Origin of the sequence: Oceanisphaera sp. W20_SRM_FM3 (assembly GCF_052119705.1) — a bacterium.
Taxonomy (GTDB): Bacteria; Pseudomonadota; Gammaproteobacteria; order Enterobacterales; family Aeromonadaceae; genus Oceanimonas.
Window position 1 is genome coordinate 1 of record NZ_JBGQOP010000017.1, and the last position, 57,671, is coordinate 57,671.

At 50.3% G+C, this 57,671-nt stretch carries 49 protein-coding genes and 1 riboswitch (1 of these 50 running past the window's edge); of the genes, 23 read left to right on the forward strand and 26 right to left on the reverse strand.

Annotation, left to right across the window (positions count from 1 at the left end; all coding sequences use genetic code 11):
* Positions 1 to 688: 688 nt before the first annotated feature.
* Complete coding sequence (locus tag ACEN2G_RS10020) at positions 689 to 3,343, reverse strand: bifunctional acetate--CoA ligase family protein/GNAT family N-acetyltransferase (protein WP_442021352.1); 2,655 nt, start codon at positions 3,341 to 3,343, stop codon at positions 689 to 691.
* Between the two features lie 291 nt (positions 3,344 to 3,634).
* On the opposite strand from ACEN2G_RS10020, the gene cysM reads away from it, so the two are divergent.
* Positions 3,635 to 4,522, forward strand: a complete 888-nt coding sequence (gene cysM, locus ACEN2G_RS10025; protein ID WP_442021353.1) for a cysteine synthase CysM — start codon at positions 3,635 to 3,637, stop codon at positions 4,520 to 4,522.
* Positions 4,523 to 4,636: 114 nt separating this feature from the next.
* On the opposite strand, the gene cysA is transcribed toward cysM, so the two are convergent.
* The 6 genes from cysA to ACEN2G_RS10055 all read right to left on the reverse strand — a co-directional run bounded on the left by cysA (position 4,637) and on the right by ACEN2G_RS10055 (position 12,143).
* Positions 4,637 to 5,728, reverse strand: coding sequence for a sulfate/thiosulfate ABC transporter ATP-binding protein CysA (cysA, locus tag ACEN2G_RS10030; RefSeq protein WP_442021354.1), 1,092 nt, complete (start codon positions 5,726 to 5,728; stop codon positions 4,637 to 4,639).
* 6 nt (positions 5,729 to 5,734) lie between these two features.
* Positions 5,735 to 6,586 carry a sulfate/thiosulfate ABC transporter permease CysW gene (gene cysW, locus ACEN2G_RS10035; RefSeq protein WP_442021355.1) on the reverse strand — a complete coding sequence of 284 codons (852 nt, stop codon included), beginning with the start codon at positions 6,584 to 6,586 and terminating at the stop codon, positions 5,735 to 5,737.
* Positions 6,586 to 7,428, reverse strand: a complete 843-nt coding sequence (gene cysT, locus ACEN2G_RS10040) for a sulfate/thiosulfate ABC transporter permease CysT (protein WP_442021356.1) — start codon at positions 7,426 to 7,428, stop codon at positions 6,586 to 6,588. Before cysT ends, cysW begins: the two co-directional genes overlap by 1 nt.
* A 3-nt stretch (positions 7,429 to 7,431) precedes the next feature.
* Positions 7,432 to 8,436 carry a thiosulfate ABC transporter substrate-binding protein CysP gene (gene cysP / locus ACEN2G_RS10045; protein ID WP_442021357.1) on the reverse strand — a complete coding sequence of 335 codons (1,005 nt, stop codon included), beginning with the start codon at positions 8,434 to 8,436 and terminating at the stop codon, positions 7,432 to 7,434.
* 724 nt (positions 8,437 to 9,160) lie between these two features.
* On the reverse strand, positions 9,161 to 11,128 hold the full coding sequence (locus ACEN2G_RS10050; protein ID WP_442021358.1) for an exoribonuclease II: 1,968 nt from the start codon (positions 11,126 to 11,128) through the stop codon (positions 9,161 to 9,163).
* A gap of 94 nt (positions 11,129 to 11,222) precedes the next feature.
* Positions 11,223 to 12,143, reverse strand: a complete 921-nt coding sequence (locus ACEN2G_RS10055) for an o-succinylbenzoic acid (OSB) synthetase (protein WP_442021359.1) — start codon at positions 12,141 to 12,143, stop codon at positions 11,223 to 11,225.
* Between the two features lie 265 nt (positions 12,144 to 12,408).
* Positions 12,409 to 12,513, forward strand: a riboswitch (TPP riboswitch).
* Between the two features lie 90 nt (positions 12,514 to 12,603).
* Between ACEN2G_RS10055 and thiC the strand changes: the two genes are divergently transcribed.
* The 7 genes from thiC to ACEN2G_RS10090 all read left to right on the forward strand — a co-directional run bounded on the left by thiC (position 12,604) and on the right by ACEN2G_RS10090 (position 19,617).
* Positions 12,604 to 14,604: a phosphomethylpyrimidine synthase ThiC gene (gene thiC, locus ACEN2G_RS10060; RefSeq protein WP_442021405.1), complete on the forward strand. Its 2,001-nt coding sequence runs from the start codon at positions 12,604 to 12,606 to the stop codon at positions 14,602 to 14,604.
* Positions 14,601 to 16,109, forward strand: a complete 1,509-nt coding sequence (gene thiE / locus ACEN2G_RS10065) for a thiamine phosphate synthase (RefSeq protein ID WP_442021360.1) — start codon at positions 14,601 to 14,603, stop codon at positions 16,107 to 16,109. Before thiC ends, thiE begins: the two co-directional genes overlap by 4 nt.
* Position 16,110: 1 nt before the next feature.
* Positions 16,111 to 16,896 carry a HesA/MoeB/ThiF family protein gene (locus ACEN2G_RS10070; RefSeq protein WP_442021361.1) on the forward strand — a complete coding sequence of 262 codons (786 nt, stop codon included), beginning with the start codon at positions 16,111 to 16,113 and terminating at the stop codon, positions 16,894 to 16,896.
* Positions 16,896 to 17,096 (forward strand): sulfur carrier protein ThiS, encoded by a 201-nt coding sequence (gene thiS, locus ACEN2G_RS10075; RefSeq protein ID WP_442021362.1) that lies wholly within the window; start codon positions 16,896 to 16,898, stop codon positions 17,094 to 17,096. The genes ACEN2G_RS10070 and thiS overlap by 1 nt, the downstream gene beginning before the upstream one ends.
* A 1-nt stretch (position 17,097) precedes the next feature.
* On the forward strand, positions 17,098 to 17,865 hold the full coding sequence (locus ACEN2G_RS10080; RefSeq protein ID WP_442021363.1) for a thiazole synthase: 768 nt from the start codon (positions 17,098 to 17,100) through the stop codon (positions 17,863 to 17,865).
* Positions 17,866 to 18,422: 557 nt separating this feature from the next.
* A complete protein-coding gene (locus ACEN2G_RS10085) occupies positions 18,423 to 18,827 on the forward strand; it encodes an NINE protein (protein WP_442021364.1) in 405 nt (134 codons plus the stop codon).
* A 229-nt stretch (positions 18,828 to 19,056) separates the two neighbouring features.
* On the forward strand, positions 19,057 to 19,617 hold the full coding sequence (locus ACEN2G_RS10090; RefSeq protein WP_442021365.1) for a cytochrome b: 561 nt from the start codon (positions 19,057 to 19,059) through the stop codon (positions 19,615 to 19,617).
* 113 nt (positions 19,618 to 19,730) lie between these two features.
* Here the strand turns inward: ACEN2G_RS10090 and ACEN2G_RS10095 are convergent, their stop codons facing one another.
* Complete coding sequence (locus ACEN2G_RS10095; RefSeq protein ID WP_442021366.1) at positions 19,731 to 21,284, reverse strand: phospholipase D family protein; 1,554 nt, start codon at positions 21,282 to 21,284, stop codon at positions 19,731 to 19,733.
* Positions 21,285 to 21,627: 343 nt separating this feature from the next.
* Between ACEN2G_RS10095 and ACEN2G_RS10100 the strand changes: the two genes are divergently transcribed.
* Positions 21,628 to 23,010 carry an NAD(P)-binding domain-containing protein gene (locus ACEN2G_RS10100; protein WP_442021367.1) on the forward strand — a complete coding sequence of 461 codons (1,383 nt, stop codon included), beginning with the start codon at positions 21,628 to 21,630 and terminating at the stop codon, positions 23,008 to 23,010.
* Between the two features lie 170 nt (positions 23,011 to 23,180).
* Here ACEN2G_RS10100 and ACEN2G_RS10105 read toward each other — a convergent pair whose 3' ends face one another.
* The 3 genes from ACEN2G_RS10105 to ACEN2G_RS10115 are packed head-to-tail and all read right to left on the reverse strand — an operon-like array spanning position 23,181 to position 25,659.
* Positions 23,181 to 24,131: a biotin-dependent carboxyltransferase family protein gene (locus ACEN2G_RS10105; protein ID WP_442021368.1), complete on the reverse strand. Its 951-nt coding sequence runs from the start codon at positions 24,129 to 24,131 to the stop codon at positions 23,181 to 23,183.
* A complete protein-coding gene (gene pxpB / locus ACEN2G_RS10110) occupies positions 24,131 to 24,859 on the reverse strand; it encodes a 5-oxoprolinase subunit PxpB (RefSeq protein ID WP_442021369.1) in 729 nt (242 codons plus the stop codon). Before pxpB ends, ACEN2G_RS10105 begins: the two co-directional genes overlap by 1 nt.
* A gap of 8 nt (positions 24,860 to 24,867) precedes the next feature.
* The gene (locus ACEN2G_RS10115; protein ID WP_442021370.1) at positions 24,868 to 25,659 is read right to left on the reverse strand and encodes a 5-oxoprolinase subunit PxpA; all 792 of its coding nucleotides are present in this window, start codon (positions 25,657 to 25,659) and stop codon (positions 24,868 to 24,870) included.
* A 427-nt stretch (positions 25,660 to 26,086) separates the two neighbouring features.
* Here ACEN2G_RS10115 and ACEN2G_RS10120 point away from each other — a divergent pair, with 427 nt between their 5' ends.
* A complete protein-coding gene (locus ACEN2G_RS10120; protein ID WP_442021371.1) occupies positions 26,087 to 27,625 on the forward strand; it encodes a TerC family protein in 1,539 nt (512 codons plus the stop codon).
* A gap of 391 nt (positions 27,626 to 28,016) precedes the next feature.
* Here the strand turns inward: ACEN2G_RS10120 and ACEN2G_RS10125 are convergent, their stop codons facing one another.
* Positions 28,017 to 28,568, reverse strand: coding sequence for a glutathione peroxidase (locus ACEN2G_RS10125; RefSeq protein WP_442021372.1), 552 nt, complete (start codon positions 28,566 to 28,568; stop codon positions 28,017 to 28,019).
* Between the two features lie 166 nt (positions 28,569 to 28,734).
* Positions 28,735 to 29,802 carry a tartrate dehydrogenase gene (locus tag ACEN2G_RS10130; RefSeq protein WP_442021373.1) on the reverse strand — a complete coding sequence of 356 codons (1,068 nt, stop codon included), beginning with the start codon at positions 29,800 to 29,802 and terminating at the stop codon, positions 28,735 to 28,737.
* Positions 29,803 to 29,904: 102 nt separating this feature from the next.
* Here ACEN2G_RS10130 and ACEN2G_RS10135 point away from each other — a divergent pair, with 102 nt between their 5' ends.
* On the forward strand, positions 29,905 to 30,852 hold the full coding sequence (locus ACEN2G_RS10135) for a LysR substrate-binding domain-containing protein (RefSeq protein WP_442021374.1): 948 nt from the start codon (positions 29,905 to 29,907) through the stop codon (positions 30,850 to 30,852).
* The gene (locus tag ACEN2G_RS10140) at positions 30,849 to 31,745 is read left to right on the forward strand and encodes a helix-turn-helix domain-containing protein (protein WP_442021375.1); all 897 of its coding nucleotides are present in this window, start codon (positions 30,849 to 30,851) and stop codon (positions 31,743 to 31,745) included. The genes ACEN2G_RS10135 and ACEN2G_RS10140 overlap by 4 nt, the downstream gene beginning before the upstream one ends.
* 298 nt (positions 31,746 to 32,043) lie before the next feature.
* Here the strand turns inward: ACEN2G_RS10140 and ACEN2G_RS10145 are convergent, their stop codons facing one another.
* Genes ACEN2G_RS10145 through ACEN2G_RS10155 form a run of 3 tightly spaced genes read right to left on the reverse strand, consistent with a single transcriptional unit; the run spans position 32,044 to position 35,629 of the window.
* Positions 32,044 to 32,994, reverse strand: a complete 951-nt coding sequence (locus ACEN2G_RS10145) for a PDR/VanB family oxidoreductase (RefSeq protein WP_442021376.1) — start codon at positions 32,992 to 32,994, stop codon at positions 32,044 to 32,046.
* Between the two features lie 22 nt (positions 32,995 to 33,016).
* Entirely contained in the window at positions 33,017 to 34,459 is a 1,443-nt protein-coding gene (locus tag ACEN2G_RS10150; RefSeq protein WP_442021406.1) for an NAD-dependent succinate-semialdehyde dehydrogenase, read from the reverse strand.
* A 42-nt stretch (positions 34,460 to 34,501) separates the two neighbouring features.
* Complete coding sequence (locus ACEN2G_RS10155) at positions 34,502 to 35,629, reverse strand: aromatic ring-hydroxylating oxygenase subunit alpha (protein WP_442021377.1); 1,128 nt, start codon at positions 35,627 to 35,629, stop codon at positions 34,502 to 34,504.
* Between the two features lie 290 nt (positions 35,630 to 35,919).
* Here ACEN2G_RS10155 and ACEN2G_RS10160 point away from each other — a divergent pair, with 290 nt between their 5' ends.
* Positions 35,920 to 37,476 (forward strand): BCCT family transporter, encoded by a 1,557-nt coding sequence (locus ACEN2G_RS10160; RefSeq protein ID WP_442021378.1) that lies wholly within the window; start codon positions 35,920 to 35,922, stop codon positions 37,474 to 37,476.
* 143 nt (positions 37,477 to 37,619) lie between these two features.
* Here the strand turns inward: ACEN2G_RS10160 and zntB are convergent, their stop codons facing one another.
* The gene (gene zntB, locus ACEN2G_RS10165) at positions 37,620 to 38,585 is read right to left on the reverse strand and encodes a zinc transporter ZntB (protein WP_442021407.1); all 966 of its coding nucleotides are present in this window, start codon (positions 38,583 to 38,585) and stop codon (positions 37,620 to 37,622) included.
* Positions 38,586 to 38,711: 126 nt separating this feature from the next.
* Between zntB and ACEN2G_RS10170 the strand changes: the two genes are divergently transcribed.
* Complete coding sequence (locus ACEN2G_RS10170; RefSeq protein ID WP_442021379.1) at positions 38,712 to 40,517, forward strand: ABCB family ABC transporter ATP-binding protein/permease; 1,806 nt, start codon at positions 38,712 to 38,714, stop codon at positions 40,515 to 40,517.
* Between the two features lie 234 nt (positions 40,518 to 40,751).
* Here ACEN2G_RS10170 and ACEN2G_RS10175 read toward each other — a convergent pair whose 3' ends face one another.
* Together ACEN2G_RS10175 and ACEN2G_RS10180 are read right to left on the reverse strand one after the other, a co-directional pair.
* A complete protein-coding gene (locus ACEN2G_RS10175; RefSeq protein ID WP_442021380.1) occupies positions 40,752 to 42,125 on the reverse strand; it encodes a PepSY-associated TM helix domain-containing protein in 1,374 nt (457 codons plus the stop codon).
* A gap of 105 nt (positions 42,126 to 42,230) precedes the next feature.
* Positions 42,231 to 42,590 (reverse strand): DUF2946 family protein, encoded by a 360-nt coding sequence (locus ACEN2G_RS10180; RefSeq protein WP_442021381.1) that lies wholly within the window; start codon positions 42,588 to 42,590, stop codon positions 42,231 to 42,233.
* Between the two features lie 111 nt (positions 42,591 to 42,701).
* On the opposite strand from ACEN2G_RS10180, the gene ACEN2G_RS10185 reads away from it, so the two are divergent.
* From ACEN2G_RS10185 to ACEN2G_RS10195, 3 genes are read left to right on the forward strand one after another with little or no spacing between them, the layout of a single operon-like run.
* Positions 42,702 to 43,337, forward strand: a complete 636-nt coding sequence (locus tag ACEN2G_RS10185) for a DUF3047 domain-containing protein (protein ID WP_442021382.1) — start codon at positions 42,702 to 42,704, stop codon at positions 43,335 to 43,337.
* A 29-nt stretch (positions 43,338 to 43,366) separates the two neighbouring features.
* On the forward strand, positions 43,367 to 43,798 hold the full coding sequence (locus ACEN2G_RS10190) for a DUF3465 domain-containing protein (protein ID WP_442021383.1): 432 nt from the start codon (positions 43,367 to 43,369) through the stop codon (positions 43,796 to 43,798).
* Positions 43,799 to 43,832: 34 nt separating this feature from the next.
* Complete coding sequence (locus tag ACEN2G_RS10195) at positions 43,833 to 44,381, forward strand: DUF1415 domain-containing protein (RefSeq protein ID WP_442021384.1); 549 nt, start codon at positions 43,833 to 43,835, stop codon at positions 44,379 to 44,381.
* A gap of 52 nt (positions 44,382 to 44,433) precedes the next feature.
* Here ACEN2G_RS10195 and ACEN2G_RS10200 read toward each other — a convergent pair whose 3' ends face one another.
* Positions 44,434 to 45,390: a cation diffusion facilitator family transporter gene (locus ACEN2G_RS10200; protein ID WP_442021385.1), complete on the reverse strand. Its 957-nt coding sequence runs from the start codon at positions 45,388 to 45,390 to the stop codon at positions 44,434 to 44,436.
* A gap of 197 nt (positions 45,391 to 45,587) precedes the next feature.
* Here ACEN2G_RS10200 and ACEN2G_RS10205 point away from each other — a divergent pair, with 197 nt between their 5' ends.
* From ACEN2G_RS10205 to ACEN2G_RS10220, 4 genes are all read left to right on the forward strand, one after another.
* On the forward strand, positions 45,588 to 46,112 hold the full coding sequence (locus ACEN2G_RS10205) for a lipocalin family protein (protein WP_442021386.1): 525 nt from the start codon (positions 45,588 to 45,590) through the stop codon (positions 46,110 to 46,112).
* Positions 46,113 to 46,222: 110 nt separating this feature from the next.
* Positions 46,223 to 46,684 carry a c-type cytochrome gene (locus ACEN2G_RS10210; protein WP_442021387.1) on the forward strand — a complete coding sequence of 154 codons (462 nt, stop codon included), beginning with the start codon at positions 46,223 to 46,225 and terminating at the stop codon, positions 46,682 to 46,684.
* Between the two features lie 253 nt (positions 46,685 to 46,937).
* Positions 46,938 to 47,459 (forward strand): cytochrome b, encoded by a 522-nt coding sequence (locus ACEN2G_RS10215; protein WP_442021388.1) that lies wholly within the window; start codon positions 46,938 to 46,940, stop codon positions 47,457 to 47,459.
* A gap of 28 nt (positions 47,460 to 47,487) precedes the next feature.
* Positions 47,488 to 48,063: a YceI family protein gene (locus tag ACEN2G_RS10220; protein ID WP_442021389.1), complete on the forward strand. Its 576-nt coding sequence runs from the start codon at positions 47,488 to 47,490 to the stop codon at positions 48,061 to 48,063.
* Positions 48,064 to 48,169: 106 nt separating this feature from the next.
* Here ACEN2G_RS10220 and ACEN2G_RS10225 read toward each other — a convergent pair whose 3' ends face one another.
* From ACEN2G_RS10225 to ACEN2G_RS10235, 3 genes are all read right to left on the reverse strand, one after another.
* The gene (locus ACEN2G_RS10225) at positions 48,170 to 48,847 is read right to left on the reverse strand and encodes a cytochrome b/b6 domain-containing protein (protein WP_442021390.1); all 678 of its coding nucleotides are present in this window, start codon (positions 48,845 to 48,847) and stop codon (positions 48,170 to 48,172) included.
* A 167-nt stretch (positions 48,848 to 49,014) separates the two neighbouring features.
* The gene (locus ACEN2G_RS10230) at positions 49,015 to 49,692 is read right to left on the reverse strand and encodes a hypothetical protein (RefSeq protein WP_442021391.1); all 678 of its coding nucleotides are present in this window, start codon (positions 49,690 to 49,692) and stop codon (positions 49,015 to 49,017) included.
* An 81-nt stretch (positions 49,693 to 49,773) separates the two neighbouring features.
* Complete coding sequence (locus tag ACEN2G_RS10235; RefSeq protein WP_442021392.1) at positions 49,774 to 50,115, reverse strand: DUF3634 family protein; 342 nt, start codon at positions 50,113 to 50,115, stop codon at positions 49,774 to 49,776.
* Between the two features lie 68 nt (positions 50,116 to 50,183).
* On the opposite strand from ACEN2G_RS10235, the gene ACEN2G_RS10240 reads away from it, so the two are divergent.
* Positions 50,184 to 51,353 (forward strand): endonuclease/exonuclease/phosphatase family protein, encoded by a 1,170-nt coding sequence (locus ACEN2G_RS10240; RefSeq protein ID WP_442021393.1) that lies wholly within the window; start codon positions 50,184 to 50,186, stop codon positions 51,351 to 51,353.
* Positions 51,354 to 52,359: 1,006 nt separating this feature from the next.
* On the opposite strand, the gene ACEN2G_RS10245 is transcribed toward ACEN2G_RS10240, so the two are convergent.
* The gene (locus ACEN2G_RS10245) at positions 52,360 to 54,399 is read right to left on the reverse strand and encodes an AsmA-like C-terminal region-containing protein (RefSeq protein WP_442021394.1); all 2,040 of its coding nucleotides are present in this window, start codon (positions 54,397 to 54,399) and stop codon (positions 52,360 to 52,362) included.
* Positions 54,400 to 54,610: 211 nt separating this feature from the next.
* Here ACEN2G_RS10245 and ACEN2G_RS10250 point away from each other — a divergent pair, with 211 nt between their 5' ends.
* Entirely contained in the window at positions 54,611 to 54,814 is a 204-nt protein-coding gene (locus ACEN2G_RS10250) for a hypothetical protein (RefSeq protein WP_442021395.1), read from the forward strand.
* Between the two features lie 171 nt (positions 54,815 to 54,985).
* Here ACEN2G_RS10250 and ACEN2G_RS10255 read toward each other — a convergent pair whose 3' ends face one another.
* A complete protein-coding gene (locus ACEN2G_RS10255; RefSeq protein ID WP_442021396.1) occupies positions 54,986 to 55,810 on the reverse strand; it encodes a DUF2628 domain-containing protein in 825 nt (274 codons plus the stop codon).
* Between the two features lie 582 nt (positions 55,811 to 56,392).
* On the reverse strand, positions 56,393 to 57,671 hold the 3' portion of the coding sequence (recG, locus tag ACEN2G_RS10260; protein ID WP_442021397.1) for an ATP-dependent DNA helicase RecG. It continues 794 nt past the right edge of the window; 1,279 of the gene's 2,073 nt are visible here — the last part of the coding sequence; its start codon lies off the right edge, out of view — the gene reads right to left on this strand; its stop codon occupies positions 56,393 to 56,395.

Here is a 57,671-nt window from a genome sequence, read left to right on the forward strand (position 1 = left end):
CCGACGTGGATCGAGTGAAATCACTATGTAATCGAAGCTGGACAAAACTGATCTAATGTTTAATCCGATTGGTATTAGTGAATACAACAGCTAAAGTCAGGCTGGACGGTGTTTTGTAGTCTAGCGCTTCAGCTGCTAGTCCTGTCTCAGCGGGAATGTTTTAAACTATCCTGCTTCGCAGGACCCACAGCTAAAGCGTGGGGCTACAAGAGCGGTGCCTATCTTTGTGGTTCGCATGAACAGGCCACTTTTTTACTTAGATTGGTATTATCCTGAATACGGGACGAGCCACGCCAGGCAACCAATTCAAAAAGCCCGACTCGAAAGAGCCGGGCTTTTTTTCGTCTATAGAAAAGTGAAGCGTAAAGGGTGAAGGGGACAAGCCAAGACAAGACAGACACCGTCAGTTGTAGGCGAACGTTCACTCTCGCATTTCGCCGCAGGCGGAACCGTGTCATGGTGGGGTTTTGTGCATGAAATCCTGCATATAGCACGAATGTAGGCGATGCTTTGAGCGGCGCAATGTGGCGCAATGTGGCGCAGCCACATCTTTGCTCCGAACTTTCATATCCCATATTTTTTATATCCACAAGCCCATGCACACGGGATGGCGCGTTGCACCATTTCGCGGCTACATTCATGCACCCTGCCAATCTCGACGCTTAGCGCGGTATTTTCGCCTCACGCCTCACGTTCCCAGCTGTAGTTTCAACTCGGCGACGCCTTCTTCTAAATCTACTTTCACCTTAAAGTCGAGTTTACGGGCAAGATTGATCATGCCGCGATTGGTGGGCATGGTCATGCCGCTTAAGCTGTGTAGACCTTTAATGCGCGCGTAACGGATCATTTTTTCCATTAATAACCGACCCAGCCCCATGCCCTTGAGATCGGAGCGCACTAGGATGGCAAACTCTGCATCTTGGTTATCTGGATCCGATATGGCGCGAACTACGGCTAAAATCTGGCCCTCGGTATTAATGGCCACGAACGCCATCTCGCGGTCGTAATCAATTTGCGTCATGTGAGCCAGCTCTTCATGGCCGATCACCACATTGGCAAAGAAGCGTTTATATCTGTCTTCTTCAGAGACACTACTCACAAAATCTTTGTGAGTCGGCTCATCTTCTGGCAATACGGCGCGCATTAAGATGGTGCTGCCGTCTTTAAGTGTTGCCTGCTCTTCCCACTCAGTCGGATAAGGTCGAATGGCGAGTCGCGCTTGGCCTTCGCCCTCGAATGGCTCAAGCGCAAGACTTACATCCAGTGCGATCAACTCTTTGCCGGTCGCTAACAGCGGATGTATATCTAGATGGGTAATTTCTGGATGATTGATGATCAGGTGCGAAACTTTAGTCAGCACCCGACACACGGCTTCCATGTCTAACGATTGATGGGATCGATTGGCTCTCAGCTTGCCAGTTTTTAGGGCATGAATAACTAAGTAGCGGGCCAAGGTCATGTTTAAGGGCAATAAGGAGACGGCGGCTTGCTCTTCTCCGTCCCAATCTATGCCGCCATCGCCTAACAATATAATGGGGCCAAATACGGGATCGGAGCGCACTGCTATATGCAGCTCCTGAGATCCAGCCCGTCTGGCCATGCGCTGTACCATAAGGCCGGTAATGCGTGCCCCCGGATAGGATTGGCTAACGCGGTCAAGAATCGCATCGGCAGATTGCGCCACTTCGGCGGCGGAGCGTAGATTAAGCACTACGCCAGATACATCGGACTTATGAGTGATATCTGGCGAGCGCAGTTTGATAGCGACTGGATAACCGATTTGCTCGGCAATGTGCGCCGCTTCTGTGCTGTCGTTGGCAATCCAAGTCGGTAGTGTCTGTATGCCATAGGCGGCCATCAATCGGCTTACTTCATGGGTGTCCAGCTGATAAATATTTTGACTGAAAGCTTCTTGAATTAAGGTCTTGACGGTTTCTTTATCGCTGGGCATATCGGAAATCGACTCAGGCGTTTCCATCAATAATTTTTGGTTGCGCCGGTATTCCACTAAGTGCATAAAGGCACCGGCGGCACTTTCTGGCGTGCGATAGGTAGGAATACCGGCTTCGGTAAAGCAACGTCTAGCTTCAAAGGTGCTGGTTTCACCAGACCAGTTGGTGAGAATATTCACATGCTTGGCTTTAGGGTGACTCTGTAGCAGCTGAATGATTCCCTTGGCGACCAGCGGGCTAGAAACGGAAGCCGACGGCGCATGCATAATCAAAATGGCATCATAATCGTCACTGTCGAGCAGCACCTTTAAGCTGTCGAGATAGCGCTCTATGGGCGCGTCGCCGACGATGTCGATGGGGTTTATTTTCGACCAAGCGGCAGGCAGTATTTTATCGAGTTGCGCTTGGGTATTGTCGCTTAAAGCCGCCAGCTTGCCGCCACGGGCCACTAGGGTATCTATGGCCATAATGGCCGGCCCGCCACCATTAGTAAGGATCACTAAGCGCTCGCCGCGCAAGTTTTGGGCATGATTGAGCGTTTCTACGGCGGCAAATAAGTCGTGCGTATCGCGCACGCGCAACATGCCGGCGCGCCTAATGGCCGCATCGTAGGCGGCGTCCATACCCACATTGCCGCCCGAGTGTAAATGGCCAAGCTGGGCACCGAGTTGGGTCTTGCCGCTTTTTACTACTAGCACAGCTTTGTTGCGTGATGCAGTTCTGGCCGCCGACATAAAGCTGCGCGCGTCTTGCACCGCATCCATGTAGAGCAAAATGGAGCTGGTGTGGCGATCGCGCGCGAGGTAATCGAGCAACTGGGCAAAGTCGATATCACAGGCATCACCTAGCGAGATAAAGTGCGAGAAGCCCACGTCGTTATGGCGGGCCCAGTCGAGAATAGTTGAGCAGACGGCGGCGGATTGCGAGACGAAGGCGATGCGCCCAGGCTTGGCCGGAAACGGCGCAAAGCTCACGTTTAAGCCCAAGTGCGGCATGATAACGCCCATACTATTGGGCCCGAGCAAGCGCATCTTATGAGTGCGGGCGCTGTCTTTCATCTGTGCTAGTTGCTCAGCGGTAGTGCCAGCGGCGAGAATAATCACCGCCTTACAGCCCCTTTGCCCAAGCTGCTCGATGATCTCGGTATTTTTCGCCGCCGGCGTGCACACAATTGCCAAGTCTGGGCTGCGCGGTAGGCTGGCAATATTTGGGTAGGCCATGACGCCAGCTATGGCTTCGTACTTAGGGTTAACCGGCATAATAGGGCCGCTGAAGTTGCCTGCCAGTAGGTTTTTCATCACCAATTTGCCGGCGCCGTTATCTCGATGTGAGGCGCCGATCACGGCTATGCTGGCGGGATGAAACAAAGCATCTAGACCTTGCAGCGGCATACGCACTCCTTTATGTCGGGGGCAGAGTTATGGAAAAATGTATGGCAAAATGTACGACAGAACGATGACTTGCTGGCTGACGTTATTTAAGCATCCTCACAAGATTATAAGCCTTGGAGTTGTAGCATATAATCAGGCGCTTAGCTTTGATTGCACCTTGAAGTCGTGAGTCAAACACACATTTAAATAAAGGCCTAACAGTGCGCTTCAGTCGGGCCTTCACGCCTCGCAGCTAGCTTGCTCAAATACAGCTTTATCTTATCTTAAGCACTTTGCCATTAAGGACACCCCATGCAATTTCCTACCATAGAGGACTTCGTTGGCCACACACCATTAGTGCGTTTGCAGCGTTTGGCCAAGCACACCAATAGTCAGGTGTTAGTAAAGCTGGAGGGCAATAACCCAGCGGGCTCGGTAAAAGACAGACCGGCGCTGAACATGATCCGACAGGCAGAGGCGCGCGGCGACATTAAGCCCGGTGACACGCTGATTGAGTCCACCAGTGGCAATACCGGCATAGCGCTGGCTATGGCGGCGGCCATTAAAGGTTATCGCATGATCTTAATCATGCCGGATAACGCCACCGAAGAGCGCAAGGCATCTATGTTGGCTTACGGCGCCGAGCTGATTTTGGTTAGCAAGCAAGAAGGCATGGAAGGCGCGCGGGACTTAGCCGACAAGATGGCCGCCGACGGCAAAGGGGTGATCTTAGATCAGTTTAATAACCCAGATAACCCAGAAGCGCATTACCTAACCACGGGCCCAGAAATCTGGCAGCAAACCGAGGGTCGGCTTACGCACTTTGTCTCCAGCATGGGCACTACCGGCACCATTATGGGCGTGTCTAAGTATCTAAAGGAGCAAAGCTGCGACGTAAAAATCGTCGGCTTACAGCCCTGTGAAGGCAGCAGTATTCCAGGCATTCGCCGCTGGCCAGAGGCTTATTTACCGGGCATCTTCGAGAAAAGCCGTGTCGATCAGGTATTGGATATTAGTGAAGATGAAGCCGTGGCGACTATGCTGCGTTTGGCGCGTGAAGAAGGTATCTTCTGCGGTGTTAGCTCCGGCGGTGCCGTAGCCGGTGCGCTTAAGCTAGCCGAGCAAGTTGATAATGCCATTATCGTCGCCATTATCTGCGACCGCGGTGACCGCTATTTATCATCGGGTGTGTTTGGTTAATTGCAGTGAGGAGTGAGGCGTAAATTGTGAGGGGGAAACATCGAGTCTGAAAGGCGGGTATTTACGCCTTTCTCCTCACTCTTCACCCCTCACTCTTCACCCCTCACATCAAGTTCAAGCAGTTAGCGCTATATGGCTGTCGGTAATTTGTTGCTCGCCCACATAAACACGGCCGCCTTGGCTGCCCAGATAGAGGGTTTGGCCGCGGGTCACATTGCTTAAGTGTTGATGGGGCAGTTGGGCTTCCATCAGCGTGCCTGGCCAGTCTTTGGGCTCTAGCTCTAATTGAATTAAGCTGCCGCGGGCGTTTACGTCTGTTACCAATACCGGCAGCGGATGCTGGGCGTCGGCGGCTGCTTTTAAGCTCACCTCATGGGGGCGTAAATACCAGCTGGCTTGACCTTGTTTGTGGCTGGCGACCGGTAATTGCAGCGGATAATGGCCCACTTTAAAGCGGCTGCCGTTGATCTCGCCCTCTATCTTGTTTACTTCACCTAAAAACTCCATCACGAAGCGGTTAGCCGGCTGCTGCCAGATGGCGTCGGGTGTGCCAATTTGCTCGACCCGACCTTGGCTCATCACCACCACTTGATCGGACACATCCATGGCTTCTTCTTGATCGTGGGTCACAAATACGCTGGTGAAGTGCAGATCGTCATGCAGGCGACGTAACCAACGACGCAGCTCTTTGCGCACTTGAGCATCCAGCGCACCAAAGGGCTCATCGAGTAGCAACACACCCGGCTCTACGGCAAGAGAGCGCGCTAAGGCGACGCGCTGGCGTTGACCGCCGGAGAGCTGAGACGGGAAGCGGTCTGCCACATGAGATAACTGGATCATCTCCAGCAGATTATTTACCTTCTGTTTGATCTCATTATTCGTAGGGCGCTGACCTTTAGGCATTATGGTCAGACCAAAAGCTATGTTGTCGAACACCGTCATATGGCGAAACAGCGCATAGCTTTGAAACACGAAACCCACGTTGCGATCTCGAGCGTGTAAGTCGGTTACATCTTTGCCGTTAAAGTGGATGCGGCCGCTGTTGGCGTGCTCAAGGCCGGCAATAATGCGCAGCAAGGTGGTTTTTCCTGAGCCAGAAGGCCCTAACAAACCGACTAGCTGACCGCTGGGCAAATCCAGATTAATATCGTGCAGCACCTGAGTCTTGCCAAAGGATTTATTAATACCCTCAATATGAATGCTCATGCGATTCTACTCCTGTGCTGCGGCGCTGTGCATGCGCCATTCAAAATAAGATTTCAGTAATAAGGTGATAATGGCCATCAAGGTTAGTAATGCTGCGGCAGTAAAGGAGCCGACCGCGTTGTAATCTTGATGCAAGAGCTCAACGTGTAATGACAGGGTATTGGTTTCACCACGAATGCCGCCGGAAACTACCGATACGGCGCCAAACTCGCCCACTGCGCGGGCGTTGGTTAAGATCACGCCGTAGAGCAGCGCCCAGCGAATATTGGGTAACGTAATCTTGCGAAATAACTGCCAACCACTGGCGCCTAACAAAACGGCGGCTTCTTCTGAATCTGTACCTTGGCTGCTCATCAAGGGTACTAATTCGCGCACCATAAAGGGGCAAGTGACAAATACCGTTACCATCACTATGCCGGGCCAAGCAAACATCAGCTGCATATCGACACTGTCTAACCAGCCGCCCACCGGGCCATTCACGCCGTACATCAACAGATACAACAAGCCAGCCACCACTGGCGACACCGCAAAGGGCACGTCGATTAAGGTAAGCAGCAACTGGCGACCGCGAAAGTTAAAGCGCGTGACTAACCAAGCCAGCAGGGTGCCAAATACCAGATTAATGGGCACGGTTAAGGCGGCGATCATCAGCGTTAAGCCAATAGCGTGCAGCATGTCTGGCTCGTTTAAGTTCTCCAGCACACCACCCACACCGGCGGCAAAGGCGCCGGCGATAATGGCCAATAGTGGCACCACTAACAGCATCAGCGTCAGTACTGTGCCAATGCCGATTAAAAACCAGCGCATCCAAGGACGCGGGGTGCTTCTTGACTTACTGAAGGTTAGGCTCTGTTCCATTAGCTGTTACCTCGTACGCGGCGCATAAAGCGACTTTGAATGCCGTTAATTAAGAACAGCAGCACGAAAGAGGCCATCAAGATGACGCTGGCGATAGCACTGGCAGCGGCATAATCAAATTCTTGGAGCTTGATAAAAATCATCAAGGAAGTGACTTCGGTTTGCCAAGGCATATTGCCGGCAATAAAGATCACGGCACCAAATTCTCCCAAACTGCGGGTAAAGGACAGCGCGGTCCCGGTGATCAAAGCGGGTTTTAATTCCGGTAATACGACGCGGCTAAATGCCTGCCAAGGGCTAGCGCCCAAGGTGGCCGCCGCCTCTTCGTATTCGGGGCCTAAGTCTTCTAATACCGGCTGTACCGTGCGCACCACAAACGGTACGCTGGTAAAAACCATGGCCACCACTATGCCAATCCAGGTGTAGGAGACTTTAATCCCAAACTGAGCCAACCATTCGCCATACCAACCGTTGGTGGCAAATAGTGAGGCTAAGGTAAGGCCGGCTACCGCGGTAGGCAAGGCGAAAGGCAGGTCCATCAGACCATCCAAAATCGCCCGACCAGGAAAACGGTAGCGGGTTAAAATCCAGGCCATTAATAGGCCAAACACCATGTTGAACAAGCTAGCAGCGGCGGCGGCGCTGGCGGTCACCTTATAGGTGGTCACCACCCTGGGGTCGCTGATAATGTGCCAGTATTCTGGCCAACCAATTTGGCTGGTGTTGATGATCAGGCCAGTTAACGGCAGCAAGATAATCAAACTCACAAACAGCAGGCTAGTGCCCATGCTCAGGGTAAAGCCCGGTAATACTCGCTTCGATGAACCCAAGAGCGCCGCCATAAATTAGCGTCCTTTTGCTTGTAACTGGTCTAAAGAGCCGCCGTTGGCAAAGTGATCTTTCATGGCCTGCTCCCAGCTGCCAAACACGTCTTCTACTTTAAACAGCTTGGTGTCAGGGAATTTATCGGCAAATTCTGCGGCTACGGTTTTATCGTTTACGCGGTAGTAGTGCTTAGCCAAGATACGCTGCGCATCTGAGCTATACAGGAATTCCAGATAAGCCTTGGCTTCTTTCTCGGTCTTGTTACGTTTTACGTTTTTATCTATCCAAGTCACCGGAAACTCAGCCAATACGTCTACGGGGGGCACTATTACCTGATAACCGTCGGCGGCGTATAAGTCGCGAATGCTGTTCACTTCTGATTCAAAGGTGATCAGCACATCGCCAATGCCACGGTCAATAAAGGTAGTGGTGGCCGCACGACCGCCGGTATCAAATACCGCGACTTGGTTGATTAGCTTGCCCATGTGCTCACGAATTTTCTCTTGGTCGCCATCATACTGCTGACTAGCAGCGCCCCAAGCGGCCAGATAGGTGTAGCGGCCGTTGCCAGAGGTTTTAGGGTTTGGGAACACTAGCTTCACGTCTTCGCGAGTTAAGTCGTTCCAGTCTTTGATATTTTTCGGATTATCTTTGCGTACTAAAAACGCCATGGTAGATACATAAGGCGAGCTGTCGTTAGGCAGGCGGGCTTTCCAATCTTTGGGGATCAGTTTGCCTTTTTCATACAACACATCGACGTCGGTCACTTGGTTATAGGTCACTATGTCGGCGCGCAGGCCTTGCAAAATGGCCTGTGCTTGGCTGGATGAACCGGCGTGAGTTTGCTTAATCGTCAGCTTTTCATCGGTTTCTTTTTCCCAGTGCTCAGCAAAAATAGGGTTAATTTCGGCGAATAATTCGCGGGCTACGTCGTAGCTGCTGTTCAGTAGTTCTTTCGCCTGCAAAGGTGCGGCTGTGCTTAAGCCTGCCGTCAGTAGCAGGGTCGCAATCAGTGATTTACGCATGATGAACTCCAGAAACATGAAAGGTTAATATGGAACTATTCTAATAGATCCATAAGTGCTTTATAAGCGGTTTCATATTTCTTTTTGGTATACATCAGCAGGGGCGAGTATAATGCCCTTCGGGCAGCGGTAAGCTTGAAGCCGTAAGCGATCAGTTAAAAAAGGCATAGCCAAGCTAAGAAAAACGAAACTAGATATTTTGCAACTAAACCCGCCAAACCCACGAAAAAATTAAGCCGAGATAAGAACAAACCGAGGTCTTGTTGGTAAGGGCTAACGTAACGATGAGCGCCAAAAAGGAGTGATTCTGTAGGCGAGTCGATTTAAAAACATTCCTGATTATCCACAAAGTTCAGCTATGTTTCAGTGACTTCAGCATCAATAGATTCAATGGGTTAAAAGGTGGCCGTCTCTTCGGCGAAGAGGACTTCGCCACGGTTTTATGTTTTTATTTAAAAATTGCCAGCAAAGCTGGCCTGCCGAACAAGTTGGCAGCTACAAAAACCTAAATAAGGCAGCATACTGGCTGAGGTTCATAAGTAATCAGGAAAACATTAAATATGTACTTTTAGATGCGATCTCTATTTTTTTGCGTTCTTCTGCGGATTTCGTTACGAGAGAATCTTTGATCTTTAAGAACTTATAGCGTCCGCTCACCGCTCACAAAAAAAGGCCTGCGGATGCAGGCCTTTTGGCTGTTCTTGTTATCGTTGTCAGCGAGTTATTACGCTTGCGGCGCTACGGTCGAAATAGGCAGGGCTGGCTTGGCTATCAAAGAGCGAGTTTCTTCGATGGCTTCGGTGATAATAATCTGCACCGTTTGGCCTAGCTCATACAAGGTGACCTTGTCTAAGTAGACGCGGCCATCGTCCCAGCTGCATTCTAAGCGATCGCGATTGGCCAAGATCAGTGATGAGGGCATAAAGACGCCGGCACCGTTTTCTTGGAGGCGCAATCTCACACCACCACGGCCTACATCGACGATGTCGGCATCAAAAACCTTACCTTCGGCCACGGCTGGCTTCAGGTAACGCACGTATAGCCAGTCGGCGATATCACGCTCGGCACGACGGTGCATGCGACGCTGTTCTGATAAATGCACGGCCAGCTCGTCACTAGGTACGAAGGCTTCGTGGGCTTCTTCTGCCAAAATCGCCTTAATTAAGCGATGATTGACAATGTCGCCATATTTACGAATTGGTGAGGTCCAAGTGGCGTAAGCCGTTAAACCTAAACCAAAGTGCGGGCCTGGTACTGGGCTCATGGCGGCAAACGATTGGTAACGACGAGTGCGGCTGTCCAGATAAGAGGTTTCGCGATCATCTACCCAGCGGCGCAGGGCACAGAAACCTTCCAGCGTGCTGAGTGTTTCTGGTGCAAACGGTGACTCGTGAGCGGCAAGCAGCTCCACTAAGCCTTCCATTTTCTCGCTATCAAAACCCAAGTGCACGTTAAAAATACCCGTGCCGACGCGTGTATTCAGCCAGTTACCACAGGCCAAGTTGGCGGCTATCATCGACTCTTCAACCATCTGGTTGGCGATACGACGATAATCTACCAAGATGCCGGTGACGTTGCTGTCTGCATCGAGTGCGAAGCGAAAATCAGGGCGATCTTTAAAGATGATGGCGTGCTTAGTGCGCCAAGCGGCACGCGTGAGCGTGAACGCTTTCATCTGGCGTAATTGCTCGGCTATTACGTCATTGGCTGGCTGCCAATCACCAATTTCATCAATCCAATTCGACACATTGTCGTAGCTCAGGCGCGCATGAGAGCGCATGGTAGCCGCAAAGAACTCGGCTTTTTCGTCTACTTTACCGTCATTGTCGATAAACAAGCGCGCGCAGATTACTGGACGCTCAACGCCTTCTTTTAATGAGCACAGCTCATCAGACAAGGTGCGCGGCAGCATAGGAATATTACGGCCAGGCAAATAAGCGGTAAAGGCACGCTCGGCGGCCACTTTGTCCATCACGCTGTTATGAGGTACATAAGCGGTCGGATCGGCGATGGCGACTAATAATTCCCAGCCGTTATCGAGCTTAGTGATGTGTAATGCATCATCCATATCCAGCGTGGATTCGGCATCAATAGTGAAGAAAGGCACATCGGTAAGATCACGACGAACCAGAGTATCGGGCACTTGTTGCCAATCTTTGCTGTCTTCTGGTGCGTGTTTGGCTAATTTGTTGCGCGCCAATACTACCCACCACGGAGCGATTGGGTCGTCAACGCCGGCGATTACCTCGATAACGTTGGCGAAAAAGCCGTTACCTTTGAGTGGGTGCGAGGTCAGTTCGCCTAATACCCAATCGCCTTCTTTTAGGCTTTTTTCGTCAATGCCTTTAACGGTACGGGCTTTAATGGCTTCGTTCATCAAAGGATGGTCGGGCACCAAATTTAAACGGTCACGAAACCATTTTACGCGCGCCACAAAAGTAGTAACGCCGGCTTCGATCAAGGTTTCTGGCTCTACCAGCTCTCGCTCATTTTCGGTACGCAAGATGGCGGTGATGTGATCGCCATGCATGACTTTTTTCATGTGTGGCGGTGGAATAAAGTAGCTTTCTTTTTCGCTCACTTCTAAAAAGCCAAAGCCTTTAGAAGTGCCTTTAACCATGCCTTCTTTAACTTGAAGGTCATCACGCATTTGTTGCTTTAGCTGAGCTAATAGGGGGTTATTTTGAAACATATATAGAAACCTGTCGAAATATGCAGCTGACTATACGGATTTAGGCCTCATATGCCAAGCAGAGCTTGAGTGTCTGCATCGTGTAAGAGCAGAGTCAGAGCGGCGTGAGTCCAGCTATTTGGGGTTTTCCTCGATCATCTACGCCTGAGTCCAGCAGATAACGACAGCGGCCTAGCGCCAATGGTGCATCTGGCAACCACTGATAAGATAAATGGGCTAACTGATGCTGACCAAGGCCACTTTGTAAGCTATCGCCCAGCATAACTTCCAGCCCCAAGGCGTGGCCCTGAGCGACCAGCGTTTGGTTGTGGGCAAGGCCGCCCAACTGCGCTGGTCTAACGATCACCGCCTTAGCGAACTCCGCATTGCTCAGGTCAGCTGCTGCGGTCGAGGCAAAATCAGCATAACGGGCTAAGTCGAGGCCGACCGGTATTGAGTGCAGCCTGCTCAAGGTTTGCGCCTCAGCTAACTCGGTAGTGGGATCCAGTAGCCAGTCGATACGGCGAGTCTCGATGCGTGACCATAAATCGATGATCTGCTCACTGTGTAAACAAGCGCCTGCGTCCAGCACTAAGCGCACCTTGGGCGCCAACATGCACAGCTCGCGTATTAACCCTGCGTCGTAATGCACATCACCGGTGAGGATAAGCCAAGCCCGCTCTGGATGTATTCGCCGACAGCGCCAAGCGCGCACCAGCGGATCCCTTGAGCCTTCCAATAACGGTAAAGAGGCTATCGCGAATAAAGGCATAGTGCTTATTTTAGCCAGCGCGCAATCTAAGCCAAACTGCACCGCCGGCAATTCGGCTTCATGACGTCGGCCTTGGCGTAAGTGCTCGCAAGCTGCGGTTAAGTCCCGCAGCACAGCGGCTTCATTCTCACCAATTGGCGCCGCCACCTCACCCCAATGGCCGTCAATCTCTACATAAAAACCGTCCCGTACCGCCACAGTTGCGCCATTGATAGTGAGCGGAAAAGTTAAGGGTAATTGATAGTGATAAAGGTTAATCAGCATATTGGTATCTCTGAACAGGCCGCCCAGTTAGGGCTATTATCTTTACCTGAAATTAACATTGCCGCGATTATATGGCTAGCCGCCTAGATCTCATTAGGCATTGGTAGCGTTATTACCTTTAAAGTATTTTTAGCTGCAACATGCGGTATTTATCTGCGATTTTGTCATGTTGAACGCTGTTATCGGCTCTTTTGTCGGCAGTTAGCTGAATTATTTATAATCAATAACCGCTTTGCTTTTGTGATTTGGATCTGTTTTACTGGCCACTATCTTGTCGGAGTGCTCTATATGGGCTGAGACCACAGTAAGTGGGATCCGTTGAACCTGATCAGGCTAATACCTGCGTAAGGGAAGCAAGTGAGAATTTGGCGCATACCCTCCTCTGCCATTTTCTTATCAACACTCCTGACAAGCTTTTTCACCCAACATGGATTTAAGTGAGATTGCTATGTCAAAAATAATGTCAACGAAAGCAGCAAACCAAAAATTAACTAACGTTTCAGATCAACAACCTAAAAAAGTGAACCGCCGCGAAGTCCGCAGCCAAGCTCAAGAGTTTATCGATAACTTGAAAGGCGAACACTTTCCGAATTCTCAGCGTATTTATCTGCAAGGTTCACGCCCAGATATTCGTGTGGCGATGCGTGAAATTCATTTAGCCGATAGTTTCAAAGGCGGCAGTGAAGAAAATCCCATTCTTGAGCCTAATGACCCTATTCCTGTCTATGACACCTCAGGCCCTTATGGCGATCCAGAAGTCGAGTTAGATGTACGCCAAGGCTTGCCACAGCTGCGCCGTCAGTGGATTTTGGACCGTGACGACACCATAGAATTGGCACAAGTCAGCTCAGAATTCACTCAAGAGCGCATGGCGGATGATGGCTACGATCACTTGCGCTTCGAGCATATGCCTAAGCCCCGCAAAGCCAAGTTAGGCCAGTGTGTGACGCAAATGCACTATGCGCGAAAAGGCATTATCACGCCGGAAATGGAATACATCGCCATCCGTGAAAACATGGGCCGCGAGCGGGTGCGTGATGAAATGCTGTTAAAACAACATAAGGGCGAAAACTTTGGCGCCAACCTGCCAGAGAACATCACCCCTGAGTTTGTACGCAAAGAGGTGGCCGAAGGTCGCGCTATTATTCCGGCCAACATTAACCACGCCGAATCTGAGCCTATGATTATCGGCCGCAACTTCTTGATTAAGATCAACGCCAATATCGGTAACTCGGCGGTAACCTCGTCGATTGAAGAAGAAGTTGAGAAGTTGGTGTGGGCCACCCGCTGGGGTGCCGATAACGTGATGGACCTGTCGACGGGGCGTAATATTCACGAGACTCGCGAGTGGATCTTGCGTAACAGTCCAGTGCCAATCGGCACAGTCCCTATCTATCAGGCGTTGGAAAAAGTAAACGGCGTGGCCGAAGACTTAAACTGGGAAGTGTTCCGCGATACCTTGATTGAACAAGCCGAGCAGGGCGTGGATTACTTCACTATTCACGCCGGCGTCTTGCTGCGCTACGTGCCTATGACTGCCAAGCGCGTCACCGGTATCGTCTCCCGTGGCGGCTCTATTATGGCCAAATGGTGTTTATCCCATCATAAAGAAAGTTTTCTTTACGAGCGTTTTCGCGATATTTGTGAGATCTGTGCCGCCTATGACGTGTCCTTGTCGCTCGGTGATGGCATGCGCCCCGGCTCGATTGCTGATGCTAACGACGAAGCCCAGTTTGCCGAGTTGTATACGCTGGGCGAGCTAACTAAGATTGCTTGGGAATACGATGTGCAGGTGATGATTGAAGGCCCGGGTCACGTGCCTATGCACATGATCAAACGCAATATGGAAGAGCAGTTAGAGCATTGCCATGAGGCGCCGTTTTATACGCTTGGGCCCCTGACTACCGATATTGCCCCTGGCTATGACCACATTACCTCTGGCATAGGTGCTGCTTTAATTGGTTGGTACGGCTGCGCCATGTTGTGTTACGTCACGCCAAAAGAGCACTTAGGTCTGCCAAATAAAGAAGATGTGAAGCAGGGCTTGATCACCTATAAGATAGCCGCCCATGCGGCTGACTTAGCCAAAGGTCATCCGGGCGCCCAGATTCGTGATAACGCTTTGTCCTTGGCGCGGTTTGAATTCCGTTGGGAAGACCAGTTTAATTTAAGCTTAGATCCAATAACGGCCCGTGATTATCATGATGAGTCTTTGCCTCAAGAGTCCGGCAAGGTAGCGCACTTTTGCTCTATGTGCGGGCCTAAATTCTGCTCCATGAAGATCACCCAAGAGGTGCGTGAGTATGCGGCGGCACAAGAATCTATCGCCATTCAAATGGTCGATATCAATGGCAACCACGAAACTGTGATCGCGGGCATGGCGCAGATGTCAGAAGAATTCAAAAAGCGCGGTGGTGAGCTTTATCACCAAGTAGACAAATTGGAGAAGGAATTGCTATGACAAGACCCATAGTCTGGACCATTGCCGGTTCTGATTCGGGCGGCGGCGCTGGAATTCAGGCCGACTTGCACACCATTCATACACTGGGCGGCCACGGCTGCTCGGTTATTTCCGCCATTACCGCGCAAAACTCCGTTGCTGTGTCCATGGTTGAGCCTGTGTTAATGCAGGCTTTTACCAGCCAACTCGTGTCATTGGCCACGGATATGCAAGCGAAAGCCATCAAGATTGGTTTGTTGCCGGGGGGCTTGCGTGCCGAAGTATTGGCTCGCTACCTGCGCGAATATCGCCGCCAATGGCAACCTTATGTGGTGCTGGATCCGGTGGCGATTGCCAGTACTGGTCAGGCCATGGCGGAAGCCAGTTTATTGCCGGCCATCAAGCAGCATCTGTTAGCAGAAGTGGACTTAATTACCCCGAACGCCACCGAATTAGCAGTATTGTCGGGCATTACGCCCGACTCTGCAGCGAACGTGCGTGCGGGTGCCGCGGCACTGCTTGAAATGGGTGCTCGTGCCGTGCTGGTGAAAGGCGGCCACTTCGCTTGGGCAGGCAAGCAAGCTATCGACTTTTACACCGACGGCGCGCGTGAAATTTGGCTCGCCAGCACCAAAGTCGAGACAGTACACGGTCACGGCACAGGTTGTACTCTTTCTTCTGCTATCGCTACCGCCATTGCACTGGATTATCCGATTGAAGATGCGCTGGTATTAGCTAAAGCCTATGTCAACCAAGGCTTGAAAGGCGCCGAGGCTATAGGTGCAGGTGCCGGTCCGGTAGCGCATTTAGGCTGGCCGACAGATCTGAATGACTTCCCCACTGTGGTGATGCCAGGCTCTGCTTTGGCCGAGCAGTTAGGCATTAGTGGCCCGCATCCTAAGGGTGAGTTTGCCGCTATGGATACCCTTAAACTGGGCTTGTATCCGGTGGTCACTAGCATCACTTTGCTAGAGCAACTGCTGACCTGGGGCGTGCGCACTTTACAGCTGCGCATCAAAGATAAAACCGATGATCAGGTAGAGGCTGATATTAAGGCCGCCGTTGAGCTGGGCCAGCGTTTTAACGCGCGCCTGTTTATCAACGACTACTGGCGCTTGGCCATCAAACATGGCGCTTATGGCGTGCATTTAGGTCAAGAAGACATAGAAATCGCCGATCTTGAGGCAATTCGTGCCGCTGGCATTAAGCTAGGCTTATCGACTCACGGCTACTATGAAATGCTGCGTGCCCGTGAGCTAAAGCCGTCTTACTTGGCCTTGGGGCATATTTTCCCTACCAAGACCAAAGATATGCCCTCGCGCCCCCAAGGCTTAGAACGCTTACATCGCTATGTGGCGCTAATGGAAAAAGAGTTTCCGTTAGTGGCGATTGGTGGCATTAGCCGTGACCGTGTGCCTCTAGTGGCGGAAACCGGCATTGGCAGCATCGCCTTAGTAACGGCAATCACAGAAGCGGCCAATCCAGAAGCGGCAACCCGTGAGCTGCTGGCGCTGGTGGAGGGCTAATATGCTTAACGACGGCGAATCTGATGTCATTGAGCTTAGCGACGACGAATTTATGCGCTATAGCCGGCACTTGCTGCTGGAAGAGGTGGGCGAGCAAGGTCAGCGAGCGCTGAAGCAGGCTTCGGTATTAGTAGTTGGGCTAGGTGGTTTAGGCTCGCCGGCGGTGCAATATTTGGCCGCGGCGGGCGTGGGCACTTTATGGTTGGCTGATTTTGATCATATTGAGGTCAGCAACCTACAGCGCCAAACTTTGTATGATATGGACAGTTTAAAGCAAAGTAAGGCCGAAACTGCCCGTATCAAGCTGCACAAGCTTAATCCCGAAGTGGAAGTGATCGCCATCAATCAAAAGATGGATGAGCAAAATCTGGCCGGTTTTGTGTCCGAGGTAGATTTGGTGCTGGACTGCACCGACAATATTTTGATCCGCCAGCAACTGAATGCCGCCTGCTACGGTGCGGGAAAACCCCTGCTGGTGGGGGCTGCCATTCGTTTTGAAGGCCAATTACTGGCGCTGGATCCGAAGCGCGACCATGGCTGTTATCGTTGCCTGTATGGCACAGATATTGGCGAGCAGCTGAACTGCAGCAATTCAGGCGTAATTGGCCCAGTAGTGGGCACGATCGGCATGTTGCAGGCGCTGGAAGCCATCAAGTATTTCACCGGCACCGGGACAGTACCTTGGGGTGAGCTAAAACTGTTTGATGCCAAAAATCATAGTTGGCACGGCCTGCGGGTGCCGAAGGATCCCGCTTGTCCGGTATGTGGGCTTAAGGGAGATAAGTAATGCAAATAACACTGAACGATAAAACCATGATGCTGACCGAGGGCATTACGCTGGCCGAGTTATTGCTGGAGCTTGAGCAAAACAAGCCCGGTGTGGCGGTGGCGCTTAACCAATCTGTGGTAGCGCGCGGCCAGTGGTCCGAACAAATCTTAACTGAAAACGATAAAATTACCTTATTTCACGCCATAGCCGGAGGCTAACATGAGTCTTGTCATTGCCAATAAAACCTTTAGTTCTCGTCTTTTTACCGGAACGGGTAAATTTGCCAACCGTCAGCAGATGAAAGATGCGTTTTTTGCGGGTGGCTCAGAGATGGTCACCATGGCAATGAAGCGCGTCGATCTGGTCAATCACAGCGACGATATTTTACCGCCACTACTTGAGCTGGGCGTACATTTACTGCCTAACACCGCTGGGGCGCATACGGTAGAAGAGGCGCTATTTGCCGCGCGTCTGGCTCGTGAAGCGCTGGGTACTAACTGGGTCAAACTAGAAGTGCACCCAGATCCTAAGTATTTGCTGCCTGACCCAATCGAAACGCTTAAAGCGGCCGAAATCTTGGTCAAAGAAGGCTTTATCGTGCTGCCTTATTGCAGTGCAGATCCGTTATTGTGCAAGCGCTTAGAAGAAGCAGGTTGTGCCGCCGTTATGCCATTAGGTGCCCCCATTGGCACCAATAAAGGCCTAGTGACCCATGATTTTCTGCAAATTATTATCGAGCAGGCCAATATTCCCGTGATCGTAGATGCAGGAATTGGCGCGCCTAGCCATGCGGCTTACGCCATGGAATTGGGTGCTGATGCCGTGTTGGTAAATACTGCCATCGCGACCGCACGTGACCCTATTGCCATGGCGCGGGCCTTTAAACTGGCGGTTGAGTCTGGTCGTCACGCTTATTTAGCCGGTTTGCCAAGCAAGAGCCAATATGCACAGGCGACTAGCCCGCTGACTAATTTTGCTAATAAATAGACCCTTCGGGCAGCGCTAAGCCTTAAGCTGTTAGAACTAAAACCGCTAGCACTAAAGTCGTAAAGGGTGACGGCGCTATATCAACCCTGAATTTAAAAAAATAGTTATAAAAAACCTGCTGCGGCAGGTTTTTTTATATCTAAATTTTGCGCCTGGTCAGGCTTAGACGCAGCATTCTCGATGACGAACGGTAAATATGGTGTGCTTGGTAGGCAGTGGTAACATAAACACTTAAGCTAAACTGATTACCAATAAAGCTCAGCCATGTTTCAGTAAACTAATCACCAATAAATTCAAAAATTTACATGGAACGACTCGTGTTTTCGGTAAGAATATGGGACTCAGTTTGGTGTTTTGACCTTGTAGGGGCCAATTTATTCGGCCCGGTTTAGTGTTTTGGTCTAAATCTAAACCTCAATAACAGCCAGCAAAGCTGGCCAGCCGAATAAATTGGCTGCTACAAAGGACAAACCAAAACAACGCGCATCATGGCTGAAGTTCATACGTAATCAGGTAAGCTAATAACTAGCACTTGGCCACCACCATGGAGTTTGATTATGACCAACAGCACACACAGCAAGGTGATCGGCTACGTCTTGTGGATTTTTGGCTTTATGGGCGCCCATCGCTTTTATTACGGCCGCCCCGTTAGTGGCGTGATTTACTTCTTCACGCTGGGGCTGTTTTTTATCGGTTGGATCGTGGATTTGTTCTTAATTCCAAGTATGGACAGAGACGCCGATGAGCGTTACGCCAAAGGGCGGGTCGATTACAATATTGCCTGGGTTTTAATGACCTTTCTCGGTATCTTCGGTGCCCATCGTTTGTATATGGGCAAGTGGATAACAGCCATTATTTGGTTTTTTACCGGCGGCTTCTTTCTGCTGGGTTTTCTCTACGACTTTTGCACCTTAAACGGACAAATCGACGAAGTTAACCGTAATTCGCGGCGATTTGGGTAAGGCAGCGGGAAGCGCTAAGCTTTCGGTTCAAGAAAATACCGAGTGTCGACTTTAGCCTTTTACAATAAACAGGCATTCACCACTTATTGCCTTGGTACTTCTCTCAGCACAATTAAGGGTCGCTATTTATACTTTCAGCGTCAACACTCAATTTTGTGCTGCGGTACCGTAAACCCAGGCGGTAATCCGTATAACGATAAGAGTCGGTATAACGTAAGGGAGTACACCAATGAATGTTGATACTAGAACTAAGCTGAGCACCACTACCATATTACTGCACTGGCTGGTGGGGTTACTCGTGATGGGCATGCTGGTCGTGGGCGTGTATATGGCGAATTTCGAAGTGTATGCGCTATACCCATGGCATAAATCCTTGGGTCAGCTGGTCTTTCTAATCGTGTTGGTACAAGCTATTCATCGCCTAAAAAATGGCTGGCCGCCGGCAGTCAGTGAATACTCACTTGCTGAGCGCGTGCTGGCTCGCGGTGTACATTATTTGCTGTTAGTCGGCGTACTATTAATGCCGGTGTTCGGCTTTTTAATGTCAGTCTTTGGCGGTAATGGCGTGGCCTTTTTTGGCTTACAGCTGGTGGCGAGAAATCCAGATCCGGTCAATGTGGGCAAGGTGATACCGCTTAATGGCCCTCTGGCGGAGGTGATGAATGCGGCGCACGGCATTTTGGGTTACTTGCTGATTTTGGCGATATTGCTGCATATTGCCGGTGCGTTTAAGCATCATCTGCTCGATAAAGACGGCACGCTGCGTCGCATGCTGGGCGCTAAGGTTTAGAACTAAGAGCCACTTTGTACGCCTTACGTTATACGCCGTAAGTTAAGGGCAGACAGCAAACCTATCTTACTCCGCAGGGATGTTTGTTATAACGGATAGCGTACCGCTGTCATTTAAAGCAATGACTCTAGCGGTAAATAGCCGAAGGCCCAAGCTCTAACGCGACTCCAACGGCTGGCCTCGGGTTCGTGTTGATAGCGCTGAATGGCCTCAGGATCAGACTCATCTAACCAGTCTAACCCAGTGCGAGAGCCCGGCTCTTTACTTATTTTTAAGCGCCAGGCGTGCTCTGGCAGTTCGGCTAAAAAGATTTCGCTGGCGAACTCGGCCATGGCTTTACTGTGAATGAACACGCCAATTTCGGTGTTGAGGCTCAGGGATCTAGGATCCAAGTTAAGGGAGCCCACAAACAAAATTTTGCGATCAAAAATCAGCGTTTTGGCATGTAAACTGGCCTTAGAAGAGCTAGGCAGACCTCGAAAGCGCCTACTTCTTCGTGATTTTTTACCGCTAGGTTGCAGCTCCCATAACTGGGCGCCAGCGGCCAGCAGTGGCGGCCGATAGCGAGCATAAGCGGCGTGCACTAAGGGCACGTCGTTGGCGGCCAGTGAGTTGGTTAAAATCGTCACCTTAGCGCCTTTCGCTACCCAGTTAGCAAAGGTAGCAACACCCTCATCTCCAGGAATAAAGTAAGGCGATACCAGCAGCGCCTCTTGGGTGACCTCTTGCCAGAGACAAGCTAACGTGGGTGCCAAATGGCCGCGAGTATCTGCACTGTCGTTCAGTAATTTATCGGGGTGATCGTAGACCAACTCTGAATCTGCCCAATACAAGGTTAACTCGCCGTCTTTTAGCCGCTCCACTAACTCTAAATCCGCCAAACGCGCCAAATAAGCGCGGCTGCTTTTATAGTGACGATGCCTGGCTAATTTTCGTCGCGCTCCCGCTAAAGAAAGCTTAATGGTTCTGCGCTGCAACGCTTGCACCGGCACAGATAAGCTGTGCTCCCAATATAAGTCGAAAGCGGTACTGACATCTGCGGCAAATTGACCTACGCCCAGTACATCTAAGTCGGTGAAGTTAAAGTATTCATCTGCGGAAAAATAGGCATTGCCAATGTTACGGCCGCCAATAATGGCGGCTTGGTTATCGGCAATAAACGACTTGTTGTGCATACGCCGCTGAACTTTAGAAAAACGCGTTAAAAAGTCTAAGTAGGGTAACTTGCGATTGGCAAAGGGATTAAATAGGCGGATCGAAATATTGGGGTGCTCAACCAGCGCTCGCAACAAACGCTCTTGGCCGTAATGGCCAAAGTCGTCGAGCAGCATGCGTACTCGCACCCCGCGATCGGCGGCGCGCACTAAGTAATGGGTAAATAACTTAGCGGTAACGTCTTTATGAAACAGATAATACTGCACATCGAGCGTTTGATCCGCGGCTTCCATCAAGGATAAGCGCGTCACAAAGGCATCTAAGCCATTGCTCAATAAGTAAAAGCCAGATGAGCCTTGCTGATTTTCTGCCTCTTTAATGATGCCTTGGCCAAGGCGAGTGTATTTGCTGTCTTTAGGCTCAAAAGGAGTGGGGAGCGGTTTACAGACCGGTCTTGGGAATCCCGTAAGCCGAGTACAGAGCAATAAAAACTTAGCAAAGTAATGAGTCATGACGTGTCTACATGGCGAATGCAAAGTGGGATTAAGTATAAGCAGTCTGTGATGCTAAAGATAAGCGCTGGCACCTGTTTAGTGCAATGACAAACGGCCTAAAGCCACGACTACCGCGCACTCATTATTCATGTAAGCAGGCACTCACCTATGCAGAGTTTTATGCTGTAACTAGGCGAATTATTGTATCCGTCATTCGTCTGTCAAGGCTCGGATTGTGAACATTTGTTGCTAAAATAATCCGATTCATCTGGCTACTTTTAGCGCAAATTTATTTTTTTGTTTGTAAATCAATGGTTAAATCCTTTAGCATGGCAAGGTTATTGCATTAAAGGAGATTATCTTGAAACAGCAGAAAATAGCGATATTAGGCGCAGGCCCAAGCGGTTTGGCGCAGTTAAGAGCGTTTGAGGCGGCACGCCTTGCAGGGGCACAAAACCTGCCAGAGATCGTCTGTTATGAAAAACAAAACGATATTGGCGGCATGTGGAATTACACTTGGCGCACGGGGTTAGATAAAAATGGCGAGCCAGTTCATGGCAGCATGTATCGGTATTTATGGTCGAACGGCCCCAAAGAATGCTTAGAGTTTGCTGATTACTCGTTTGACGAGCATTTTGGTCAAGCCATTCCTTCCTATCCGCCACGTGCCGTGCTTAAAGACTACATTATGGGTCGTATCGATAAAGCCGCCATCCTCAAATATATCCGTTTCGAGTGTCCAGTACGTTGGGTGACTTATGACGAAAGCAGCAACATGTTTACTGTTACCGTCATGAATCATAAAACTGGTGAGCAAGAAACCAATGAGTTTGATTACGTGGTAGTGGCCACCGGCCATTTTTCTACGCCGAATATGCCCTACTTCGAAGGCTTAGAGCAGTTTCCGGGCCGAGTGCTGCATGCCCACGACTTTAGAGATGCACTGGAATACGAAAACCAGAACGTATTACTAGTGGGTGCCAGCTACTCGGCAGAAGACATTGGCTCTCAGTGCTTTAAGTATGGCGCTAAGTCGGTCACCATTAGCTATCGCTCAAATCCGATTGGGTTTGACTGGCCAAAAGGTATGACAGAGCGACCGCTGCTAACTCACCTTGAAGGCAACATAGGTCACTTTGCTGATGGCAGCAGCAAGCAATTTGATGCCATTGTTATGTGCACCGGCTATTTGTTCCACTTCCCGTTTTTGCCCGATGAGCTGCGCTTACAGACGAATAACTGTTTGTATCCAGATAACTTATATAAAGGTATTTTCTTCCAGCAAAACCCCAAATTGATCTATCTGGGCATGCAGGATCAGTATTTCACCTTCAATATGTTTGATGCCCAAGCCTGGTACGCCCGTGATGCCATTATGGGTAAGATACCTGTGCCAGAGGCAGACAAACGCCAGCAAGATATGCAGTCATGGCTAGCGCGCCATGAGCAATTAAGTGGCTGCCATGACTCGATTGATTTTCAGGCCAGCTATATTCGTGACCTGCTCGGGCCCACCGACTATCCCGACTTTGCAGTGGAAGAGCAGGGTGAGTTATTTAAGCAGTGGCTGCAGGACAAGCAAGACGACATCATGGCCTTTAGAGAAAAATCCTATCCTTCTACCGTAACCGGCACCTTGGCAACTCAGCTGCCCGCCACTTGGTTAGATATTAAGGACGACTCACTAGAAAGCTTTATGTCGTTAGATTTTATTGAGAGTAATACGCTCGATAAAATCGACTAACGTCTGTCTAACGGATCCTTACTGACAAAGCCTGCCCGACACTAAGCGTGTGGGCAGGCTTTTTTGATCGCTAATACAAAGCGATACGCAGTACGCCTTGCGCGGTAGGTCAAAGAAAAACACTACATCTTCGAAGGATGAACATACGGCGTATAGCGTCAAGCTTACGGCTATCTTTCCAGTGCCGCTCTCCATTTTCGATACTGCGCTTGAGCCTGCTTGGCTGTGCAGATGCACAGCCTTACTGTTTGCCCCGGTTGGCATTGGGCCAGTCGCGCGCAGGCCAGTGGCGTGAGCGTGCCCAAACGCGGATAACCGCCAATCGTTTGACGGTCGTTAAGTAATATAATGGGTTGGCCATTAGGCGGTACTTGTACCGCACCCAGCGTTAGTCCTTCTGAGATTAAACTCTCTATATTGCAGTGCAACATTGGGCCTTGCAGGCGGATCCCCATGCGATCGGATCTAGGATCCAAGCGCCAAGGCTGAGTAAAGGCTTGGAGCAGGCTGAGATCATCAAAAAATCTAAACTGGGCGCCGGGGATCATCATGAGTGTGGCTTCTTCCTGATAATGAGGTAGCGCGTCAGTCGGTAGCTGGCGCTGAGGCATCACGTCGGCGGCATAACTACTAGAAAAAGCATTGCTAGAAAAGGCGAGCGTGTCCCCAGCCGCTAATTTACTGCCATCGGCCTGATGGCCACCCAGCTGGTCACGCATTACACAAGCCACGCTGCCTAAAATCGGTTTAGCGATAAAGCCACCCGCCACGGCTAAATAGGCGCGCACGCCGTGCTTGGCCATGCCCAGCTTAAGCTCGTCGCCTGCGGCAAGCGTAAAAGCGTGGTTGTTGGTCAGTGGCTGGCCATTTATGCGCGCTTGCATGTCGGCGCCACACAATGCCACTCGGCAAGCTTGCTCTGCTCTTAGTGTGAGTCCGCCTAAGGTAATTTCTAATGCTGGGCTACCCCAGCTGTTACCCAGTAACCAATTGGCCCAGCCCCAGGCTTGCAGATCTGCTGGTCCACCTTGGCTAATGCCTAAGTGGCGCACGCCAAAGCGACCCGCATCTTGTAAGGTGGTTAACGGTCCGGGTTTGATAACGGTAAGAAAACCCTGCATTAATACTTATCGCTCGACATGGGGGTGCAGTCTCCACCCAAACGCTGAAACTGAGCTTGGGTAATAGGCATAAAGCGCACGCGGTCGCCCACTTGTAGCAGGCTTAAGCTGGGGCGCTGCAAATCAAAGAACTGAGCCGGCGTGCGACCCAGCAGATTCCAACCACCCGGAGATGGAGCAGGATAGGCGGCAGTTTGGCGACCGGCAATCGCCACACTGCCGGCGGGCACCTTTGCTCTGGGTTGTGTTAAGCGCGGTAATTCAAGCAAGGCGGGCAGGGTGCCCATAAAAGCGAAGCCGGGCGCAAAGCCTAGGGCAAACACCCGATACACGGGCGAGCTGTGCAATTCGATTAAGGCGGGAAGCGTGAGGCCCGTATGCTGACTTAAGCGCGCCAGCTCTGGGCCCACGCTCACGTCATACCAAACCGGTAGCTCGATAACAGGCTTATGGTCGCTTGTCGCCGAGGGTTGTAGCTCGGCCAACACTTGCTGTAACAGAATACGAGCTTGAGCGTGGTCTAGTTGCATGGGGTCGAACTGTACCAATACCGTAGTGTAAGAAGGCACTAGATCTATGAGTCGCTCGCCGAAAGCCTGCTCACAGGCGCTAACTAAGGCGGTAATCCAGCCCATATTAGCCTCGTCTATGGCATTGAACAGTCGCACCAGCCAAGCATCCATGCCGGCGTTTTCTAGGCGAGGGAGCTGGCCCTCGCTCTTATTCACATTGCTGCTCACGTTAGGCTATCCAGCTTTAGGTTTTCCGACTTTAGGTTTTCCAATTTTAGGTTTTCCAACAAGTGGCGAATAGCGCTTACTGCGCCAATCGACTCAAGGTTATCGCCGTGCACGCACAAGGTGTCGGCGCTTAACACAAGCGCGCTGCCATCACAGGCCACGAGTGGCTCACCTAAGGCTATGCGGCGGGCTTGCTCGATGATTTGCTGGGGCGAGCTGAATACGGCACCGGGCAACTGGCGCGACACTAACAAACCTTGGCCGTCGTAGGCGCGATCGGCAAAGGCTTCAAACCATAGCTGCAGGCCAAAGGGTTGGGCCAGATCTAAGGCGGCTTGGTTATCTGTTTTGGCCATCAGCATTAATGGCAAGCTCGCATCATAACGGGCTACCGCTTGCATCACGGCCGCCAATTTTGTCGGCTCGCGCATCATGTCGTTATAAAGCGCGCCGTGGGGCTTAACGTAGTGCACCCGCGTACCTTCAGCGCGGCACAAGGCATCCAAAGCACCGAGCTGATAGAGCACCATATTTTCTATTTCAGCGGGCGAGCAAGCCAAGGAGCGTCGACCAAAGCCGACGAGGTCGGGATACGCCGGATGAGCGCCAATTTTCACGCCATGCAATTGCGCTAATTGCACCGTGCGGCGCATGGTATCGGGGTCTGAGGCATGAAAGCCGCAGGCGATATTAGCGAGGTCGATAAAGGGCATGAGTGCTTCGTCTTGGCCCAGTTGCCAAGCGCCAAAACTCTCGCCCACATCGGCATTGAGCAATAATTTCGCCACCGCTAACTCCTTGTTAAAAACATAATTGCAGAGCCGTTAAACATAATTTGGCTATCTTACCTTGAGTCTCTTAGCTAAACAGCCATTAGTAAAATGGGCGTAATATATAGGCACCTAATGGGTATTATTAACGGCGTACGCTTGGGGTTAAATAGTAAATAATCTTGCCAGTACGGTTTTTGTGCTTATGATAAGCGTTCATTTTAACCAAGAGGTCCGGGTAAACACCGGTGTACCCTATGGATTGCTCGCGAAGTTGCTTGCATCACGCTGTTACTTATTTACTTTCCTACCACCTTCCGCTTCTGCTGCCTTGGGCTCGCGCCGCTTGTTTTGGATTTATCTATCGTTCTGATATCGCTCACGGTATCGGCACCACTGACGCTATTCGTTCGTTGCACAATCAACAGTTGTTAAGAGGTTAATCATGGAATTGCTAATGGATCCGTCATTATGGGTGGGTTTACTGACACTAATAGCGTTAGAAATTGTATTGGGTATCGATAACTTAGTCTTTATTGCCATCTTGGTGAAAAAACTGCCGCCTCATCAGCGCGAGAAGGCGCGTATTATCGGCCTGTCTTTGGCGCTGTTAATGCGCTTAGGTTTACTCAGCGTGGTGTCTTGGCTTGTCACCTTAACGACACCCTTGGTCACATGGGGCGAGCTGAGCTTCTCGGGCCGAGACCTGATATTGCTGGGCGGTGGCGTCTTTTTGCTGTTTAAAGCGACCACGGAATTGCATGAACGGCTAGAAGGCCCCACTGAAGAAAGTAGCACCACTGGCGTTTATGCGGGCTTTGGCGTCGTTATCGCGCAGATCTTAGTATTGGATGCAGTATTCTCGCTCGACTCCATTATTACGGCAGTCGGTATGGTCGACAACCTAGCTGTGATGATGACGGCGGTGATCATCGCCATGCTGGTGATGTTAGCGGCATCTAAATCGCTGACGGATTTTGTGAATGCCCACCCAACAGTGGTGGTGCTCTGCTTAAGTTTCTTGTTGATGATAGGCTTTAGCTTGGTGGCAGAAGCCTTTGGTTATCATATTCCGAAGGGCTACTTATATGCGGCTATCGGTTTCTCGATTTTAATCGAATTTTTAAATCAATTGGCCAATCGCAATGTTACCAAAGAAGAGGCACGCCTGCCGTTGCGTGAACGCACAACCATGGCGATTTTTAATCTGATGGGGGGCAAGTTAGCGGCGGACACTGAACACGAAACCGACCATAGAGCTAACCAAGAGCCGGGCTTTGCCGAGGAAGAGCGCAATATGATAAGCGGCGTGTTATCGCTGGCTGAGCGCTCCACGCGGACCATAATGACGCCGCGTTCTGAAATCGCTTGGTTAGATATTGGCGATAGCCGCGAACAAGTATTAGCGGAGCTGATGGCATCTTCTCATAGCCAGTTTCCGGTGTGCGATGGTGAGTTGGACAACCTGCTGGGCGTGGTGCGTGCTAAAGACTTAATGGCGGGCCTGAAAGAAGGTAAAACCTTAGCTGAGCTGGCCGAGGGTAACGATTCCATCATAGTGCCCGACAGCATCAGCGTGATCCGTTTGTTGAATATACTGCGCGACGCCAGAGGCAATCTGGTGCTAGTGAACGATGAGTTTGGCACCATACAAGGCTTAGTTACGCCACACGACGTACTGGAAGCCATAGTGGGCGAGTTTCTCGATGAGGACGAAGCCCCGGAAGTGGTGGTCGAAGAAAATGGCTGGCTGGTGAAAGGCGGTACTGACTTGCACTATTTAGAGCAAGTATTATCGCGCCGTGGGCTGGTGGACCCCGACGACGAATACGCCACGCTTGCCGGTATGATCTTGGCTTGGAGCGGTGTGTTACCGGTTGAAGGTGCAACCTTTGAGCATGAAGACTTGCGCTTTGAAGTGGTGGAGCTCGATGAATTTCGCATCGCTCAAGTGCGCATTTCGCCGCTGAGTATTATAAATTAAACGCTAAGATCAGTCTTAATCGCCAGTAGGATTAACTCCGCCAACGCGCTAAGGGTTAATGACACTCATCATTTCAGCCTACTGCGAACATTCACTGGATGCTCGGTTAGGCTGAAATGATTCGTCACGGCGAGGCAAGCTCGCCCCAGCGACACTCGTCAAATGCCGTTGAGCGCCATGGACGGCGCGAGTGTCAACATTGCAGGAGCCTTTGTTGACCATGGCATTTGACGGTTGGCTCCGATAATTCCTACTGGCTCTCTTAGCAACACTGAGTTATAAATAAATCAAACGGTGCCCAATTGGGCGCCGTTTTTTATCCGTGGCTTTCACCTCACGCCTTACGCGATGGGCTTGGTCTAACTTCCAGCTTCAGGCTTATCGCTTCCAGCTATAAAACCGCTTTAATCGCCGCCTGCAGCTTAGGATCGTCAGGCTTGGTGAGGCTAGAGAATACCGCCGTTACTTGGCCTTCTTTATTTAAGACGAATTTATAGAAATTCCAGCGCGGCGCCTTACCGCTTTGGCGAGTAATTTCTTTAAAAATGGGGTGGGCGTCTGTGCCGCGCACCACAATGGGCTGCGACATATCGAAGGTGACGCCAAAGTTGACGAAGCACACTTCGGCCGCTTCGGCTTCATCCTTAGCTTCTTGTTTAAAGTCATTGGAGGGAAAGCCCACCACTTTTAAGCCTTGGTCTTTATAGGTTTGGTGCAGCGCTTCTAAGCCTTCAAACTGGCCGGTAAAGCCACAAAAGCTGGCGGTATTAATCACCAGCATCGGATGGCCAGCAAATTGATGCATGTCGAGCATCTCACTGGAGTGCAGGCGTGGCAGTTGTTGTTCATACAAGGCCGCAGTATCGGGCTCGGCCGCCGCTGTTGCTGCAAATAGGGGCTGACACAGTAATAGACTGCAGAGTGCGCTGGATAAACGTTTCATGAGTGTTCCCTTACATAATGAGCCGTTGAATAAATAATAGACCCGAGCAAGCGCGAAAAGCTTACTCGGGTCTAAGGCTGTATTCAGCTTAATTCATGATGTTACCGCTGAGCCTGCTATTTGCGGATCTGCAGCTAGTCGCGCCGATTGACTGAGGAAAATCAGCTTACTGAGCCAAGACTAACTCGGTAATGGCTTGGCCTAGTTGCTGTGTGCTGGCCGAACCACCCATATCACGGGTGAGTGCATGGCCTTCGCGAATGGCGGTTTCGATAGCACTCATCATAGAGTCGTGCATTTCTTGATGGCCTAAATGTTGCATCATCATGGCCGCGGCCCAGATGGTACCGATAGGGTTGGCGATATTTTGGCCGGCAATATCCGGTGCCGAGCCGTGCACCGGTTCGAACATGGACGGCAGATTTTTCTCCGGATTGATGTTGGCCGACGGCGCTATCGCTATGGTGCCAGTGCAGGCCGGACCTAAGTCCGACAAAATATCGCCGAATAGATTAGATCCCACAATCACATCGTAAAACTCGGGCATTCTCACCAAGTTGGCGGTGAAAATATCGATATGGAATTGGTCCACCTTTACGTCAGAATAATGCTCGGCCATGGCGGCCACGCGGCTGTCCCAGTAAGGCATGGAGTGAAACAAGCCATTCGATTTAGTGGCTGAGCTTAGGTGTTTCTTGTCACGAGACTGAGCCAATTCAAAGGCGTATTTCAGGATGCGATCCGTGCCCTTGCGAGTAAAGATGCTCTGCTGAGACACCACTTCGTCTTCCGTGCCTTCGTATTGAATGCCGCCGATGGCCGAGTATTCGCCTTCGACGTTTTCGCGCACTACGTAAAAGTCGATATCGCCGGGCTTCTTGTTGGCCAGTGGCGACTGTAGCCCTTCAAATAAACGTACTGGGCGCAAGTTAACGTATTGATTAAAGGCGCGGCGAATCGGCAGCAGCAGGCCCCACAGGGAAATATGATCTGGCACACCCGGAAAGCCCACGGCGCCGAGAAAAATCGCATCGAACGCCTTGAGTTGTTCAAGGCCGTCTTCGGGCATCATGCGACCCGTCTTATGATAGGTTTCGCAAGACCAATCAAAATGAGTGAAATTCAGCTGCACGCCGTGCTTTTTCGCCGCGGCTTGCAGCACTTTTAGACCTTCGGGAATGACTTCCTTGCCGATACCGTCACCGGGAATAACCGCGATATTGAAATGTGACATATTTGTAACCTCAGGTTGCTGAAAGTGAGAACTTAGGCACTCAGTTTAAGGCAGCCTCTGATAAGATGTAGTCACAAAGTGTAATCTCTGAGTTTACAGATCATGGACAAGTTGCCGGCGCTAGAAGACATCAAGGTATTGGTTATTGCAGCTCGCCTGATGAGCTTTTCGCGGGCGGCGGAACAGTTGCTGGTATCGCCCGCCTATATCTCTAAGCGCATCAAGTTACTGGAGAAAAACTTAGGCGTAGTACTTTTTTTTCGTTCGGCGCGGGCCATTAGTTTAACGCCGGAAGGGGAGATTGTGTGGCGCACGGGTGAGCAATTACTGCAAGGGCTAGAGGCCATGACAGCCGAGCTTAGGGCGTCGCGAGAAGAGATTTGTGGCGTGCTGCGCATTAGTTGCAGCACCGGCTTTGGCACCGAATATCTCAACCCTTTTATTCTGTCATTACGCGCCGCTTATCCGCTGTTAGATATAGATTTAACGCTGGCCGATAGGGCGGTCGATCTGATCAGTGAAAACATGGATTTGGATATCTACATCGGTGGCGCCATTCCCGAACAGTATATTGCGCGGCGCATCGCCAGTAATATCCGGATTTTTTGTGCCGCACCCGCCTATTTAGCAGAGCACGGCTGGCCAGAAGACCCGCGCGAGCTGGAGCAAAAGCACACCTGTATCACCATTCGCGAGCGTAATCAGGCACCGGCTTCTTGGAAAATTGAACGCCAAGGAGAGTTGATGACAGTCGCACCGAACAGCCGACTGAGCGTGAATAATGGCGATGTGGCTAAACAATGGTGTGTGAATGGGCAGGGCATATTACTGCGCTCTATTTGGAACGTGCAGCACGAATTGGATCAAGGGCGACTGGTGCAGGTGCTGCCCCAGTGGCAGCAGGCGGCCGATGTGTATGCTGTGTATTCGCGTAGCATCAAAAGCAGCGCTAACTTAAGAATTTTCATCGAAAATCTCGAGCAATATTTAGCCCAAAGATGGCAACGCCCCGTTCAGGATGAACGTATCAAGGTGGATAAAAATCAATGACCAACATCAATGCTTTTGGCAGCCGCCTGCTGTCTGAGCTGGCGCAAAAGAAAATGAGCCAGCTTAAGTTGGCTCAAGAGCTGGGCGTGTCGCGCACTGCTGTTAACAAGTGGACCAAAGGCGGCATGATAGATGACGGTAACTTAGACCGGCTGGCCTCCTTTTTAGACGTAGATAAAATTTGGTTAAAATACGGCAGTCAGTATGCCAGTGCGCAGGGCGAGACCAGCCCGGCGGCGCGCAATATTAATGAAGTGCATTTACAGGAATCGGCAGAAATCGTCACTTGGGAGTGGGATCTGCTGACGCAAAAGGTGCAGTATTCCGACAATGTAGAGGCGGTATACGGCATCCGCGTTAGTAGTAACGACGAGTTTTGGGCCTTAATGAGCGATGAAGCCAGAGAAAAACTGGTTAAGGGTTATTCGAAAATTATCCGCGAAGGCGGGGCTCATGAAATGGACTTTAAAATCGACCGCGACGGCGAGTATCGCTGGATAACCTCCCGCGCCACGGGCGTTAAAGGCCCTAATGGCAAGGTGACTAAGTTGGTCGGTATTAGCTTAGATAACACTGAGCGTAAGAGCACGGAATTACGGCTGCGCAAGATGCAGCAGTATTTCGACGTCTTATTGGCGCACATTACTCACTTAGTGGCCTTTACCGATGTGGCTGGAGAAATACTGGCCAGCAATTATGAAAGCCAAGCGGAAAAAATCAGTTATTTGGAATTGCAGAGCCTGCTGTATCAACTGGTGGTCAATAACCCGGAATGGCTTGAGCAAATGTGCGCGACTGGCCGTGGCCAGATCAATTTTCAGGGTCGAACCGTTAACGGCTTCCATCATCTGGACAGCGACCAGCAGCCGTTTTTGATGTTTGAATTGAGGTAACTGAAATTACTAGCTGAGGCTGGGTTCCTACTCAGACTTTCACATAAAAAAGGGCTCTTGCTGATCACTTAGTGATGAACAAGTGCCCTTTTTCTTTATGGTATTAACGGTTTCTTAATTGATGGCTGAATTTATGGCTGGCACCAGCAACAGCCAACGCCAGATTGAGGAAAGAGAGAGCAGGAAATGCTGTAGCCGGCCATCAAATGCCATGGACGGCATTTGCTGAGCGTCGCATGGGTGCGGTTTAGCGCGTCGGCGGATGCAATCCTGCTGTCTCTTCATGAATGTCGAATGCTTAGATATCCAACACCAAGCGTTGGCCCTTGGCGCGGGACACACACAACATCATGGTTTTTTGTGCGGCGCGCTCATCGTCATCCAAATAATGGTCACGGTGATCGGCTTCACCTTCCAAGATGCTGGTTTCGCAAGTTCCGCATACCCCGTTACGGCACAGGCATTCGATGGCGATGCGTTTGTCGTCTTCAATGGCCTGTAAGATAGAGGTACCTTCGCCTATTTCTAAGCTGAAACCAGAGCGCTGAAAATGCACTTCAAAAGAACTGCCGGTGCTGGCTACTGCGCCGAAGTTTTCAAAGTGCACCTGTTTCTCGCCTAAATGCGCGTTGCCTTGCTCAATCACGGCGTTAATTAACGGCTGTGGGCCACACACATAAAGATGGCTGTTTTTATCTTGCCCCTTCACCAGCTGCTCAATCGACAGATGCTGATCTAGTGCGTTGTCGTACACGTGTAAACGCTGGCCAACACGCTCGCGCAGTTCGTTTACATAAGCGGCATTGGCGCCATCGCGAAAGCAATAATGTAGCTCAAAATCCATGCCGGCCGCTTCTAACTCATAGAGATACGACATAAAAGGCGTGATGCCAATGCCACCGGCCACCAAAATATGCTTACAAGTAACGTCTTGAACCAGCGGGAAAAAGTTTTCGGCGGGCGACAGATGTAGCTCATCACCTTCCACCACGCTGTCGTGCATATACGCCGAGCCACCCTTAGACTGTTCATCACGCAGCACCGAAATACGGTAATGCTGAGGCCGCTTTGGGTCACTGATCAGCGAATAAGCCCGGCGAATTCCCGCTTCGTCCATGTGCACGGTAACGTGGCTGCCGGCACTAAAAGTGCTCAGCTGCGCGTCTTGCGCGATAAATTCAAACATCTTTATGGTCGGGCTAAGCTGTTGGACGCGGCTCACCTTGACGGAGATTTTTTGCTGGTTCATAAGAGTGTTACTCCCTATCAGATCAGGCGATATCGACGCACAGGTACTTCACGGTCAGGTAGTCTTCGATCCCATAACGGGAACCTTCTTTACCCAAACCCGATTGCTTAACGCCGCCAAAGGGCGCGACTTCGTTGGAGATCATGCCGGTATTAATGCCGATCATGCCGCTTTCTAGCTTTTCTGCCACGCGATAGACACGGCCGATATCTTGCGAAAAGAAGTAGGCGGCCAAGCCAAAGATGGTGTTGTTGGCCTGAGCTAGCACCTCATCTTCGTCTTGGAAACGGATCAGGGTGGCGATAGGGCCGAAAATTTCTTCGTGCACTATGTCCATGGTGTCGTTCACATCCACCAAAATCTTGGGGTTGATGTAATTACCCTGTTCGGCAACTTCATTACCCAGCACCAGCTGACGCGCACCTTTGGCCAGCGCATCGTCGAGCAGCACTTGCATGCCATCTATGGCGCGGCGAGTGATCATGGGGCCGATATCGGTGTTTTGCTCTAAGCCATTGCCGACGCGCAGCTTGCCCACCTGGGCGGCAAATTTTTCAAGAAATTCCTCGTAAACCGCATCATGGATATAGAAGCGGTTTACGCAGACGCAAGTTTGACCGCCATTGCGAAACTTAGCCTGCACCGCACTGGTCACGGCCTTGTCGATATCCGCATCGTCAAATACGATAAAGGGCGCATTACCCCCCAGCTCGAGGGAGGTTTTCTTGATGGTGGACGCACATTGTTCGTACAGGGTGCGGCCCACCTGAGTGGAGCCGGTAAAAGAAAACTTGCTGATTAATGGATGCTGCGTCAAAGGCGCACCTAAGGTGCGGGCATCCCCTGTGATCACATTAAAAATACCGGCGGGAATACCCGCCTGATCGGCCAGCTCCGCCAAGGCCAGTGCCGTAAACGGCGTTTCCGAGGCTGGCTTAATAATGATGCTGCAACCGGCCGCCAAAGCGGGGGCGGCTTTACGGGTGATCATGGCCGCCGGAAAATTCCAAGGTGTAATGGCGCTACAAACGCCAATCGGCTGCTTAATCGTAGACAGGCGGTTAGTGTTCACGGTTTGGGCGATAGTTTCGCCGTAAACCCGCTTACCTTCTTCGGCAAACCACTCCACAAATGAGGCCGCATAATGGATCTCTCCTTTAGCTTCGATCAGCGGTTTTCCTTGTTCCAGCGTCATGATGGTGCCTAAATCGTCGACGTTCGCCTCAATGAGCGCAAACCAACGATTCAGGATCTTGGCTCTGGCTTTGGCCGTGATCGCTGCCCAATCGGTTTGCGCGGCATGGGCTTGCTCTATGGTGCGGTTAACGTCGGCCACCGTCAGGCTAGGCACAGTGCCCAGCACCGACTGATCGACGGGATTGGTGATAGTAAGGCAGAGTTCCGTATCTACCCATTGGCCGTTGAGATAGCAGGCTTGGCGAAACAGCGCCGTGTTATTGAGCATATTCATTATCTTTTCTCCTGATCGAAAGCAGTGGATATCGGTTTAGCCTAAATGCGCCTTGGCCAGCAGCTGGTGGAAATGTGCCACGCCATGCTCGCTGATGCCGCTGCGCTGACGGTCCGTCATTATCCGGCCTTGGCCGCGATAGCCGCGAGATTGCAGGCCCTTCTGTACGCTTTCGACGAGGCGCAAATCTTCTGGGCGAAACACGGTGCGATACCATTCGATCAAGTCTTTTTGGTATTCAGTCAGCTCTTCATTCAAGAAGTAAATGTCGTAGTGCTGCAAGGTTTCACCGGCGCTGACTGGGAACTCATAAATCACCGTCATAAAGTCGCCACCGGGCGGCATGTTAAACATAGTGCAAGGCCAGATCCAAAAACCAAAGAAGCGTGGGTCGGTTACTGACTCATCAAACTTGAAAGAAGACTCAGACGGCTTAGCTTTGCCAATCTGTACCGTCCAATTATCGTGTAATTGATGGTCGTATACGCCCACATCCACTGAGCTGGCGAAGCTGACGTGGTTAGTGGGGCAGTGATAACACTCGGTATAGTTATCCACTATGGTTTTCCAGTTCGCCGGCGTATTACTCACGAAGCGGGCGGCCAGTTTTAAGTCTTTAATGACGCTACAGGCTTCGGCCATTTTTGCCGCAAGGCCTGGCAATTGCTCTTCAATGGGCTGCGGCTCGCCATTGGTTAAGTTGACGTAAATAAAACCGGCGTGCTCTACCACATGGAAACCGCTCAGGCTCATGGCATCGGCTTCAAAATTATGGACGTTTTCACAGTTAGTGGCGTGTGCCAGCTGGCCATCTAGCTTAAAAGCCCAAGCATGATAAGGGCAGGTGATCACATTCTTCGCCTTGCCGGCTTCTTCGCTCAGCAGCTGGTGACCGCGGTGGGGGCAGACATTATAAAAGCCGCGCAATACGTCATCGCGGCCCCGCACTATGATCAAGCTTTCACCTATCAGTTTGCGGGTTATATAGGCATTTTTTTCTGCCACTTCACTGCAGTGGGCAACGCAAACCCATGAATTAGCAAAAATCTTTTCTTTTTCGAATTCAAATGCATCGTCAGTAGTGTAATAACGCGCCGGAATGGTCCACGCGTTTTCGATGTCGAGGTGATCATTGATGGAAATCATTTTGTTAGCATTGTTCATGGCTGCATTACTCCCCGTGTAAACCTTGAGTTGACGTTGAGGAGGATACTAGTAGAGCATGCTAGTTTAGGTCAACGGTAAATTACAAAAAAGTTAACCAAGTTAACGCTTTTATATTTATATCTATATATATCAATGGCTTAAGTGTTGGTGTATTTGTTTAATTTAAGTTAATTTTTTGTTGACTGCCGCCTCGGGTCTGACTATTGTTTGTCAACCCACGGTGTTTTTGTGAGTGGTGAGCAAACGATGTGGCCCGTATGGAATGTGTGAGTAAATGGAGAAGTGTGATGATGCAACACAAAAAATCGGTATTTTATATATCGTTAATTCTTAGCTTGATGTTAATTAGCTTGGGTGTGTTTATCCCTGACAAACTGGAGAGTTTCTCCAATGGTTCACTCAGCTTTATCTATAACAACCTAGGTTGGTTTATTCTGGGTAGTGTGTTTATCTTCTTTTTATTTTGTATGTATTTAGGAATGTCAAAGTTTGGCCATATACGGCTTGGCGATGACACGGATCGGCCCGAATACAATACGGCGACTTGGATTGGCATGTTATTCAGTGCCTCCATTGGTATTAGCCTGGTATTTTGGGGCATTGCGGAACCTGTTTCATATTATATAGCCCCACCGTTTGGCGCTGGCTCTAGCGATCAGTCGGCAAAAGTTGCCATGCAGTATGTTTATTTGCATTGGGGTGTGTCGGCTTGGTCTTGTTATGCCTTAGTGGGCGTATCGCTGGCGTTCTTTCAATTTAGAAAAAAATTGCCAGCTTCACTGAGCTCGGTCTTTTATCCACTGATCGGCGATAGAATAAGAGGCCCCATCGGCAAGTGGATTGATGTGTTGGTTATTCTTTCTGTGGTCATTGGCATAGCTACCTCGCTGGGTTTTGGTACCTTGCAGGTAAATAGCGGTATTAATTCACTGTGGGGGTTCCCGATTAGCACCACCACCCAGGTCATCATCATTGCTCTGGTCACTGTGGTGTATATCTCGTCCACCATCTCGGGTTTGCAGGGTGCTATCAAACATCTTTCTAATCTGAATATGCTGCTCGCCTTTGCCTTGCTGGCCTTCGTGCTGATCATGGGTCCTACGCAAACCATTTTTAAAGTGCTGTTTCAGGGTATTGGCGACTATGCACAAAACTTTGTCAGCATGTCGTTTCGTACCGAGCCGTATGGTGACGGCAAGTGGATTGCTAACTGGACCTTATTTTACTTTGGCTGGTGGATTGCCTGGGCACCGTTAGTGGGTAGCTTTGTGGCGCGTATTTCTAAAGGCAGAACCATTAAAGAGTTTATGATGGGCGCGGTATTCATTCCCGCACTGGGTTCCTTCGTTTGGTTTGCGGTGATGGGTGGCTCTGCTATTCATATCATTCAAAACTTAGGTGAAGTGGCATTGGCAGAAGCGGTAAAAACCGATGTGACTTCAGCGTTGTTTAAGTTCTTAGAATATTTCCCTATGAGTACTTCCCTCAGCATTTTAGCCATGGTGTTGGTACTGATATTCTTTATTACCTCGGCAAACTCGGCAGTATTCGTATTGGGTATGATCAGTGAAAATGGTAACCCTAATCCCACTACCACTACCAAGGTTATCTGGGGTGTGGTGATCGCCGGTATTGCGATGGTGTTGATGATGACGGGTGGTTTGTCTGGCTTGCAATCGGCACTGGTGGCCACGGCACTGCCGTTGTCGGTACTGATGCTATTAATGTGTTATTCCACTTACAAAGGCTTGAAAGAAGAAATAGACGGGCCAAGCATGGTTGTCATGCACAATGCAGACGATAAACAAAGTTTGCGCACCACCATATTGACCGAGGAAGTCTAAGATTAATGATTGATACGCCCGACCCTTGAGCTGAGAGAGGGCGTTAATATGCTAATGCTCTAAGTTTTACTTACACATGAGTATTATTAAAAATCCCTGACTTGCGAGAGTCCGGGATTTTTTTGCTTCAGCCATTATCACCACTACCACCAGCGTCTCAGTTTTAGCCATAGAGCCAAGGCTAAGGCGAGCAGTACTAGCAGACTAAAAAATATACTAAAGGCCCAGGGGTGCTCGGCGCCGGGAATGCCGGCCAAGTTAACGCCAAATAGACCGGTTAAAAAGGTGGCGGGTAAAAACAATAACGCCAAAATTGAGATCTGATAGGCGCGCCTGTTGGTGGCGGCCGTCATCATATTATTAATTTCATCGGCCAAAATCGCGGTGCGCGCCACGCCAGCATCTAAGTCATCTAACCAGCGGCGCAAGCGCTCGGCGATCTCCAGTAAACGGCGGCGGTCGTCGTCTTCAAGCCAAGAGATTTTTTCGCTGGCAAGCCGTGCCACTAAATCGCGCTGGGGTGATAAGTAACGGCGGATTAAGATTAATTGCTTACGTATCCGGCTTAAGTGGCCGCCGGCGGGCTGCTGATTTTCGAGTACGGTTTCTTCGAGGGCCAAAATATCATCGTGTAAGGAGTCGACAAACTCTCCGGCGCGGTCGGTCAAGGTATCGCACATTTCTACCAGCCAGTCGCCGGTGTTGACTGGCCCTGCTTGTTCTTGTAACTGTTGATAGACATCTTGCTCAGACAATAAAGGCCGGCGGCGGCTGCTGATAATCAGCTGGGCATTAATAAAGATGCGCAGTGCCACCATTTCTTCGGGCTTGTCTTGGTCGTTATGATTAATACCGCGCAACACCAATAACAGGCCGTCGCCATAGCGCAGTAACTTAGGTCGATTGCTTTGGCCTAATAATGCCTCGCGGGCTGCTTCGTTTAATAACGACGTTTTGAACAACCACTTTTGCGCCTCAGGTCGGCCGTAATCTAGATGTAACCAAGCCGGATGATTATCAAATAACGGCTTGTCTGCCAGCAGCGGCGTCATGCCACCATCGCCGGTGAGTTGTAAGCTATAGATGCTCTGCTTGGGCACTAATTCCATCTTGGTCTCTTCTTTGTGGGGCTTGGCGGTCTTTTTATTGCGGTTAAACATATTAACTAATCGCCAACTAATTGCGATCAAATGGGTATCATAGGCGAATTCCGGTTTTTTTATCTAGGTTGATGCATGCGACGCGGTTCTTTTTCTCCTGAAGCGGGCGATAGCAGGTTTAATTGGCAAACCTTGCGCACGCTACTGCCTTATTTATTGGAATATCGGTTGCGTATCACGTTGGCATTGGTGTGCTTAGTCGCGGCTAAGGTGGCTAGTGTGGGCTTGCCTTTTATTTTGAAGCACATAGTTGATGCTTTAGATAAAGGCGTGGCCAGTGACGGCGTAGCTAAAATATTGGTTTTACCTTTAGGCTTATTATTGGCTTATGGCGTAATGCGGCTAGCTAACGTCTTGCTGGGAGAAATTCGCGATGCGCTGTTTGGCCGAGTGACCGAACGTACCATGCGCCGCATCGGATTAACGGTATTCAGACATCTGCATCGGCTGGAGCTGGATTTTCATCTAAATCGTAATACCGGTGGCCTGTCGCGCGATGTGGAGCGGGGCGTGTCCGGGGTCAGTTTTCTGCTGCGTTTCATGGTGTTCAATATAGTGCCGACGCTGTTTGAAATTGCCATGGTGATTGGCGTGTTGCTGGTTAACTATTCCATTTGGTTTGCGCTGGTCACCTTGGTGGCGGTGGTGTTCTATATCGGCTGGTCTGTGATTGCCACCGATTGGCGCACCGGCTATGTGCGCGCGGCTAATCTTGCCGACTCGCAAAGTAATACCCGTGCCGTAGACAGCCTGCTGAATTTTGAAACCGTGAAGTATTTTACTAACGAGCACCATGAGGCAGAACGCTACGATAAAGATTTGGCCGAGTGGGAAATCGCACGGCGCAACAATCGCTTAAGTTTGTTTGCACTCAATGGCGGCCAAGCGCTGATTATTGCCATCGCCATGACGGTGATGATGATCTTGGCTGGAAAGAATGTGGTGGCAGGCACCATGACGCTGGGCGATTTTGTGTTAATTAACGCCTTTATGATGCAGCTATTTTTACCGCTGAATTTCTTGGGCTTCGTGTACCGAGAAATGAAAAGCTCCATGGCTAACGTGGAGCGTATGTTTGCCTTGCTGCGCCGTAAACCGGCGATTAATGATGCAATCGAGGCGACCGAGCTGGCGATTAGCCAAGGTGCCATTGAGTTTAACGAGGTGAGCTTTGGCTACGGATCTGAGCGAGTGATTTTAGATCGGGTGAGCTTTAGCGTACGCGCTCAGCAAAAAGTGGCAATAGTGGGCGCCAGTGGCTCGGGCAAGTCGACGCTGGTGAAGCTGTTGTTTCGATTTTATGACGTAGATGCCGGTAGCATCTTGATTGATGGTCAAGATATTCGCCACATTACGCAAAGCTCACTACGCCAAGCCATTGGCATAGTGCCGCAAGATACTGTGTTATTTAACGCCTCTATCTTTGACAATATTCGCTACGGACGCATTAATGCTTCTGATGCAGAAGTGCTCGAAGCTATCCGCCTCGCGCATTTAAGCGATTTTATTACCCGCTTGCCGGAAGGCGTCGACACGCTGGTGGGCGAGCGCGGCCTTAAGCTCAGTGGCGGCGAAAAGCAGCGAGTGGCGATTGCGCGTACCATTCTTAAACGGCCCGCCATCTTAGTATTTGATGAGGCCACCTCATCCTTGGACAGTCGCTCCGAGCAAAGCATATTGCAGGCCATTGCCGAGGTGTCGCGGGGGCAAACCAGTCTAGTAATAGCACACCGCTTATCCACTATTGTTGATGCGGACCATATTTTAGTGATGGATCATGGCCGCATAGTGGAGCAAGGCAGCCATGATGAGTTATTAGCTCAACAAGGTCGCTATGCCCAGCTGTGGAATATTCAACGGCAACAGCATGCACCAGATTGATGCCGCTGGAATGGTGGACAGCATTGTCTGGATGCCTAGCTGGCGCAGCGCTGGTTAAGGCACAAATCAAAGCAAGTGTCGTTTTGCCGATTATTCTGGCTGACGGTAGCAGGTAATCTGACGATGCTGGTTGTTTTCGGTTACGGCGTGTGGGCACTCTGAGCCATGTGCAGGGGAATCTTGCTTTCGACAGGTGAAAAAAGCGGGCCCAGGCCCGCTTTAGTAATAAGTGAATCAGACCGGCTCGTGGAGCCGGGTGCTAGCGGCCAGCCGGTAGCGAAGCATATCTATCAGTAAAAACACCAGCAGGCTGGCGCCCATCACCGGCAGGCCCAACCCCAGTGTTAGGGCAAGCACCAGCGTAACGATGCGACTCGCGGTGTTCAGCCTGCGCCAGGCCTGACTAAGTAATAGCGTGCCGGGAGTCGGCCGCCGCCGCCACCACATGCGATAACCGAGTAAGATCATCACCAGCAGACCCAGGCCAAAAGCCGCCAGCAATAGCTGGTTGGCTAGGCCAAACAAGACCCCCATGTGCGCATCAATTCCCCAGCGGATCAGCTTGGCAACCAATGGAAATTGCGCAAAATCGGCTCGGCTGGTTACGCGCATCTGCTGCGGATCGACGGCCACGCTGTCTACCTGGGTGGGCCAGGATCTGTCCACCTCGCGCACTAGCCAGGCGGTGCCGGTCTGTTGAGCGGGGCGAATTTCCAGCAAGTTGGCATCAATACCGGCCGCCCGAGCGGTGGTGAGTACGGGATCGAACAGTGCCGGGTTGATCGGTATCGGCATGGGAGCTGGCTGAGCAGGGTGCCCATGATGGCCTGCATGCTCATCCACGGCCACGGCGGGGTCTGTCAGTTGCAGCGAGACCGAGGGCGTGACCCAGTTCAGGCAGGAGCGAAGGGTGTCGATATTGCCTCCGGCCCATTTGGACCAGGTCAGGCCGGTGGCCGAGAAGAACAACAGGCCCGCCATAATCCACAGGCCAATCAGGCTGTGCCAGCGGCGCAGGCGACGCCGGGGGCCGCGGTTGGCCTGCCTGCTGCGCCACCACAGCAGCACACCGCTCAGGGCTGCAATCCACAACCAGGACGCAGCCAGCTCGCTGTATAGGCGACCAGCCTCTCCTAGCATCAGGTGTCGGTGTAGATAGTCCAGCACAATGCGCAGCGGCAGTATGCCGCTGCTGCCATAGCTGACCAGCTGGCCCTTGATTTCTAGGCTGACCGGATCTACGAATACCGCCAGACTTTCGCCGTCGTTAAGTTCAGGTTGACTGAACAGAACACGGCTGTTGCTGCCGGGAGCGGGCGCCGGGCGCACGGCCGTCAGGGTTGCGTCGCCGTTCAGGCTGGCGCGGGCGGCCGCTATCTGTTCGGCCAGCGGGCGGGTCGGGCCGATCGAGTCAGTGAACAGCTGCTCAGCGTAAAGTTGGCTTTCCAGCTGAGGGGTGAGTACATAGAGCACGCCGCTCAGGGTGGCGACGAGAATGAAGGGGCCGATAAACAGGCCGATGTAAAAATGTAGCCGGAGCAAAAAAGCGGTCAGGCTTGCTGAGCCCGGCTTGCGCCGCACGGTGGCGGCAACATCTGGTGATGACATGACAATTCCTTTTAAGGGGGCGCCCAGGGCGCACACCAAGGCGCGTCTGTCCGGCGAGGCGGACAGACCAAAAGCCGCTGTAGGCGGCAGTATCAGGCGGAGTTGTCAGTGGCGAGGCGGTGCCCGAGCCAGAAAGGGCGGCCTGGGCCGACGAAACGAGGTGAATGACAGGCGCAGAACCCGAAAACGTAGCAAGGCCGCGGTGGCAGCCAGCAGGGGCACGCTCAGCGTCAGCCAGAGCAGTTGGCCAAGCAGGGTACAATAGCCGCAGGCATCGTGGCTAGCATGGTCGTGGGTGGGGATATCGCTGTCGTGAGAGTGATGAGTACGGTGCTCAGCCGTTGGCGGTGAATGCTGCGCCTGCAGGTAACGGGATATCGGTGGCGCCAGATAAATCATCAGGGTCGCCAACAGAGCCAACCAGGCGGCCGAAAGGCGGTGTCTATGATAAAAAGCGTACAGCAACCGGTATTCCCGAGCCTGTTGAAATGAGTCGTCACTTTAACAGTCAAGTCAGAATATGGACAGAGCCTGCGGGGCTTATACTTGCACAGGCAATGGTGTGAAGGAGCCGTTATGAGAGATAGCATTTTCATGATTTTTATGGCGTGTGTGCTGTGGCCGCTGCAGGCGGTGGCGCTGGAGCTTTCACCGGCCGATATGCTTGGCTGGGAGCACAAGCGCTTTGCCGGAGATACCGAGTACCGGCTGGTGTTCGACCCCCAGCTGCAGCAGCAGGTGGTGCGAGCCAGCAGCCGAGCGGCGGCGTCGGGTCTTTTCTATGAGCAACGGATCGATCTGGATGCCACTCCTTGGCTCAGCTGGCGCTGGCGAGTAGAACAATTTCCGACCGTAACCAAGGAGCGCGCGAAGTTGGGGGACGATTTTGCGGTGCGGGTTTATGTGGTGGTGCGCGACGGCTGGACTCGGCTGAGCAGTAAAGCCATCAGCTACGTCTGGGCACAGCAGGCTAACGCGGGGCAGACTTGGGCAAATCCCTTCGCCGGCGATAAAGCTATGATGTGGGCGCTGCGTAATCGCCAAGATGGTGATGGTTGGATAAGCGAAAAACGCAATATCAAGGCGGATTTGCGGCGGCTGTTCGGCAAAGACTTTCGTTATCTTGACGCCGTCGCCATTATGAGCGACGCCGATAATAGCAACAGCAGCGCCATCGGCTATTATACGGGCTTGGTATTTACCCGCGAATGATATTGCTCCATAACGAGGTTGCAACACCGATGAAAAGAATTCTGCTTATCCTGCTGGTATGCTTTGGCTTCGCCGGCAACCTGCCTCAAAACCCGCCACTGTTTAGTGTGTTATCAAGCGCCCTGGCCGCCACCGATCCGCTCGCGCAGGCGTACCAGAACCGGCAGAGCGATGTGCAAGTAGAGGGCAGTGGCCGAGTGGTTCGTCTGCTAAAGGATGACAATAAGGGCTCCCGTCATCAGCGATTTTTATTGGTCTTGCCGAGTGGTCAGACGTTGCTGATTGCCCATAATATCGATTTGGCACCGCGGATCGACACCCTGAAAGTCGGCGATACGGTGGCGTTTTACGGTGAGTATGAATGGAATAAAAAAGGCGGCGTGGTGCACTGGACTCACCACGATCCTAAAGGACGCCATCTAGGTGGCTGGCTGCAACACAATGGCAAACGGTATCAATAGTCTGCCATTGGATATTTGAAAAGAGCACTCAATCATGTCAGAACAAGATCAGTACATAGCACACACCGAAAATTGGGTGAAACAGGTGATCATGAAATTTAACCTGTGCCCTTTTGCTCGCCGCGAGGTGGAGCGCGCCAGTATTCGCTATGCGGTGATTGCAGCGCATAAACCTAAAGCCGTGTTGCTGGCGCTACTAGCCGAATGCGCCTTGCTTGATCAAGACCCTGCAATAGAAACCACCTTAGTGATATTGCCGCGCGGTTTTGAAGGCTTTTATGCTTATTTAGACTTGGTCGACTTGGCAGAAGACATGCTGCTCGAGCAAGGCTATGAAGGTAAGTATCAGCTGGCGAGCTTTCACCCAGACTATTGCTTCGAGGGCGAGGCCCAAGATGATGCGGCCAATTACACTAACCGCTCGCCTTACCCGACCCTGCATTTGATCCGCGAAGCCAGCATGGCGCAGGTGCTGACCGATTATCCTAACCCTGAGTCCATTCCTGAGCGCAATGTAGAATTTGCCCGGCGCAAAGGCGCAGATTTCTTCGTTAAGTTACTGGCCAATTGCAGTAAGCACTAACGTATAAGTGCATAAGTGCATAAGTGCATAAGCGTATAAAGGCGAGGCGCGGTTAATGTTGATGGACGTGTTGGCGCTGACCGCTTTTTAAAAACAAGTGCGTATCCGCATGGGCCATGTCGCAAGGTTCGCGCTCACATTGTAATGTGACATGGTGCAGTTGATGCTTATGAGCCAGGAGTTCACGGGCCGCCACTAATACTTGCTGCATATCCAGCTCAGGGATCACTAAGTGTGCCGTTAAGCTGGCCTTGCCACTGGTGAGCGCCCACACATGCAGGTCATGCACTTCTTGTACGCCCTCAAGTTGGCTTAAATCGGTATTTATTTTGTCCAAGTCCACGTTAGTCGGCACGCCTTCCAACAAAATATTCAGGCTAGCGCGCAGTAATATCCAAGTGCGCGGCAGCACCCAAAAACCAATGGCCACCGCAATCACCGAATCTACCCATTGCCAGCCGGTGAACATAATCACCAGCGCACCGAGAATCACGCCCACAGAGCCGAGCGCATCACTCAGCACTTCAAGGTAGGCGCCGCGCACATTTAAGCTGTGTTGCTGGCCGCCTACCAGTAAGTACATAGCCAGCAAATTAACGCCTAGGCCAATGACGGCAATCACCAGCATGGCCGTGGACTTGATCTCAGTCGGCTGTGCAAGGCGAAGCCAGGCTTCATACAAAATATAGAGTGCTACGGCAAACAGCAGTAAGGCGTTGAAGGCCGCTGCTAAAATCTCAAACCTATGATAACCAAAGGTGCGCTTTTGATCGGCGGGGCGCTTGGCAATTTGGATGGCTGCCAGCGCTATGGCCAGCGCTGCGGTATCGGTAAACATATGTGCCGCATCAGAAAGCAGGGCCAAGCTTTGGCTGAGTAAGCCGCCAATCACCTCAATAATTAAGAAGCTGCTCGTAAGCCCTAAGGCCCACCACAGCCGTTTACTGTGATTGTCTGTGGGCATCCCATGCTGATGGCTATGGCTATGGCTATGGCTATGTTCACTCATGAGTCATCCTTATGATGGCCGATGCAGACCGTTAATATCACTGCAGACTGCAGCACTTATCGCTATTTTCTTGTATATGCCTGGTATCTAGCGCGCATGCACTCAGTAATATCATTATTAAAGTAACGAATAAAGGCTGTGAATTTTTGCTAAATTAGAGGCGTGAAAATCGGAGTTCATTAACCTAAAGGATTCTTATGCGCGACTTACGGTTAGGTGTGTTGGCTTTATTAGCGGTTTTATTGACGGGTTGTACTGGTAAGCCGGAGGGCGTGACGCCGGTAACAAACTTTGATGCCCAGCGCTACTTGGGCACTTGGTATGAAATTGCCCGTCTTGATCATTCCTTTGAACGGGGGCTCGAGCAAGTAGCCGCCGAGTATAAGATGCGTGATGACGGTGGTATTCGGGTGCTCAATCGCGGGGTGGATGCAAGCAGTGGCGAGCCTAAAGAGGCGGAAGGTAAAGCCTATTTCGTGAATAATCCCAGTGAAGCGCATCTTAAAGTCTCTTTTTTCGGTCCGTTTTATGGATCTTATGTGGTGTTTGAATTGGACGACGCTTATCAATATGCGTTCGTGGCAGGCTACAACCACGACTACTTATGGTTGCTCGCGCGCACCCCGACCATAAGCCCGGAACTTAAGGCTCAGTTTGAAGCGAAAGCCAAGGCGTTAGGTTTTGCTACCGAGCAGCTTATTTGGGTAAAACAATTGCCCTAAGCCCCAGCCTTGGGTTTTATGGGTGGCTTTGCGTTATTTGATGGTTTATCGTAATGCGCTAATGAACGTATATATTACGAATTAAAAATAATTAATATTAGGAGCAAATAATGCTGAAAAAAGTTGCGCTGTTAGTGGTTGGTGGCGTATTCGCTAGCTCTGCATTCGCCCAAGCTGAATTATTTAAACCAGAAGACTTGGTTAAATATCGCCAGTCCATCTATCAAGTTATGAGCGCCCAAGTAAAAGTGATAGGTGCCATGGCCAAGGGTGAAACTGAGTTTGACGCCAAGGAATTTCATGAACGCACCTTAAACATGGCCAACGTGGCTAAATTGCTAGGTGAGACCTATGTGCCAGCCACTCAGGGCGTGAAAGACAGCAATATGCTGCCTGCTGCTTGGGATGATCGGGAAGGCATGGGCAACAAAGGTAAAGCTTTTGGTAGTGCTTTGCAGGAGCTGGTTGCCGCGTCAGGAGAGCCTGGTTTTGATAGAAAAGCCGCCCAACCTGCCGTCGGTAAAATGCTGAAGACCTGTAAAGCTTGTCACGACGATTACCGCGCCGACTAAGACGCGCTTTATATATATGTTGAAAGGAGCCTAAGGGCTCTTTTTTATTGGGTATTTAAAATGCATGTTTTAAAAATTGCGCGCCATCATAAATAATGCTTTTGATATTAGTGATATAGGCCGTTAGATGCTAAACATAAGCAGGCTGCATATTTAGATTGCGATAAATCTGGGGTATTTGATAGGTGCTGTTATTGGATCGCATCGTTCGAAGCTCAGTCAGAATACGGTAAGAATTTCAGAGGTACATCAGATGCAAAAATATGCAATTTCAATGCGCATCTTGCATTGGTTGACCGGGCTTATGGTTATCGGGCTATTCGCCGTTGGCCTGTGGATGCGTAACTTAAGCTATTACGACTCTCTCTATCAAGTGCTGCCGTTTTGGCATAAAAGCGTGGGCTTTTTGTTGCTGTTGTTAGTGCTGCTGCGATTAGTCGTGCGTTTCTCAACTCAACGACCGCCAGCCTTAAGCAGCCATCAGCCATGGGAGCGTATGCTGGCAAGTGCAACCGTATGGCTGCTTTATGGACTAATGTTTTGTTTATTTATTAGTGGTTATTTAATCGCTACCGCCGATGACAGGCCCGCCCCATTCTTTGGCTGGTTTGATGTTCCTGTGTTGATTAAGGCTTTTGCCAACCAAGAAGATGTGGCCGGTTTATGGCATGAATATGCTGGATGGGTCTTAATTGGCTTATCTGGGCTACACGCTTTAGCCGCGCTCAAGCACCATTTCTTAGATAAAGATGTCACCCTCAAGCGTATGCTTTAATTACGCAGTCTATTTCAAGGAGAGAATAATGAAAAAAACGCTGATTGCCGCCGCTATCATGTTGATGGCGAGCCCAGCTTTCGCCGCCCCAGAAAATTATGTGGTTGATACCGAAGGCATGCATGCCTCAATTAACTTCAAGATAAATCACCTAGGTTATAGCTGGGTAGTGGGTCGTTTTAACGACTTTAAAGGCAGCTTCGTGTTTGATGAAGATGATGTGGCCAACAACAGCGTGGCTATCACCATTAACACCAGTAGCGTGGACAGTAACCATGCAGAGCGTGATCGTCACGTGCGCAGCAAAGACTTTTTAGACGTGAAGCGGTTCCCTGAAGCCAGCTTTAAGAGCACCAGTGTGACTCAAGGTGAGGATGCAGGCGAGTATCAAGTTAAGGGCGACTTAACGCTGCACGGTGTGACTAAGCCGGTGGCGTTTGAAATTGAAGAAGTGGGGGCAGGTAAGGATCCTTGGGGCGGTTATCGTCGCGGTTTCGAAGGCGAAATGACGCTTAAGCCCAGTGATTTTGGCATTGATTACGATCTAGGCCCGGCTGCCGCCACCATGGAGTTGGAGTTTATTCTGGAAGGCGTGAAGCAATAAAAGAAAGCTGTCAGCGATAAGCCGGAAGCTGTAAGTAAAACACCGAGCCTGATGCTCGGTGTTTTTTTGTGCGCTTATCTTGGGCTGATCGCTGCTGGCTTATTACCTAGAGATAATAAAACAAATACCAAGTCGGTAGTGCCGCCAGCGGCAGTGTCACCACGAAACGCCCCCATGGAAAAGCCGTGTGCTTAGGCAGTGCATCGGCCACACGCTCGGGCGCCACGCACTTATGACCGGTAACCATGGCTTTGACTAACGCCTCACCCCGGATGCGATAAGCCACTATGGCCAATATATGCAGGCCGACTATCAATAAAATGCCGTAATAAAACCAACTCTTATGCAGAAAGGTCATTAAACCGGCGGTGGCATTTGATACATGCTTATAGAGAGGGCCTTCATAAAAAATATCGTCGCTGCTAAATAAGCCACTGGTTAACTGAAACAGTAAGGTGGCTAAGATTATCAGTACCATAATGCCGCCCACGGGATTATGGCTGAGGTAAATAGGCTTATTGGGTTTAGCGCTGGCCAAGAAATAGCGAAAAATATGCTTGGGGTGATAGATAAAATGGCTAAAACGCGCATAAGGCGTGCCCAAAAAACCCCAAATAATACGATAACTCAGTAACGCGAGCAGGGCTTGTGCGAACAGCATATGCTGTTCCATATCTTCGCCTGCGGAGCGCCAAAGCAAGAATAGTAGTAGAGGCAAGCTCCAGTGAAAAACTCGAATCGACCAATCCCAAACTTTAATGGGGCTAGAGTGTGAGCCGCTCATGTATCTATTCTCCAGTGAACTGAGTGGAGGCCATTTTACCCTGAGCCAGATGTTTATTTAAGTAAATGCTTAAATTGATAAGTCGGCTGATGTTAAGGCGCGACATGAGATGTAAAAAATCCCGACCAAGGCCGGGACTTTACTCACACCACGTACTTATAACTGACTTAGTTAGCGGGTGCGGGCTGCTTTAATTTAACGAGTGCCTGCTCTAAACCTTGGCGAAACTGGTTGCGGGTTAGCGCATCAATTTCTGACCATTTGTCCTTAGGAGCAAAGTCTACCGTGCTTTCGGTGAGTACATTTTTACTCTGCAGTGCAATCCAACGCGCATCGTAGTTACGGGTTTGCTCAGCATCCCATTCTAGCGTCTGGTTGACTATGGCTTGAAGACGCTCAGGGTTGCTCATGGAGTAAGGCGTGATCTTGGCGCCAAAGCGCTGGTTGAGCTGGCTCACTGCTGCATGCGCAGTTTCATCACCGGATTTATTGGCATCACTGCGGGCTCGTAGTTGTGCCGCGTAAAACCAAAAGGTCGCCTGATCTTGATAGTCGTTATCAAACATAATGGCTGAAATTAAATACAACACAGGCGGCGCATAATCGTTAGGCGCTTTTAAGATGGTATTAATGGTTTCGCCCTTGCCACTCGTAATGGCATCCATGGCTTGCTGAGACTTAGAGATGTCAATTTGGGCAAATTCGCCTTTCGGTTCTATTTTATCTGATGCGTTATTGGCAGCATTTTGACTACTTTGTTTGTTGGTGTTGTTTGCCGTATCCGAAGGAGTTTGGCTAGAGCAGGCGGCCAAGAAGGCGCAAAGTAGTAGCGGATATAATTTCATCGGTAAACCTCATGTATTAATAATGTATTCAGCAAAGCGGTAAATTAAGCTCAGGTCAAGAACAATAACATGAATTAAGCGCTATTTAGGCGACTCAACAGCTTGCTTGAGGCCTGTCTTGGCTGTATTTGGTTGTTGCTGCCAAAATAAATAAATATCTTGTCGGTAGGCAACTGGGATACTGTGCGAACAAATTAGTACAATCAAACCGTCTTTTTTGAGGCCACGAATACTGCCTTTAATGCTGCGCATGTCGAGTGTGAGTTGCCGACAAAATTGTAGCAAAACAGCCGGTGGCTGGCCGCTGATCACCGTCAGCTGCGTATCTTGTAAACGAATACGAAAGCTCTCTTGGCGCCGGCGCAACACATGCAGCAGGGCAAATAAAATAAGCGCAATACACAATACACTGCTGAACATCATCTCATCCTTGAAAACAGCATTCCATGACCAGATGATGACAGTTTGCACCTTAAAGGCAAGTAACGCTCATGATGCAGCCCTTAAAAATTCGTCTGGCGACATTTAACGTCGCGCTGGACAGAAGTCGACCGGGGCAGCTAGCTGCAGAGTTAGCCGCAGGATCCTCTCAGGCTCGTCATCTCGCGCATATTCTGCAACGGATCCGGCCCGATATACTGCTATTAAATGAATTTGATCATGATGGTGAGTCGGCCTGCGACGCGCATTTAACCCAGTTTTGCCAAGATTATGTGGCGGTCGGCGAGCAGGGCATAGACTATCCGCATCGTTATTTAGTGCCGACCAACACCGGTGCGTTGGCGCCCCTTGTTTTGAATAGAGAAGAGTTAAACAGAGAGTTTTTAAATCCAGATAAAGCGTCGTTACACGGCGAGATCTCGCCCTGCTTGCCCCAAGATGGCTTAGGATTTGGTGCCTTTCATGGTCAGTATGCGATGGCGGTATTATCGCGCTTTCCATTGTTGTTTGAGCAGATGCGCAGCTTTCGCCACTTTTTATGGCGCGATATGCCAGACGCTAAGTTGCCGCAAACCGAGCAGGGTAGTTACTACCGAAAACCTGTGCTCGATATCTTGCCGCTGTCTTCTAAAAACCACCTCGACTTGCCGGTATTGCTGCCCAACGCACGAGTGTTGCATCTGCTAGCCAGTCATCCTGCACCGCCTATAGATGAGGGGCTTGAGCGACGTAATAGCTGCCGTAATCATGATGAGTTGCGGCTCTGGCATGACTACATTCGGCCTGAACAGAGTGGCTACTTGTATGATGATGCGGGTAAGAAAGGCGGTTTAGCAACCGGCAGTGACTTTGTGATCTTGGGTGATTTAAATGCCGATCCACTCGATGGTGATGGTTACCAAAGTGCCATACAAAGGTTGTTGCAAGAGCCCCTGCTAAATCGCGCCGTGGCTTTGGGCGAACTGCGGCCCGCTGCCAGAGGCGGTTTTGCGCTCAAATTGCGTCAACCCCGCCAAGGATCACCTAAGTATTGGACCCATAACCAAGGGTTGCGGCTGGATTATGTCTTACCCAGTGTCGGGCTTAATGCCGTCGCCAGCGGAGTGTATTGGCCGGCGCCCAGTAACGTTGATGCCGAGCTGTTTTGGAATACGCGGGGTTGGCCTAAGCGGCGCGCCAGCTCAGATCACCGCATCGTATGGGTCGACCTCGAACTCTAGGCTTATAGCCTGTCTCTTAGTCACATCTTTTTGTTGTGCTTAATGGCGATATCAGGCAGCGCGACCGCTCCTCCGACTCATCGTAGATTAAGGCCATCTTTGCTGGATAACGGCTGCGAATATTCACCGGATATTTGGTCCATTACCCAGCAAAGATACACGCAGCAAGCTGCCCATTAGGGCTCAAGCCGCGCCATCTGACTGCCAATGGCGGGAATGTCGAGACGGCAGGAGTATTTATCGGCCTTGGCGCGGATGGTCGGCTGAGCCGACGCTCTCTGCCTTTCTGTCTGCATAAGAGCTTGCTGTTGTAGGAATACGGGTTAAGTAGAACGGTATAACTGATGTGGAACAGAACTTTTTTTACCACGGAAAAGAGCACTCTTTGTTTACGAGAGTCACGGGCGCAGTTCACGTGCGACAAAAGATAAATGCCTTTATGGTACCTGATTACGTATGAACTTCAGCCATGATGCGCGTTGTTTTGGTTTGTCTTTTGTAGCAGCCCGTCTCTTTAATAAAGAGGACTTCGGCTGGCCAGCTTTGCTAGCTGTTATTGAGGTTTAGATTTAGACCAAAACACTAAACCGGGCCGAATAAATTGGCCCCTACAAGGTCAAAACACCAAACTGAGTCCCATATTCTTACCGAAAATACGAGTCGTTTCATGTATCTTTTTGAATTTATTGATGATTAGTTTACTGAAACATGGCTGAGCTTTGTTGGTAATCAGTTTATGGTAAGAGCTCGTCGGCTGCTGACCTAGTGGTTAGCTCTTACCATTGATGGTCACTTTCGGATCTTATCACTATTTTTCCGTGTTCTTCCGTGACTCTCGTAACAAAGAGTCGTGGCAGATAAGGTTCTAGTTTTTAAAGGCAAATTGACTGAAAATTCCACAGAAGTTATGAGCTACTACTTAGCGCGTTGGCGGAGGTAAGCCTACGGCCTCTTAGTGTCTTACATACTTGTGACTAAGTGACAGGCTGACGGCTTACCGCTGCCGTTAAAGCTCTTTATCCAGTTGCAACGATCGCACACCCTCTAATATGCCCCCAGATAAGCCGGATTTAGGGTAGGGCACTTTACCTTGGTACCAAGGCTTACAAGGGCTAACGAGCTTGGGCTGATGCAGCGTCAGCTTGGGTGCGCGCCAAGTTTCGTCTAGTGTGATAGCCAGTTCGCGACAGCCCTTATCGTTAATCGCGCCTAACTCTAACTGCCAACCACCGGTTAAATCGACTTCGCCGCGCAATGCCAATAAATAACGCACACTTTGCAGCGCGCTGCCATCTAACTGCCAACGACCCTGGCTAATCGGGCCTTGTAAATCCAGCTGATCAATAAAGCTGTCGCCTTGGTTTAAATCCAGCGCCGCCAGTTTGGCATCCACTGTTTTAGCTTGCGCATAATCTTCACGTAGTCGCTGGCTGAGCCAGTTATCTAAGCCAAATTTCTCGATAAATATCTCCTGACCGCTCAAAGTGACTTGGCCTTGCCAGCTTGCCCTGTCTTCAAGATCGCCACTCAGCTCGGCATTAATATCAGCTTGGCCTGAAAAATTGCGATCCGCCTTCAACCAACGTGATAAGGGGCGTAAAGACAACGCTGTGCCGATTAATTGCGCTTTACCGACGTAAGGCGGATATAAGCTCAACTTGCCGCTTAACGCTATTTGGCCCTCCAGCGCGTCACCGCTAAGCTCAGTTAGCCACAGATGCGTATCGTCCAACTTAGCCTTCGTCTTGCCTTGGCGGACAATTAAGCTATTAAAGGCCACTTCATTCCAGTTAGCTTCCGCTCGCGCTTGCTTACTTAACGCGCGCCATTGGCCAGCGGACCAAGCAATATCGTTAACAAACAGCTCACCACCGATAATAGACAGCGGTAAATTTGGGTCCAGCGATAATAGCTCGCCATTATTGATGCTCAGTTTATGCAACCGTGTTTCAGGTAATGGCCAGCTCATCTCTGGCTGCCAAACAAACTTGTTATTGTGTAGCGCGAGCGAGTCGATATCGAGGCGACCTTCATCAGGGTGCCAGCTCAGCTCTGAGGTGACGTCGCCCTCATAGGCTTGGCCATTAATATTGAGGCTCAGCTGTTGTTTGCTGCTTAGCAGCTCACCTTGGTGTTTATCGAGGCGCAGCCAATCCATAACGGCTTCATCCGCCTGCCACTTACCGCTGGCATCGGGCAAGCCGCCCGCCGCCCAATCAAGGTAGCGCAGCTTGCCACTGATATTATTGCTGGTGAGCACTGGGCTGGTGATGCTCACTTTATCGAGCACGGCTTTATTGATCAGTAAGCTCCAACCTGAGGCGAGTTCAGGCAAATGCTCAAACTGCAGTTGGTTACGGCTAAATTGTGGGGCGTTTAACGTCAGCTGCTGCTTGGGCCAGTTTACGATTACATTAGACTCGAATAAGCCATCGAATAAACGGCTTTTTAACTCGGTGAGTTGCAGCTGTTGTTGGCGCACTTGGCCATGAAAGGTCAGTTGCGCCATCTCTAAATTAGGTTGGGTAAGCTGGCGTGCTTGGCCGTTTAACTTAACATCCGCGCCCCATTGCCAGTGGCCATCTAACCTTGGCTGCCAATCACGCAATGTAAGATCCGCGCCTTTCGCCTGCCAACCTTGCCAGTCTAGGCTCAAGTTTTTGGTGGTTAGCTCTTCCACATGAATGTTGGCCAGATTATCTGGGAGCGCTAATTCGATGGCGTCGTCCAGCTGCAACTTGGCATCAATAAGATCTAGGGTGGCAATACGCGTTTGGCCAGATAAGGGCGATAGGGTTTCCAGTTGCACATATACTTGGCGGGCATTAAACCACTCACCTAAGCGTACATCTTCTGCCAGCAAGGTATGCGGATGCAGTGGATTAAAGCTGATGTTGCCAATGGATGCGTCGAGATCCGTGTGCTCATTCAGCCAAGCCAACACTGGCTGCTTTAAACGATTGGCATCAAACAGCGTTAGCAACAACCAAGCGGCAAGCAGTAACGCAAGCAAGGTAAATAGCAGATATTTGGCCAGCTTTTTCATGCTCCATCCCTTTAGAATCCGAGACTTACATCATACATAGCCAGCAGGCATGAGGGAAACCTATGTACAGGGTGAAAAATGAAAGTTTGTATGCCTCATGAGAGATACATAATATGAAAGTACAAATCAAAAAAGTGGTAACTCTGCGTCATTGCGCATCCCTTCGGATGTATTGAGAACTTTTGACCTTTCTATTTGGGAGGAGCTATCTATGACTGTCACCGTCACCGAAAATGGCCTGTTGTTTGAAAAGGTAGATCAGCTCAGAAAAGGCTGGTTTAATAATATTGGTGCGTCTGCAGCCGCTAATGAAGCTAAAGCCATGGAAAAAGACTTTGGTGATATGCAAAGCACCAGCTTTGCTGGATTGTCAGCATGCATTGCTGAATTTTTAGTCAAAGTGCATCTTGGCTAAAAAATAATTAATTTTGATAATAACTATCCCTGTCTGCTTTCTTCTGTTTATTGTGCTAGCCAGGCACACTACATATAGGCCAAATAACAAGCCATCCCATAGAGATGGCTTGTTAGCAGTTTCTTTCTGAACTAACGAAAGGACCAGTCACAATATAATAGTATTGCTTAATTATAAGCTTCTTATAAAAGACAAATGTTCTTGAGAGCCATCATGTAGTGTTAGGCCTAATGTAAAGCTACCATCGGTATCAAAATGTTGACGTATAGCCCAAGAGACGTGTTGACCATCAGCTTGATTATACCCAATAGTGGTTATGTTATTATCTAAATCTACTGATTTTACGGTTACAGGGATCCTAACGTTATCAACAGAAATTGACTTCTTCTTGCCAAATAAAGAAAGGGTGATAACTTCTCCGCCACTATCGGCACGCCAAATGCCACTTACATCTGCAAGAGTTTGTGCTTTTGTTTCTTCTATATAAGCAGGGCTCAGAGTTGATATGCCAATAAGTACAGCAAACGCAATCACTGGAAATCCGATAGCGCCTACCTTAGTTGAAAATATAGATGGAATATCTTGCCACATGTTTTCGCTATGTACTTTTTTTCTATAAAAATCGTAGTTAGCTAACTGGGCACAAACTACTCCTGACGGAATCCAGTAAAAAACAGAAGGCAAAATAATGCCAATTGTAGCCTCTACCAATGTGAGTAAAGATGCAAAAATCCACACTCCGCCTAATATTACAGCACCTTTCAACCACATTTTTTTGAAAAAGTAATATAATGGACCAAAGAGAAAGGCTAAAATATTAAACGATACTTTTTGTTTCTCTTTAAATGGAAGGTTTTTATATTCAGTGGAGCTCATACACTTGTATATAAAGTTATCATCAGCTCCAATGTTCTTTAATGTGTTAAATTTAAGCTTCCACTTTTCATTTACATCTAATGTGCTGAAATTGTTTTCATTAGTGTCTTCTTTGGTCATAAAATATCCTTTATATTTTTAGGTTGTTTATTTAAATGTATCTTCGCGGTTAAAATTTAACGCATTAAAGTATAAAAAGTAAGTAGGAACTTTTAGTACGAAAGACTAACTGTTTTTGAGAGGTTTTTAAAGTTTAATAACTATTTTTACGTAGACGTTGTCGTTACTGTGTCATAAAGCTGATGCAATATTTCTAGCGGATGCAGTAGGGGGAGCTATACGTTGTATTCACGCCGAGTCGAAAGAGTAGTAGTGCTCTGCCCAAAGGCTGTTACTCATCATTTCAAGAAGCACGCCTCTTTAGTTTTGGTAGTTTGAAATTTTTCTGCTTACCGATCCAAGTTAGGTCTTAACCCGTTCCGCCTTCGGCGAAATGCGAGACACTTTAACTACGACAAGCGTTCGCCTACAAACACACAGTGTTGCATTGTGAGTGTTGAATGTTGCCCGATTGAGTGAACTTAACTCAGCATTTATAACGAAAAATTCAACACACGCTCGTGTATTCTGTGGCAAAAATAACTGTTTAATTTTGGGTTGGCTTGTCCCCTTCACGCCTCACCCTTTACTCCTCACAAAAAGTCATACCTTCCCATAATGCTCTTTTTCACCCAGCCAGCGGCGGATCAGCGGGGCTGTGATTTCTGGGTGTTTATCTGCTAAATAGCGGGCTAGGCGTTGGATTTCCGGTAATAGATGTTGGTCGCGTATTAGGTCGGCAATTTTTAAGTCGGTGAGGCCGGTTTGTTTGGTGCCTAAAAGCTCGCCGGGGCCGCGAATTTCTAAGTCTTTTTGCGCAATAATAAAGCCGTCGTTGGTATCGCGTAACACACCTAGGCGTTGGCTGGCGGTTTTAGTGAGCGGCGCGTGATACAAGAGCACGCAATGCGAGGCCACCGCACCTCGGCCGACGCGGCCGCGTAATTGGTGTAGTTGTGCCAAGCCTAAGCGCTCGGGGTTTTCGATGATCATTAACGAGGCATTAGGTACGTCTACGCCGACTTCGATGACGGTGGTGGCCACCAATAAATCTATGTGGCCGGCCTTAAAGTCCGCCATTACCGTAAGCTTTTCGGCGGGCTTCATCCGGCCATGCACGAGTCCTACTTTTAATTCGGGCAATTGCGCGGTGAGCTCGGTGGCGGTGTCTTCAGCGGCTTGGCATTCTAATACTTCCGACTCGTCAATCAGGGTGCACACCCAATAGGCTTGGCGACCTTGCTCACGGCAAACTTCTCGCACCCGAGCCACAATTTCTTCGCGTCGGGTATCTGGCATGGCGACGGTTGTTACCGGTGTGCGGCCCGGTGGCAGTTCATCGATAATGGAGGTGTCGAGATCCGCGTAGGCGGTCATGGCCAAGGTGCGCGGAATAGGGGTGGCGGTCATTATCAATTGGTGGGGGTAAAATTCCCCTTGGCTGCCTTTTTCACGCAGTGCCAAACGCTGATGCACACCAAAACGGTGTTGTTCATCGATAATCACCAGTTCCAACGCATCAAATTGTACTTGTTCCTGAAACAGCGCATGAGTGCCGACTATCATGCCCACTTCGCCGCTGGCCAGCCGCGCTAGCTGCTCGGCGCGGGCCTTGCCTTTTACCTTGCCAGCCAGCCAGCCCACTTGAATGCCTAATGGCGCCAACCAAGCGGCAAAGTTATTGGCGTGTTGTTCGGCTAACAGTTCAGTGGGCGCCATGAGTGCTACTTGGCCCTGATTACCTATCACCTGTAGTGCGGCCAGTGCCGCCACCAGTGTTTTACCTGAGCCCACGTCGCCTTGTACTAGGCGCATCATGGGCACCGGCTTGGCTAAGTCACGGGCGATTTCTGCTACGACTCTTTGCTGAGCATTGGTAGGC

Bases quoted from the DNA above. Each gene is read 5' to 3' on its own strand.
- ACEN2G_RS10215 (WP_442021388.1), top strand. From the start codon at position 46,938: ATGCAAAAATATGCAATTTCAATGCGCATCTTGCATTGGTTGACCGGG.
- ACEN2G_RS10245 (WP_442021394.1), bottom strand. From the start codon at position 54,399: ATGAAAAAGCTGGCCAAATATCTGCTATTTACCTTGCTTGCGTTACTG.
- ACEN2G_RS10255 (WP_442021396.1), bottom strand. From the start codon at position 55,810: ATGACCAAAGAAGACACTAATGAAAACAATTTCAGCACATTAGATGTA.
- ACEN2G_RS10090 (WP_442021365.1), top strand. From the start codon at position 19,057: ATGAATGTTGATACTAGAACTAAGCTGAGCACCACTACCATATTACTG.
- cysT (WP_442021356.1), bottom strand. From the start codon at position 7,428: ATGGCGGCGCTCTTGGGTTCATCGAAGCGAGTATTACCGGGCTTTACC.
- ACEN2G_RS10080 (WP_442021363.1), top strand. From the start codon at position 17,098: ATGAGTCTTGTCATTGCCAATAAAACCTTTAGTTCTCGTCTTTTTACC.
- ACEN2G_RS10135 (WP_442021374.1), top strand. From the start codon at position 29,905: ATGGACAAGTTGCCGGCGCTAGAAGACATCAAGGTATTGGTTATTGCA.
- ACEN2G_RS10120 (WP_442021371.1), top strand. From the start codon at position 26,087: ATGGAATTGCTAATGGATCCGTCATTATGGGTGGGTTTACTGACACTA.
- ACEN2G_RS10145 (WP_442021376.1), bottom strand. From the start codon at position 32,994: ATGAACCAGCAAAAAATCTCCGTCAAGGTGAGCCGCGTCCAACAGCTT.
- cysW (WP_442021355.1), bottom strand. From the start codon at position 6,586: ATGGAACAGAGCCTAACCTTCAGTAAGTCAAGAAGCACCCCGCGTCCT.
- ACEN2G_RS10240 (WP_442021393.1), top strand. From the start codon at position 50,184: ATGATGCAGCCCTTAAAAATTCGTCTGGCGACATTTAACGTCGCGCTG.
- ACEN2G_RS10160 (WP_442021378.1), top strand. From the start codon at position 35,920: ATGATGCAACACAAAAAATCGGTATTTTATATATCGTTAATTCTTAGC.
- ACEN2G_RS10050 (WP_442021358.1), bottom strand. From the start codon at position 11,128: ATGTTTCAAAATAACCCCCTATTAGCTCAGCTAAAGCAACAAATGCGT.
- ACEN2G_RS10170 (WP_442021379.1), top strand. From the start codon at position 38,712: ATGCGACGCGGTTCTTTTTCTCCTGAAGCGGGCGATAGCAGGTTTAAT.
- ACEN2G_RS10140 (WP_442021375.1), top strand. From the start codon at position 30,849: ATGACCAACATCAATGCTTTTGGCAGCCGCCTGCTGTCTGAGCTGGCG.
- ACEN2G_RS10225 (WP_442021390.1), bottom strand. From the start codon at position 48,847: ATGAGCGGCTCACACTCTAGCCCCATTAAAGTTTGGGATTGGTCGATT.
- ACEN2G_RS10070 (WP_442021361.1), top strand. From the start codon at position 16,111: ATGCTTAACGACGGCGAATCTGATGTCATTGAGCTTAGCGACGACGAA.
- cysA (WP_442021354.1), bottom strand. From the start codon at position 5,728: ATGAGCATTCATATTGAGGGTATTAATAAATCCTTTGGCAAGACTCAG.
- ACEN2G_RS10200 (WP_442021385.1), bottom strand. From the start codon at position 45,390: ATGAGTGAACATAGCCATAGCCATAGCCATAGCCATCAGCATGGGATG.
- ACEN2G_RS10155 (WP_442021377.1), bottom strand. From the start codon at position 35,629: ATGAACAATGCTAACAAAATGATTTCCATCAATGATCACCTCGACATC.
- ACEN2G_RS10185 (WP_442021382.1), top strand. From the start codon at position 42,702: ATGAGAGATAGCATTTTCATGATTTTTATGGCGTGTGTGCTGTGGCCG.
- cysM (WP_442021353.1), top strand. From the start codon at position 3,635: ATGCAATTTCCTACCATAGAGGACTTCGTTGGCCACACACCATTAGTG.
- zntB (WP_442021407.1), bottom strand. From the start codon at position 38,585: ATGGAATTAGTGCCCAAGCAGAGCATCTATAGCTTACAACTCACCGGC.
- ACEN2G_RS10205 (WP_442021386.1), top strand. From the start codon at position 45,588: ATGCGCGACTTACGGTTAGGTGTGTTGGCTTTATTAGCGGTTTTATTG.
- ACEN2G_RS10130 (WP_442021373.1), bottom strand. From the start codon at position 29,802: ATGTCACATTTCAATATCGCGGTTATTCCCGGTGACGGTATCGGCAAG.
- ACEN2G_RS10195 (WP_442021384.1), top strand. From the start codon at position 43,833: ATGTCAGAACAAGATCAGTACATAGCACACACCGAAAATTGGGTGAAA.
- ACEN2G_RS10175 (WP_442021380.1), bottom strand. From the start codon at position 42,125: ATGTCATCACCAGATGTTGCCGCCACCGTGCGGCGCAAGCCGGGCTCA.
- ACEN2G_RS10210 (WP_442021387.1), top strand. From the start codon at position 46,223: ATGCTGAAAAAAGTTGCGCTGTTAGTGGTTGGTGGCGTATTCGCTAGC.
- thiS (WP_442021362.1), top strand. From the start codon at position 16,896: ATGCAAATAACACTGAACGATAAAACCATGATGCTGACCGAGGGCATT.
- ACEN2G_RS10150 (WP_442021406.1), bottom strand. From the start codon at position 34,459: ATGCTCAATAACACGGCGCTGTTTCGCCAAGCCTGCTATCTCAACGGC.
- ACEN2G_RS10105 (WP_442021368.1), bottom strand. From the start codon at position 24,131: ATGCAGGGTTTTCTTACCGTTATCAAACCCGGACCGTTAACCACCTTA.
- ACEN2G_RS10020 (WP_442021352.1), bottom strand. From the start codon at position 3,343: ATGCCGCTGCAAGGTCTAGATGCTTTGTTTCATCCCGCCAGCATAGCC.
- cysP (WP_442021357.1), bottom strand. From the start codon at position 8,436: ATGCGTAAATCACTGATTGCGACCCTGCTACTGACGGCAGGCTTAAGC.
- ACEN2G_RS10230 (WP_442021391.1), bottom strand. From the start codon at position 49,692: ATGAAATTATATCCGCTACTACTTTGCGCCTTCTTGGCCGCCTGCTCT.
- ACEN2G_RS10055 (WP_442021359.1), bottom strand. From the start codon at position 12,143: ATGCTGATTAACCTTTATCACTATCAATTACCCTTAACTTTTCCGCTC.
- ACEN2G_RS10125 (WP_442021372.1), bottom strand. From the start codon at position 28,568: ATGAAACGTTTATCCAGCGCACTCTGCAGTCTATTACTGTGTCAGCCC.
- thiC (WP_442021405.1), top strand. From the start codon at position 12,604: ATGTCAACGAAAGCAGCAAACCAAAAATTAACTAACGTTTCAGATCAA.
- ACEN2G_RS10085 (WP_442021364.1), top strand. From the start codon at position 18,423: ATGACCAACAGCACACACAGCAAGGTGATCGGCTACGTCTTGTGGATT.
- ACEN2G_RS10095 (WP_442021366.1), bottom strand. From the start codon at position 21,284: ATGACTCATTACTTTGCTAAGTTTTTATTGCTCTGTACTCGGCTTACG.
- ACEN2G_RS10250 (WP_442021395.1), top strand. From the start codon at position 54,611: ATGACTGTCACCGTCACCGAAAATGGCCTGTTGTTTGAAAAGGTAGAT.
- ACEN2G_RS10235 (WP_442021392.1), bottom strand. From the start codon at position 50,115: ATGATGTTCAGCAGTGTATTGTGTATTGCGCTTATTTTATTTGCCCTG.
- thiE (WP_442021360.1), top strand. From the start codon at position 14,601: ATGACAAGACCCATAGTCTGGACCATTGCCGGTTCTGATTCGGGCGGC.
- ACEN2G_RS10220 (WP_442021389.1), top strand. From the start codon at position 47,488: ATGAAAAAAACGCTGATTGCCGCCGCTATCATGTTGATGGCGAGCCCA.
- ACEN2G_RS10190 (WP_442021383.1), top strand. From the start codon at position 43,367: ATGAAAAGAATTCTGCTTATCCTGCTGGTATGCTTTGGCTTCGCCGGC.